The sequence below is a fragment of the Massilia sp. IC2-477 genome (assembly GCF_020707265.1).
Taxonomy (GTDB): domain Bacteria; phylum Pseudomonadota; class Gammaproteobacteria; order Burkholderiales; family Burkholderiaceae_D; genus Telluria.
This window is the reverse complement of sequence record NZ_JAJFEQ010000015.1, coordinates 57,672-98,590: the sequence shown is the minus strand read 5'-3', so window position 1 is coordinate 98,590 and position 40,919 is coordinate 57,672. Positions and strand designations below refer to the sequence as shown.

34 protein-coding genes (1 of these 34 only partly in view) are annotated in these 40,919 nt (G+C 65.4%); 14 read left to right on the top strand and 20 right to left on the bottom strand.

Annotated elements, in window-relative coordinates:
• From LK542_RS22995 to rpsL, 4 genes are all read right to left on the bottom strand, one after another.
• Positions 1 to 124 (bottom strand): GTP-binding protein (locus LK542_RS22995; RefSeq protein ID WP_227803300.1); only part of this gene is annotated, 124 nt, incomplete at its 3' end.
• Positions 125 to 214: 90 nt separating this feature from the next.
• Positions 215 to 2,320, bottom strand: a complete 2,106-nt coding sequence (fusA, locus tag LK542_RS22990) for an elongation factor G (protein WP_227813734.1) — start codon at positions 2,318 to 2,320, stop codon at positions 215 to 217.
• Between the two features lie 117 nt (positions 2,321 to 2,437).
• Entirely contained in the window at positions 2,438 to 2,908 is a 471-nt protein-coding gene (rpsG, locus tag LK542_RS22985) for a 30S ribosomal protein S7 (protein ID WP_159698381.1), read from the bottom strand.
• Between the two features lie 132 nt (positions 2,909 to 3,040).
• Positions 3,041 to 3,427, bottom strand: coding sequence for a 30S ribosomal protein S12 (rpsL, locus tag LK542_RS22980; RefSeq protein ID WP_027867278.1), 387 nt, complete (start codon positions 3,425 to 3,427; stop codon positions 3,041 to 3,043).
• A 364-nt stretch (positions 3,428 to 3,791) separates the two neighbouring features.
• On the opposite strand from rpsL, the gene LK542_RS22975 reads away from it, so the two are divergent.
• Complete coding sequence (locus LK542_RS22975) at positions 3,792 to 5,504, top strand: phosphoethanolamine transferase (RefSeq protein WP_227813733.1); 1,713 nt, start codon at positions 3,792 to 3,794, stop codon at positions 5,502 to 5,504.
• Here LK542_RS22975 and LK542_RS22970 read toward each other — a convergent pair.
• Positions 5,491 to 7,068, bottom strand: a complete 1,578-nt coding sequence (locus LK542_RS22970) for a hypothetical protein (protein WP_227813732.1) — start codon at positions 7,066 to 7,068, stop codon at positions 5,491 to 5,493. The two genes, LK542_RS22975 and LK542_RS22970, sit on opposite strands and share 14 nt — an antisense overlap.
• A gap of 157 nt (positions 7,069 to 7,225) precedes the next feature.
• Here LK542_RS22970 and LK542_RS22965 point away from each other — a divergent pair, with 157 nt between their 5' ends.
• The 9 genes from LK542_RS22965 (at position 7,226) to LK542_RS22925 (ending at position 17,932) form a co-directional block, all read left to right on the top strand.
• Complete coding sequence (locus tag LK542_RS22965) at positions 7,226 to 9,001, top strand: YbhB/YbcL family Raf kinase inhibitor-like protein (protein ID WP_227813731.1); 1,776 nt, start codon at positions 7,226 to 7,228, stop codon at positions 8,999 to 9,001.
• Positions 9,002 to 9,155: 154 nt separating this feature from the next.
• Positions 9,156 to 10,424, top strand: a complete 1,269-nt coding sequence (locus LK542_RS22960) for an efflux RND transporter periplasmic adaptor subunit (protein ID WP_227813730.1) — start codon at positions 9,156 to 9,158, stop codon at positions 10,422 to 10,424.
• Between the two features lie 29 nt (positions 10,425 to 10,453).
• Positions 10,454 to 11,164, top strand: coding sequence for an ABC transporter ATP-binding protein (locus LK542_RS22955; protein WP_227803372.1), 711 nt, complete (start codon positions 10,454 to 10,456; stop codon positions 11,162 to 11,164).
• A 12-nt stretch (positions 11,165 to 11,176) separates the two neighbouring features.
• A complete protein-coding gene (locus tag LK542_RS22950) occupies positions 11,177 to 12,487 on the top strand; it encodes an ABC transporter permease (protein WP_227803371.1) in 1,311 nt (436 codons plus the stop codon).
• Positions 12,488 to 12,513: 26 nt separating this feature from the next.
• Positions 12,514 to 13,746: an ABC transporter permease gene (locus LK542_RS22945; RefSeq protein ID WP_227813729.1), complete on the top strand. Its 1,233-nt coding sequence runs from the start codon at positions 12,514 to 12,516 to the stop codon at positions 13,744 to 13,746.
• 26 nt (positions 13,747 to 13,772) lie between these two features.
• A complete protein-coding gene (locus tag LK542_RS22940; protein ID WP_227813728.1) occupies positions 13,773 to 15,110 on the top strand; it encodes a sigma-54 dependent transcriptional regulator in 1,338 nt (445 codons plus the stop codon).
• Complete coding sequence (locus tag LK542_RS22935; RefSeq protein WP_227813727.1) at positions 15,107 to 16,477, top strand: PAS domain-containing sensor histidine kinase; 1,371 nt, start codon at positions 15,107 to 15,109, stop codon at positions 16,475 to 16,477. The genes LK542_RS22940 and LK542_RS22935 overlap by 4 nt, the downstream gene beginning before the upstream one ends.
• Positions 16,478 to 16,493: 16 nt before the next feature.
• A complete protein-coding gene (locus LK542_RS22930; protein WP_227813726.1) occupies positions 16,494 to 17,102 on the top strand; it encodes a glutathione S-transferase family protein in 609 nt (202 codons plus the stop codon).
• Between the two features lie 53 nt (positions 17,103 to 17,155).
• Positions 17,156 to 17,932 carry a spermidine synthase gene (locus LK542_RS22925; RefSeq protein ID WP_227813725.1) on the top strand — a complete coding sequence of 259 codons (777 nt, stop codon included), beginning with the start codon at positions 17,156 to 17,158 and terminating at the stop codon, positions 17,930 to 17,932.
• A 6-nt stretch (positions 17,933 to 17,938) separates the two neighbouring features.
• Here LK542_RS22925 and LK542_RS22920 read toward each other — a convergent pair whose 3' ends face one another.
• Positions 17,939 to 19,168 carry an alpha/beta fold hydrolase gene (locus LK542_RS22920; RefSeq protein WP_227813724.1) on the bottom strand — a complete coding sequence of 410 codons (1,230 nt, stop codon included), beginning with the start codon at positions 19,166 to 19,168 and terminating at the stop codon, positions 17,939 to 17,941.
• A gap of 262 nt (positions 19,169 to 19,430) precedes the next feature.
• On the opposite strand from LK542_RS22920, the gene LK542_RS22915 reads away from it, so the two are divergent.
• Positions 19,431 to 21,860: a TonB-dependent siderophore receptor gene (locus LK542_RS22915; protein WP_227813723.1), complete on the top strand. Its 2,430-nt coding sequence runs from the start codon at positions 19,431 to 19,433 to the stop codon at positions 21,858 to 21,860.
• 45 nt (positions 21,861 to 21,905) lie between these two features.
• On the opposite strand, the gene LK542_RS22910 is transcribed toward LK542_RS22915, so the two are convergent.
• Complete coding sequence (locus LK542_RS22910) at positions 21,906 to 22,307, bottom strand: DUF2750 domain-containing protein (protein WP_227813722.1); 402 nt, start codon at positions 22,305 to 22,307, stop codon at positions 21,906 to 21,908.
• A gap of 102 nt (positions 22,308 to 22,409) precedes the next feature.
• On the opposite strand from LK542_RS22910, the gene LK542_RS22905 reads away from it, so the two are divergent.
• Positions 22,410 to 22,835: a hypothetical protein gene (locus LK542_RS22905; protein WP_227813721.1), complete on the top strand. Its 426-nt coding sequence runs from the start codon at positions 22,410 to 22,412 to the stop codon at positions 22,833 to 22,835.
• A 31-nt stretch (positions 22,836 to 22,866) separates the two neighbouring features.
• Here the strand turns inward: LK542_RS22905 and LK542_RS22900 are convergent, their stop codons facing one another.
• The 13 genes from LK542_RS22900 to LK542_RS22840 all read right to left on the bottom strand — a co-directional run bounded on the left by LK542_RS22900 (position 22,867) and on the right by LK542_RS22840 (position 38,754).
• Entirely contained in the window at positions 22,867 to 24,246 is a 1,380-nt protein-coding gene (locus LK542_RS22900; RefSeq protein WP_227813720.1) for a hypothetical protein, read from the bottom strand.
• Positions 24,243 to 24,662: a biopolymer transporter ExbD gene (locus tag LK542_RS22895; RefSeq protein ID WP_227803360.1), complete on the bottom strand. Its 420-nt coding sequence runs from the start codon at positions 24,660 to 24,662 to the stop codon at positions 24,243 to 24,245. The genes LK542_RS22900 and LK542_RS22895 overlap by 4 nt, the downstream gene beginning before the upstream one ends.
• Positions 24,652 to 25,377 carry a MotA/TolQ/ExbB proton channel family protein gene (locus LK542_RS22890; RefSeq protein WP_227803359.1) on the bottom strand — a complete coding sequence of 242 codons (726 nt, stop codon included), beginning with the start codon at positions 25,375 to 25,377 and terminating at the stop codon, positions 24,652 to 24,654. The genes LK542_RS22895 and LK542_RS22890 overlap by 11 nt, the downstream gene beginning before the upstream one ends.
• A 207-nt stretch (positions 25,378 to 25,584) precedes the next feature.
• Positions 25,585 to 27,111, bottom strand: coding sequence for a hypothetical protein (locus LK542_RS22885; RefSeq protein WP_227813719.1), 1,527 nt, complete (start codon positions 27,109 to 27,111; stop codon positions 25,585 to 25,587).
• Between the two features lie 8 nt (positions 27,112 to 27,119).
• Positions 27,120 to 29,111 (bottom strand): DUF4175 family protein, encoded by a 1,992-nt coding sequence (locus LK542_RS22880; RefSeq protein WP_227813718.1) that lies wholly within the window; start codon positions 29,109 to 29,111, stop codon positions 27,120 to 27,122.
• Positions 29,095 to 30,066 carry a BatA domain-containing protein gene (locus LK542_RS22875; protein ID WP_227813717.1) on the bottom strand — a complete coding sequence of 324 codons (972 nt, stop codon included), beginning with the start codon at positions 30,064 to 30,066 and terminating at the stop codon, positions 29,095 to 29,097. Before LK542_RS22875 ends, LK542_RS22880 begins: the two co-directional genes overlap by 17 nt.
• Positions 30,063 to 30,953 carry a DUF58 domain-containing protein gene (locus LK542_RS22870; protein ID WP_227813716.1) on the bottom strand — a complete coding sequence of 297 codons (891 nt, stop codon included), beginning with the start codon at positions 30,951 to 30,953 and terminating at the stop codon, positions 30,063 to 30,065. The genes LK542_RS22875 and LK542_RS22870 overlap by 4 nt, the downstream gene beginning before the upstream one ends.
• Before the next feature lie 2 nt (positions 30,954 to 30,955).
• A complete protein-coding gene (locus LK542_RS22865) occupies positions 30,956 to 31,960 on the bottom strand; it encodes an AAA family ATPase (RefSeq protein ID WP_227813715.1) in 1,005 nt (334 codons plus the stop codon).
• Positions 31,961 to 31,963: 3 nt separating this feature from the next.
• Positions 31,964 to 32,584, bottom strand: a complete 621-nt coding sequence (locus tag LK542_RS22860; protein ID WP_227803353.1) for a DUF4159 domain-containing protein — start codon at positions 32,582 to 32,584, stop codon at positions 31,964 to 31,966.
• Between the two features lie 14 nt (positions 32,585 to 32,598).
• On the bottom strand, positions 32,599 to 33,936 hold the full coding sequence (locus LK542_RS22855; RefSeq protein ID WP_227803352.1) for a TldD/PmbA family protein: 1,338 nt from the start codon (positions 33,934 to 33,936) through the stop codon (positions 32,599 to 32,601).
• A 13-nt stretch (positions 33,937 to 33,949) separates the two neighbouring features.
• Entirely contained in the window at positions 33,950 to 35,587 is a 1,638-nt protein-coding gene (locus LK542_RS22850) for a TldD/PmbA family protein (protein ID WP_227813714.1), read from the bottom strand.
• Between the two features lie 184 nt (positions 35,588 to 35,771).
• Positions 35,772 to 37,106, bottom strand: a complete 1,335-nt coding sequence (locus LK542_RS22845; protein ID WP_227803350.1) for a TldD/PmbA family protein — start codon at positions 37,104 to 37,106, stop codon at positions 35,772 to 35,774.
• A gap of 13 nt (positions 37,107 to 37,119) precedes the next feature.
• Positions 37,120 to 38,754 carry a TldD/PmbA family protein gene (locus LK542_RS22840; RefSeq protein WP_227813713.1) on the bottom strand — a complete coding sequence of 545 codons (1,635 nt, stop codon included), beginning with the start codon at positions 38,752 to 38,754 and terminating at the stop codon, positions 37,120 to 37,122.
• 392 nt (positions 38,755 to 39,146) lie between these two features.
• Between LK542_RS22840 and LK542_RS22835 the strand changes: the two genes are divergently transcribed.
• Complete coding sequence (locus LK542_RS22835) at positions 39,147 to 39,941, top strand: class I SAM-dependent methyltransferase (protein ID WP_227803348.1); 795 nt, start codon at positions 39,147 to 39,149, stop codon at positions 39,939 to 39,941.
• A 108-nt stretch (positions 39,942 to 40,049) separates the two neighbouring features.
• Positions 40,050 to 40,919, top strand: the 5' portion of a protein-coding gene (locus tag LK542_RS22830) for a S1C family serine protease (protein ID WP_227803347.1). It continues 702 nt past the right edge of the window; 870 of the gene's 1,572 nt are visible here — the first part of the coding sequence; the start codon lies at positions 40,050 to 40,052; its stop codon lies beyond the right edge, outside the window.

The window sequence follows — 40,919 nt, the reverse complement described above, 5'->3', positions numbered from 1 at the left end:
CGCCGAACTTCTTCGACAGAACGGTTGCGATTGCAGCCGTCAGGGTGGTTTTGCCGTGGTCAACGTGACCGATGGTGCCGACGTTGACGTGCGGCTTGGTCCGTTCGAATTTTTCCTTTGCCATTTCCTATCTTCCTTTAAAAGAAACGATTTATTTGTGTTTTAAGCTTGCCTGGAAACGGACGCCAGATGGCGCCCGTTTCCGATTGTTTTATTACTTGGCTTTCGCGGTCACGATAGCGTCGATCACGTGCTTCGGAGCTTCCGAATAGTGCTTGAACTCCATCGTGTAGGTCGCACGGCCCTGGGTTGCCGAACGCAGCGAGGTCGAGTAACCGAACATTTCCGACAGCGGGACTTCGGCCTTGATGATCTTGCCGCCGCCGCCCGGGATTTCGTCCATGCCCTGCACCATACCGCGGCGGGACGACAGGTCGCCCATCACGGAACCGGCGTAGTCTTCCGGCGTTTCCACTTCCACGGCCATCATCGGCTCGAGGATGACCGGATTCGCTTTACGGCAGCCGTCCTTGAACGCCATCGAGCCCGCCATGCGGAACGCGTTTTCGTTCGAGTCGACGTCGTGGTACGAACCGAAGGTCAGGGTGACTTTCACGTCAACCACCGGGTAACCAGCCAGCACGCCAGCGGTCAGGGTTTCGCGCACACCCTTCTCGACTGCCGGGATGTATTCGCGAGGAACCACACCGCCCTTGATGGCGTCGACGAATTCGAAGCCCTTGCCCGGCTCTTGCGGCTCGATCGACAGGACAGCGTGACCGTACTGGCCGCGACCGCCCGACTGCTTGACGAACTTGCCTTCGACGTCGGTGACTGCCTTGCGGATGGTTTCGCGGTATGCAACCTGCGGCTTGCCGACGGTTGCTTCCACGTTGAACTCACGCTTCATGCGGTCAACGATAATTTCCAGGTGCAGCTCGCCCATACCACCGATGATGGTCTGGCCCGATTCTTCGTCGGTACGCACGCGGAACGACGGGTCTTCCTGAGCCAGACGGTTCAGTGCCAGGCCCATCTTTTCCTGGTCAGCCTTGGTCTTCGGCTCGACTGCCTGCTGGATGACCGGCTCCGGGAACACCATCTTTTCGAGGATGATCGGTGCCGACGGATCGCACAGGGTCTCGCCGGTGGTTGCTTCTTTCAGGCCGACTGCTGCGGCGATGTCGCCTGCGCGGACTTCCTTGATCTCTTCACGCTGGTTGGCGTGCATCTGCAGAATACGGCCGACGCGTTCCTTCTTGCCCTTGATCGGGTTGTAGACGGTGTCGCCCGAATTGATGACGCCCGAGTACACGCGGAAGAAGATCAGCTGGCCGACGAACGGGTCGGTCATGATCTTGAATGCCAGCGCAGCGAACTTCTCGCTGTCGTCAGCCTTGCGGGTGACCGGCTGGTCGTCTTCATCGGTACCACCGACCGGCGGGATGTCCACTGGCGACGGCAGGTATTCGATGACCGCGTCCAGCATTGCCTGCACGCCCTTGTTCTTGAATGCGGTGCCGCACATCATCGGGACGATTTCGCCGTTGATGGTGCGCTCGCGCAGCGCCTTCTTGATCTCGGCTTCCGACAGTTCGCCTTCTTCGAGATACTTGTTCATCAGGTCTTCCGACGCTTCAGCGGCGGTTTCGACCAGCTTCTCGCGCCACTCGTTGGCCTGGTCGACCAGCTCGGCCGGCACGTCGACGTAGTCGAACTTCATGCCCTGCGAAGCGTCGTCCCAGAGGATCGCCTTCATCTTGACCAGGTCGACCACGCCCTTGAAGTTGTCTTCGGCGCCGATCGGGATCTGCAGCGGGATCGGGTTGGCCTTCAGGCGGGCGCGCATCTGCTCGTACACCTTGAAGAAGTTCGCACCGGTACGGTCCATCTTGTTGACGAACGCCAGACGCGGAACCTTGTACTTGTTAGCCTGACGCCACACGGTTTCCGACTGCGGCTGCACGCCGCCGACTGCGCAGTAGACCATGCATGCGCCGTCCAGGACGCGCATCGAACGTTCCACTTCGATGGTGAAGTCGACGTGGCCCGGGGTATCGATGATGTTGAAGCGGTGCGGCTCGAAGTTGTTGGCCATACCCTTCCAGAAGCAGGTCGTCGCTGCCGAGGTAATGGTAATACCGCGCTCTTGCTCCTGCTCCATCCAGTCCATGGTGGCGGCGCCGTCGTGCACTTCACCGATCTTGTGGTTCACACCCGTGTAGAACAGGATGCGCTCGGTGGTCGTCGTTTTACCGGCGTCGATGTGAGCGGAAATACCGATGTTGCGGTAGCGCTCAATGGGGGTAGTGCGTGCCATAATTTTTCCTAAATCTTTGAATGGACAAAACCGGGCAACATTTTGAGGATCAAAACGCGCCCGGCCTGAACAACGGATACTGCAGGCCGCACCACCCGAAGGGGTTTGGCCATGTGCTTAGAAGCGGAAGTGCGAGAACGCCTTGTTCGCTTCTGCCATGCGGTGCACTTCGTCACGGCGCTTCATTGCGCCACCGCGCATTTCAGCCGCTTCCATCAGTTCACCACCCAGGCGTTGCGGCATGGATTTTTCGCTGCGCTTGTTTGCGGCTTCGCGCAACCAACGCATGGACAGCGCCATACGACGAACCGGACGAACTTCCACTGGCACCTGGTAGTTGGCGCCACCGACGCGGCGGGACTTGACTTCCACCATCGGCTTGGCGTTGTTGATCGCGGTCGTGAACACTTCCAGCGGGTCTTTGCCCGATTTGGACTGGATGTATTCGAACGCACCGTAGATGATGTTTTCAGCGACCGATTTTTTACCGGACAGCATCAGAACGTTGACGAACTTGGCGACATCGGTGTTGCCGAATTTCGGATCCGGCAGGATTTCGCGCTTGGGTACTTCACGACGACGTGGCATTTCAATTCCTTCCTATCTTCAGTTGAGTGCGGGGTCCGCACTCGCGAAAGACCCTCATGATCTTTCACTTACTCGGCCTTCCGGCCGGCTCAACTTAACTTTTTAATGTGACCTGTCTGTGACAGGGCAGGATTACTTCTTGGCGCCGGCTTTGGCGCGCTTTGCACCGTACTTCGAGCGAGCCTGCTTACGGTCTTTCACGCCCTGGGTATCCAGTGCGCCGCGGACCATGTGGTAACGCACACCCGGCAAGTCTTTCACACGGCCGCCGCGGATCAGGACGACGCTGTGCTCTTGCAGGTTGTGGCCTTCACCGCCGATGTACGAAATGACTTCGAAACCGTTGGTCAGGCGAACTTTAGCGACCTTACGCAGTGCCGAGTTCGGCTTCTTCGGGGTCGTGGTGTAGACACGGGTGCAAACGCCGCGCTTTTGCGGGCAGTTTTCCAGTGCCGGCGACTTGCTCTTCACAACCGCGGCTTCACGCGGCTTGCGAATCAGTTGATTGATGGTTGGCATCGTTCAAAAATCCAACAAAGTTACTACGTTGATGACCCAGGCCGGTGTTGCGCTGGCCCGGGGACTGAAACCTAGTCCCGGCATCTGGCCCACAGCAGAGGCGACGAAAGCCACTCACCGAAGGAGCGGCCGCGAATGCGTATACCATGTGCAGAATAAATCGAGAACTCGCGAGTATAGACCCGATGCGCAAGTGGGTCAACCGCTTTGCCCGCCGGTCAAGCCTGCGGCCGGGGTTAACGGCGGTTTACCGTGGCAGATGTGGCAAGCTTGCGACAAACCAGCCTGGTTCGATGCTGGCAAGACAGTGTATTTCCGGCGATAAAGACGGGATAATAGCCGATTTCCCCGCCAACCGAGCCGAATGTCCCGTCTCCTGCGTCCCGCCAACCTCTACCTGCTGCTGAGCTATGCGCTGCTCTCGAGCATGCCCTTCGCCGCCCGCCTGCTGGGTGCGAGCGGCGCGCAGGACGGCAGTGCCTGGCAGCTGTTCGGCGCCGGCGTTTTCTCCTGGATCGCGGCCTGGGCCCTGTGCAAGCGGCCGGCCTGGTTCCACTGGGCCCTGCTGCCGGCCTTCCTGGCGCTGCCGGTCGAGCTCTACCTGCTTGTCTATTATGGACAGGGCATCTCGACCCACCACCTCGGCGTCATCGCCGAGACCAGCCCCAGCGAGGCGCTGGAATTCCTGGGCGGGAAAGCCTGGCTGCTGGGTGCGGTGCTGCTGGGGGTGCTGCTGTGGTTCGGCTCGACCTGGGCGGTGGCCTGGCGCAGCCGCGACTTCGACTGGGCCGACCGCTCGCGCTGGCTGGTAGTAGCGGCGCTCGGCGCCTGCGCGGCGGCGCTGGCTTTACCGTCCCTGCCCGGCTGGGCCAGGCCGCCGGTCGACCTGGCGCTGGTCTCCCGCTCCTGGCCTTTCGGCCTGAGCGCGCGCGGCGTCGACTTCTATAAAGAACGCGTCTACCTGGCCGAGCTGAACCGGCGCAGCGCCGCCTTCCGTTTCCATGCGAAGCAGTCGGGCGACGAGCACGGCCCCCAGGTCGTGGTGCTGGTGCTGGGCGAATCCTCGCGCTTCGACCGCTGGAGCTTGAACGGCTACACGCGCGAGACCAATCCGCTGCTCGGCAAGGAAGACAATCTGGTCATGCTGAAGGACGTGATCACGCCGGTGTCGGCCACGCGCCTGTCGGTCCCGGTGATCATCTCGCGCAAGCCCGCGATGCAGAGCCTGAAGGACGGCTTCTCGGAAAAATCCTTCCTCTCGGCCTTCAAGGAAGCCGGTTTCAAGACCTTCTGGATCTCGAACCAGGTCTCGTTCGGCAAGTTCGACACCCCGGTGTCGGTGTTCGCGCAGGAGGCGGACGAGGTCCTGTTCCTGAACCTGGGCGGCGTCTCGGGCGCCTCCAACCTGGACGCGGTGCTGCTGGAGCCGCTGCGGCGCGCGGTCGCCGACCCGGCCCAGAAGGTGCTGGTGGTGCTGCACACCCTGGGCAGCCACTGGAATTACGGCCACCGCTACCCAAAGGAATTCGACCGCTGGCTCCCGTCGCTCCAGCAGATGGAGAAGCCGAATTACACCGACCCGCGCATCGAACCGCAGATCAACAACAGCTACGACAGCGCCATCCTGTACACCGACTGGTTCCTGGCCAACGTGATCGGGGTGCTGAAGGACAGCGGCCTGCCGGCCTCGATGCTGTACGTGGCCGACCATGGCCAGACGCTGTACGACAAGTCGTGCACGCTGGGCTTCCACGGCCACAACACGCAATACGAATTCCACGTGCCGGCCTTTGTCTGGTATTCAGGCAGCTATGGCGAACGCTTCCCGGACAAGGTCGCGCAACTGCGGCGCCACCGCGAGGCCCGGCTCTCGACCGAGAACATGTTCCACACCCTGCTCGACATGGCCGACATCCGCTACCCCGGCGAGCAGCTCGACCGCAGCTTCCTCAACCCGGCCCTGAAGCGCCACAAGCGCTACGTCGACAGCTACGGTTGGACCGACTACGACGACGCCACCATGCGCGGCGATTGCCGCGAAGTGATCGCGAATGGCAAGCCGCTCAAGCGGCGTTGACGGCGGCCGGTTCCGGTTCCGCCAGGTGCGCGCTCAGCCAGCGCGCCACCTCGGCCGCCCTGCCCTCGATGCGGGCGCCGAAGCCCTGGGTCGAGAGCAGCGCGATGCCGTTCGGTTCGCGCAGCACGCCCGGTTTTAGCGCCGGCGCGCCGCTCGTCGTGTCGATGCGGAAGGCTTCCAGCTTGCCGGCCAGAATGCGCGCGAGTACCAGGTTGTGCGAGGACACCAGCACCAGGTCGCGCTCGCACAGCGTTTCCAGCACTGCAGCGGCGGCGGATACCGATTCCAGGTGGTTGGTGCCGCGGAAGACCTCGTCGATCAGGCAGATGCCGGACGTCCGGCGGCTTCCCTCCAGCAGTTCGCGCGCCCGGCGCAGCTCCGACATATATAAACTTTCGCCGCCCAGCAGCGAATCCTCGTTCTGCATGCTGGCGCGCACCGGCAGCGCCGGCAGGCGCGCTTCCCTCGCGTAGCAGAAGCCGAAGGCGCGCGCCGCGACCAGGTTCAGGCCCACCATGCGTAAAAATGTACTCTTGCCCGAGGCGTTCTGGCCGGAGACGAAGGCGCCCTGCCCGTCCAGGCCGACCGTCAGGGGACTGGCCCCGTCCATCAGCGGGTGGATGCCGTCCGCCAGCACCAGGGTGCGCGGCGCCGAGCGCTCGGCCCAGCACCAGTGCGCCCGGGTGCGCAGGTGGCGCGCCAGCGTGACGTCGGCTTCCAGTTCGGCCCCCTGCAGGTAGCAGGCACGCAGGAAGTCGCGCGACGCTTCCACGATGCGGATGGTCTTCCAGTAGCGGCTGACGTTATGGGCGGCGAACCAGTTCAGGTAGGCGTCGCCGCCGGGGATCATGCGCAGCAGCAGCGGGCGCGCCAGGCGCTTGTGCAGGCGCGTCGCTTCCATACGCGCTTCAACGAAAGCTTCCAGCAGCGGGCCGCCCAGCTGCGCCAGCGCGTGGCTGCCGGCCAGGAGCGCATTCAGGCTCTCCAGCGTGTTCTTCCAGGCTTCGATGCGGTGGTGGTAGCGAATCTGCAGCGCCATCAGGGGCGCGACCGCGGCCAGCGTGGCGATCCAGCCGAGCGGCTGGGTAATGAGCAGGCCGAGCGAGAGCAGCAGGAACAGCGGCAGCGCCCATAGCCATCGGACCCAGGCCGGCGCCTGCGGCAACGCCTCGTCGCCGAACAGCAGGCCGGCAAGCTCGGTTTCGGCATGGCGCAGCGGGCGCAGCGCCATAGTCAGGGCGTCGAGCCGCGCCGGATCGTCCAGCAGTCCGCGCAGGCGTCCCGTCAGAGCGGTGCAGTCGGCGTCACCCAGCCCGGCGCGCAGGCGCCGATGCAGCATCTGGCGGCCAAAGATGCTGCTGCCCTGCGCCAGCCGCTCTTCCCAGTCTTCCAGCAGCAGGTCGTGCCAGGTCTGGTCGTCGAGCGCGGTATCGGGGTCTGCGCCTGCGCGGTGCAGGCGGCCGATTTCCTCGGGCGTGAAGAAGTGCGAGGGCGGCTCGCGATCGGCGGCGGGATTGAGACGGTCGGGGAGAAGACGCAGGAGCGAAGCAGGGATGGCGGGCATGCGGTGATCGTAACAGCCGCTCGGCCCGTGAATGTTCAAGCTTTGTCACGCAGCGGCGTCGAACTGCGTTCGTTCCCCCACATACAGACGAGTCCGGAAATGTCAGGATGAGTGAGCGCAAGTATCCCTATAACGAATGACAAGAAAGGACCGCTTCATGAAACGCGTTCTCACCACGACGGTGCTGGCCATGGCAGTTGGCAGCGCCTGCGCCCAGCAGGGCGACGGCACCCGCGCCAGCGCCACCGCCAACGTCTTCAAGCCCGCCAAGGTGGAAGCGACGCCGGAGCGCATGAAGGGCATCCGCGCGCCCCAGGGCTTCACGGTCACGCCCTTCGCCACGGGCCTGAAGAATGTCCGCATCATCGCGGTGGCGCCGAACGGCGACATCTATGTGAGCCGGCGCGACCAGGGCGACGTGCTGCTGCTGAAGGATGCCAACGGCGACGGCAAGGCTGATGGCGCGCCGGTGGAGGTGGCCAACCGCGCCGGCGCGCACGGCATGGCGATCAAGGACAACAAGTTCTATCTCGTCACCGTCAAGGAATTGTTCGTGGCCGACATCCGGCCCGACGGCCGCCTCGGTGAACTCAAGCTCCTGCTGGGCGACCTGCCAGATTCGGGCCAGCACCCGAACCGCACCATCGCGGTCGGCCCGGACGGCATGCTGTATATCACCGTGGGCAGCACCTGCAATGCCTGCAACGAGAGCAATCCCGAGAACGCCACCATCCTGCGCGTCTCGCCGGACGGCCAGCAGCGCAGCATCTGGGCCTCCGGCCTGCGCAACACCATCGGCTTCGACTGGCATCCGCAGACCGGCGAGCTGTGGGCTTTTGATCACGGCATCGACTTCCTCGGCGACGAGCAGCAGCAGGAAGAGATCAACAAGATCGAGATGGGCAAGATGTACGGCTGGCCGCACGTCTACGGCGCCGGCGAGATCTACCCGCAGAGCACGCCGGTGGGCGAGATCAAGAAGGAAGAATGGAAGGCGCGGAGCACGCCGATGGTGCTGGGCTACACCGCCCACGCGGCGCCGATGCAGATGGTGTTCGGCCATCGCGGCGGCTTCCCGGCGGAATACAGCGGCGACGCTTTCGTCACCATGCGCGGCTCCTGGAACCGCGCCCAGGCGTCGGGCTACGAGATCGTCCGGGTGCGCTTCGCAGGCGGCCAGCCGAAGTCGGTCGAGCCCTTCGTCACCGGCTTCCTGACCGATGGCGGAAAAACCCACATCGCCCGCCCGGTCGGCCTGGCCTGGGCCAAGGACGGCTCGCTGCTGATGGCGGACGACGGCAACGGCGTCATCTACCGCATCGCTCACAGTGCCGGCAAGCCCGGCAACCTGACGGCGATGGCGCCGGCGGCCGCGATGCAGCAGCAGGCCAACAAGGGCAATGGCGTGCCGCTGGCGAACAAGCGTCCCGAGACCCAGTCGCAGGGCACGCTCACGGTCAGCTCGGCCAGCTTCAAGGCAAATAGCCCGATGGACCAGAAATACAGCGAGTATGCCGATGGCGTCTCCCCTGCCCTGGCCTGGCGCGCCGTACCGAACGCGAAGTCCTACGCCATCGTCATGGAAGACCCGGACGCGAAGCCGGTCACGCCTTTTGTGCACTGGCTGGCCTGGAACATCCCGGCGAACGTCACCAGCCTGCCGGAAGGCCTGCAGGAGCAGCCACGCCTGACCGATCCTGAAGGCGTGCTCCAGGGCCGCAACACGCGCGGCTCGATGGGTTACTTCGGGCCGAAGCCGCCGGTGGGCGACAAGCCGCACCACTACCACTTCCAGGTATATGCGCTCGACACCATGCTGGATGTGCCGTTCGGGGCCGACCGCGACCAGCTGCTGCAGGCGATGCAGGGCCATGTGATCGGCAAGGGCGAGATCGTCGGTACCTACGCGCAGAAGCAGAAGCCGCCAAAGTGATGGCCGGGTGTCCGGCCGGACTGTCCGTCATATGTATTGACGGACAGTCCGGACACCGGACGCAGCAATAACATTCTCAGCAAAATCAAGCACTTGGTGCTTGGCACGGATTGTGCATTGACAACATCGTCCAATGTTGTCACTAGAAGATGCCATGATCCGCGATACCTCACACCAAGACGCCGTCCTCACTCCGGCACCGGTCCACAAGCTCAAGCGCCGTGCGCTATGGGTAGGCGGCGCGGTTGCCATTCTCAGCGTCAGCGCCGCCGTGTTCGGCGCCTGGACCAGCAGCGATCACTCCGTCAGCGAAGCCAGGTTGCGCATCGCCGAAGTCACCCGCGGCACCCTGGTGCGCGACGCCTCGGTCAACGGCCGCATCGTGGCCGCCGTCAGCCCGACCCTGTATTCGACCGCACCAAGCACCGTCAACCTGAAGGTCGCCGCCGGCGACACCGTCAAGAAGGGCGACGTGCTGGCCGTGCTGGAGTCGCCCGACTTGACCGATGAACTCAAGCGCGAGACCTCGAGCTACGAGCAGCTCAAGGCCGAGGTGGCGCGCCAGCAGATCCTGGCGCGCAAGCAGAAGCTGCTGGCCAAGCGCGATGCCGACACCGCCGAGATCGACCGCCTGTCGGCCCAGCGCACCCTGGAGCGCTACGAGAGCGTGGCCCAGGTGGGCATCATCGCCAAGATCGACTACCAGCGCGCCAAGGACGCCCTGAGCTCGGCCGAGATCCGCGCCCGCCACGCTTCGCAGGCCGCCGGCCTGGAAAGCGACGACGTCCAGCTGGCCCTGAAGACCAAGATCAACGAGCTGGAACGCCAGCGCCTGTCGCTGGCCAACGCCCAGCGCCGCGTCGACGAGCTGACCGTGCGCGCGCCGGTCGACGGTTTCATCGGCACCCTGAACGTCCAGAACCGCATGGTGGTGGCCGCCAACGCGCCCCTGATGACCCTGGTCGACCTGTCCAAACTCGAAGTCGAGGTCGAGGTGCCGGAAACCTATGTGGCCGACATCGGCCTTGGCATGAATGCCGAGATCACCCTGCCGAGCGGGAAGGCGACCGGCAAGCTGTCCGCGCTGTCGCCGGAAGTGGTGCGCAACCAGGTGCTGGCGCGCGTGCGCTTCGACGGCGAGCAGCCCAAGGGCTTGCGCCAGAGCCAGCGCGTGACCGCACGCCTCCTGATCGAAGAGAAGCCGAACGTCGTGATGCTGCCGCGCGGGCCTTTCGTCGAGAGCGAAGGCGGCCGCCATGCCTACGTGGTGCGCGACGGCATCGCCGTGCGCACCCCGGTACAACTGGGCGCCACCAGCATTTCCGCCGTCGAGATCATGTCGGGCGTGAAGCCCGGCGACAAGGTCGTCATCGCCGGCACCGACAGCTTCAACAACGCCGAGCGCGTCTCCATCAACCGCTGAACAAGACCAACAGAAACTAGGAGAATCCCATGCTGCGCATGACCAACCTGAGCAAGGTGTACCGCACCCATATGATCGAGACCCACGCGCTGCGCGGCTTCGAGATCGAAGTCAAGCCGGGCGAGTTCGTCACCGTGACCGGTCCTTCCGGTTCCGGCAAGACCAGCTTCCTGAACATCGCCGGCCTGCTGGAGGAATTCACCTCGGGCGAGTACATCCTGGACGGCGTCAACGTCAAGGGCCTGGACGACAGCGCCCGCTCGCGCCTGCGCAACGAGAAGCTGGGCTTCATCTTCCAGGGCTTCAACCTGATCCCCGACCTGAACCTGTTCGACAATGTCGACGTCCCCCTGCGCTACCGCGGTTTCAATGCCAAGGAGCGCAAGGAGCGCATCGAGGACGCGCTGTCGAAAGTCGGCCTGGCCTCGCGCATGAAGCACTACCCGGCCGAGCTGTCCGGCGGCCAGCAGCAGCGCGTCGCGATCGCACGCGCGCTGGCCGGTAGTCCGAAGCTGCTGCTGGCCGACGAACCGACCGGTAACCTCGATACGCAAATGGCGCGTGGCGTGATGGAGCTGCTGGAAGAGATCAACGCAGCCGGCACCACCATCCTGATGGTGACCCACGACCCGGAACTGGCCGTGCGCACCCACCGCAACGTGCACATCATCGACGGCCAGGTCTCGGACCTGGTGCGCAAGGGCCCGACCCTGGTCGACAAGGCCACCGCCAACGCATAAGGACGCCCAGCCATGTTCTCCTACTACTTCAAGCTGGGCGTGCGCAGCCTGCGCCGCAACCCGGCCCTGACCGCCCTGATGGTGCTGACCCTGGCCATTGGCGTGGCCGCCAGCGTTTCCACGCTCACCATCCTGCACATGATGTCGGGCGACCCGATCCCCGAAAAGAGCGACCGCCTGTTCGTGCCGCACGTGGACAACGGCCCGGTCGAAGGCTGGGTGCCGAGCGACGGCCCCAACGACGACCAGCTGGGCTATATCGACAGCATGAACTTCCTCAAGAGCGGCCAGGGCGAGCGCCGCACCGCCATGTACGGCATGCAGCGCCCGATCGAACCGCCGCGCACCGACATCCCGGCCTTCAATGCCAGCGGCATCGCACCGACCCGCGACTTCTTCGCGATGTTCAAGGTGCCCTTCCTGCATGGCCAGCCGTGGACGGAAGGGGACGACCAGCGCGGCGCCGACGTCGTGGTGCTGGGCCGCGAAACCTCCGAAAAGCTGTTCGGGGAAGCCAGCCCGGTCGGCAAGCAGCTGCGCATCGGCGGCTTCCCCTACACCGTGGTCGGCGTGATCGATAAATGGAATCCGCTGCCGCGCTACTACAAGCTGATCGGCGGCAGCCGCTTCGGCCAGGGAGAGGAATTCATCATTCCTTTCGCGAACGCGATTCGCCACGAGATGTCCCACTCCGGCAACATGAACTGCAGCGCCAACCGCGACCCGGGCTTTGCCAACCTCCTGACTTCGGAATGCACCTGGATCCAGTTCTGGTTCGAGACCCGTAGCGCTTCCGACCGCGCCGAGCTGCAGTCCTGGCTCGACAACTATGCGAACGACCAGCGCAAGCTGGGCCGCCTGAAGCGCAACGCGCCGAACAAGCTGTACAACGTGATGGAATGGATGGAAGAGTTGAAGGTCGTCGGCAACGACAGCAAGCTGCAGGCCTGGCTGGCGTTCGGCTTCCTGATCCTGTGCCTGGTGAACACCATCGGCCTGCTGCTGGCGAAGTTCTCGGTGCGCGCCGCCGAGATCGGCGTGCGCCGGGCCCTCGGCGCCTCGCGCAGCGACGTATTCAAGCAGTTCCTGATCGAGACCGGCGTGGTCGGCCTGGTCGGCGGGGTGCTCGGCCTGGTGCTGGCCTTCGGCGCGCTGGCGCTGATCGGCATGCAGAGCAAGGGCATGGCGACCATCGCCCGCATGGACTGGGAGATGCTGATCCTGACCTTCATCATGTCGATCGCCGCCGCCCTGCTGGCCGGCCTGCTGCCGACCTGGCGCGCCTGCCAGGTGACGCCGGCGATCCAACTCAAATCGCAGTAATGTCCTGACAACTACGAGACACCAACATGGAAATCCGTCCCATCTTTTCCGCCCTGCTGCGGAGTAAAACCGGTCCGATCCTGGTCGCGCTGCAGGTCGGCCTGAGCCTGGGCATCCTGGCCAATGCCCTGCACATCGTCGAGGAGCGGCGCGCCGTGGCGGCGCGTCCGTCCGGACTGCTGGATGAAGCCTCCACCTTCTACTTCACGGTGCGCAACCTGAACACCGACGGCCCGGAGCAGATGCTGGCCACGATCAAGCGCGAGACCGACATCCTGCGCGCGGTGCCGGGCGTGGTCTCGGTGGCGCAGGTGTCGCAGATGCCGCTGTCGCGCAGCGGCAGCAACAACAGTGTCGCCGTCGACCAGCGCCAGGAGCGCGAGACCGCGGTCGCCTCGCAATACGTGTCGGGCGATTCGCTGGTCAAGACCTTCGGCCTGAAGCTGGTCGAGGGACGCGACTTTGCACCGGGCGAGATCGTCGACGTCAACGAGAACGAGCAGCGCGAGCTGCCCAAGCAGGTGCTCGTCACCAAGGCGCTGGCCGACAAGATGTGGCCGGGCGCCTCGGCGATCGGCAAGCCGGTCTGGTTCGGCACCGGCCCGAGCGCACTGTCCTCGCAGGTGTTGGGAGTGGTCGAGCGCCTGCAATCGGCCCATGGCGAAGTGGGCGAGCGCGGCGAATTCGCCACCATCGTCCCGGCCCGCCTGTACGGCACGCCCGGCAACCTGTATGCGCTGCGCACCGAGGCCGGCCAGCGCGACCGCGTGATGAAGGAAGCGGAAGAAGCGCTGCGCAAGTCCTCGGCGACCCCGCTCATCCTGCAGGCCAAGACCGTCGAGGAAGACCGCAAGAACCGCTACCGCCAGGACGTCGCGCTGTCGTGGATGCTGATCGCGGTGAGCGTGCTGCTGCTCCTGGTCACCTGCAGCGGCATCGTCGGCATGGCCAGCCTGTGGGTCACCCAGCGCCGCAAGCAGATCGGCGTGCGCCGCGCCCTCGGCGCCCGCAAGCTCGACATCCTGCGCTACTTCATCATGGAGAACTTCATGATCACGAGCGCCGGCGTGTTCGGCGGCGTGCTGGTCGGCCTGAGCCTGAATCACCTCCTGGTGACGAAGCTCGAGATGACGCGCCTGCCGGCGCACTACCTGATCGGCGGCGCGGTGGTGTTCTGGGCGCTCGGCATCCTGGCGGCCTACGGACCGGCATGGCGCGCGGCCAGCATCTCGCCGGCGACGGCAACGCGTAGTGCCTGACAGAAACCAGTGCTAAACTTGCCGTCATGCCCACTGTATTGATCATCGACGACAACGCCGCGGTCACGATCGCGCTCGAGGTCCTGTTCTCCCTCCACGACATCGCCTCGCTGCGCGCGGCCTCGCCCGAGGAAGGACTGGAGGTGCTCGGGCGCGAACACGTGGACCTGGTCATCCAGGACATGAACTTCACGCTCGAGACCACCTCGGGCGAAGAAGGCGTGGCGCTGTTCCGCGAGATCCGCAAGCGCCATCCGGACCTGCCGGTGATCCTGCTGACCGCCTGGACCCACCTCGACGCCGCGGTGGAACTGATCAAGGCCGGCGCCGCTGACTACCTGTCCAAGCCCTGGCAAGACGAACGCCTGCTCACCACGGTCACCAACCTGATCGAGCTGGGCCAGGCCAACCGCGCCCTGAACCAGCGCCTGCAGCGCGAACGCAAGGCCAAGCGTGAGCTGGAGCAGAACTTCGACCTGCGCGGCCTGGTGTGGCAGGACCCGGCCACCGAACGCGTGCTCACCCTGGCCTGCCAGGTGGCGCGCGCCGACGTGCCGGTCCTGATCACGGGCCCGAACGGCACCGGCAAGGAGCGCATCGCCGAGATCATCCAGGCCAACTCGCAGGTGGCCGATGGCCCCTTCGTGGTGCTCAACTGCGGCGCCCTGCCCTCGGAGCTGATCGAGGCGGAACTGTTCGGGGCCGACGCCGGCGCCTACACCGGCGCCTCGAAAGCGCGGGAAGGCAAGTTCGAGGCGGCCGACGGCGGCACCCTGTTCCTCGACGAGATCGGCAACCTGCCGCTGGCCGGCCAGATGAAACTGTTGCGCGTGCTGGAAACCGGACGCTTCGAGCGCCTCGGCTCCAACCGCGAGCGCCAGGTCAAGGTGCGCGTGATCAGCGCCACCAACGCGGACCTCGGCGCCATGATCCGTGCCGGGACCTTCCGCGAAGACCTGTTCTACCGCCTGAACGTGATCGAGCTGCGCCTGCCGCCGCTCGCGGCCCGCCCGGGCGACATCCTGCCGCTGGCGCTCTCCTTTTTGCGCGGGAAGACCCTGCATCCCGCCGCGCAAGCCGCGCTGCTGGCCCATACCTGGCCCGGCAACGTGCGCGAACTGAAGAACGTGATGGCGCGCGCCAGCCTGCTGGCGCAAGGCGACATCATCAAGGCGCCGGATCTCGGCCTGCCCCTCGCTGCGGCGGCAGTGCAGTCGGGCGACGCGGAACCCGACCGCGACGCCATCGTGCAGGCACTGGCGCGCGCCGGCGGCGTGGTGTCCCAGGCATCCACGGAGCTGGGCCTGTCGCGCCAGGCCCTGTACCGGCGCATGGAACGGCTCGGCATCGCCAGGCCGACATGAGCGCGGAGGAGCGCCGCGGGTTTCGCCTCTCGCTGGTCACGCGCTGGTCGGCCCTGGTCGGCACCCTGCTCTCCCTCGGCATCCTGATCGCGCTCGGCCTGGACCACTTCTTCCCCGCACAACCGGTCCTGGTCTTCCTGGCCTGCCTGGCGGCGATCGTCCCGATCGCCATCATCACCATCCGCTCCCAGATCCAGCCGATCCTGTCGCTGTTCCGCGCCTTAGAGGGCACGGTGACGAGCTACCGCGACGGCGACTTTTCCTTCAGCCTGCACTGGCCGCAGAACGACGAGCTGGCCGACCTGATCGCCGCCCACAATGCGCTCGGCCAGGTGCTGCGCGAGCAGCGCCTCGGCCTGGTCCAGCGCGAGCTGCTGCTCGACACCATGGTGCAGAACACGCCGGTGGCCATGCTCCTGATTACCGATTTCGCCAGCAACACCGGCACCATCGTCTACGCCAACCTGGCGGCGCGCCAGCTGCTGTCGGAAGGCCGCAAGCTCGAAGGCCACGCGCTGGGCGCCGTGCTGGAAACCGCCTCGCCGGCCCTGAAGGAAGCGCTGGCGCGCGGCGGCGACGGCCTGTTCACCGCCGGCGAGTCGGAAGAAGAAGAGGTCTATCACCTGGCGCGAAGCGCCTTCACCCTGAACGGCCGGCGCCACGAACTGCTGCTGCTGCGCCACCTCACCACCGAACTGCGGCGCCAGGAGGTGCAGACCTGGAAAAAGGTGATCCGCGTGATCAGCCATGAGCTGAACAATTCGCTCGCGCCCTTGGCATCGCTCGCGCACTCGGGCACGGAACTGGTGCGGCGCGGCCAGACCGAGCGCCTGCCGCAGATCCTGCAGACCATCGGCGAGCGCACCCGCCATCTGGAGACTTTCATCCTCGGCTACGCGCGCTTCGCCAAGTTGCCCACGCCGCGCCTGGAAGCGGTGCCCTGGGGCGCCTTTGTCGGCCGGCTGGCCGACCAGGTGGCCTTCCGCCAGCTTGGCGAGCTGCCCCAGGAAGCCGCCTGGATCGATGCCGCCCAGATGGAACAGGCCCTGCTCAACCTGCTCAAGAACGCCCATGAATCCGGGTCAAGTCCCGACGCCGTCGAGCTGCAGGTGCGGCGCGTGCAGGACGCCATCCGCATCGACGTGCTGGACCGCGGCACCGGCATGAGCGAGGCCGTGCTCACCAATGCGCTGGTGCCCTTCTATTCCACCAAGCGCAGCGGCACCGGGCTCGGACTGGCGCTGGCGCGCGAGATCGCCGAAGCCCACGGCGGCCGCATCCTGCTGTCGAACCGCGACGGCGGCGGCCTGGCCGTCACCCTCATCCTTCCAGCGCTGCCGGCGGCGCCCGGCATGCCGCCACCATGACCAAGAAAGGACGCATATGCTGAAGATCATCGGCAAGGACACGTCGATCAACGTACGCAAGGTGCTGTGGACCTGCATGGAACTCGGCCTGCCTTTCGAACGCGAGGACTGGAACGCGCAGCACGCCGGCCTGAACCCGAATGCGCTGGTGCCGGTGCTGGTGGACGAAGGCTTCGTGCTGTGGGAATCGAACACGATCTGCCGCTACCTCTGCAATCGCTACGGCGAGCAGGGCGAAGGCGCCCTGCTGCCGGCCGGGCCACGCGACCGCGCCCGCGTCGAGCAATGGATGGACTGGCAGGCCACCGACCTGAACACGGCCTGGCGCTACGCCTTCATGGCGCTGGTCCGGGGCAGCGCCGCGCACCGCGACGCGGCCCAGATCGAAGCCAGCATCGCCGCGTGGAACCGCCACATCGGCATCCTCGACGCCCAGCTGCGCGCCACCGGCGCCTATGCCGCGGGCAGCAGCTTTACCCTGGCGGACGTGGTGCTCGGCCTGTCGGTGAACCGCTGGATGATGACGCCGATGGACCGGCCGGACCTGCGCCACGTGGCGGCCTACTACGACCGGCTCACCGAAAGGCAGGGCTTCCGCGAGTTCGGGCGCAACGGCGTCGCCTGACGCGTGCGCGGGACGGCGGTGGTAGGATAGGCTTTCATTGCCGTTGTTGCAGCATGCCGCCTTCCTACGCCCGCATCGATCCCCGTTTCGCCCAGCCCGGCCACCCGCCCGCCACCATCGACGAATTCGACGGCGTGCGCTTCCTGCACCTGGGCACCTCCTGGGTGCAGGGCGCCATGCGCCTGTCGAAACCGGATGCGATCGAACTCGAATACGTCCAGATGATGATGATGTGGACGCTGTTCATCCAGGACCCGCGCCGCATCGTCCAGCTGGGACTGGGCAGCGCGGCATTGACCAAGTTCTGCTACCGGCGCTTTCCGCAGGCGCGGGTGACGGCTGCCGAACTCAATCCGAACGTGATCGCGATCTGCCGCGCGCTGTTCGGCCTGCCCGAGAACGACGGCCGGCTGGACGTGCGCGAAATGAATGCGCTCGACTTCGTGCTCGATGCCGGCAACCACGGCCAGGTCGACGTGCTGCAGGTCGACCTCTACGACCACGACGCGCGCGGCCCGGTGCTCGATTCGCACGAGTTCTACCAGGGCTGCCACGACTGCCTGAAGGAGGACGGGATCATGACCGCCAACGTGTTCGGCGACGTCAGCAGCTACGACAAGAACCTGCTCACCATGCAGCAGGTGTTCGACGCCGTGGTCTGGCTGCCCGAGGTGCACGACGCGAACATCGTGGTCCTGGCCTTCAAGAACGCGCCGCAGCTCGATTTTTCGCTGCTGTACGAACGCGCCGGCGAGATCCGGCGCCACCTCAACCTGCCGGCCAAGAAGTGGGTCGATGGGCTCAGGGAGTGGATGCGCGACCACGCATAGCACGCTTCAGCGCGCCATCGCGCCCTCGGCCTTGGCCAGGTTGGCGCGGTAGCCCGCCAGGACCTTGTCGCCCTTGCCCTGCGCCTCGGCCAGCGTGATCGCCTTCATGAACTGCAGCCTGGCCTCTAGCGGCTTGCCCGTCGCCAGCAGTACTTCGCCGTAGCTGTCCTGCATGTTGTCCGAGGTGTTGAAGCGGCTGGCGCCTGCGCGCATCAGGCGCTCCGCCAGCACCGGCTGCTTGCGCGCTCCGAGCAGCTCGTAGCCCAGGCGGTTGGCATCCCATTCCGAAAGGCCGCTCGCTTCCAGCGCCGCCACCATCGCCGCATCGGAACCGCCCAGCTCCAGACGGTGCAGCAACCCGGCGCGCGCCTGTTCGCGCTCGCGCTTGACGCGCACGCCTTCAGCCGCGGCGATCACGCCCTCGACCGCCGCCACGACCAGTTGCGGCTGCTCCTGGTGGATGTTGTGGCCGCTCTCGGCGGTCACGATGTGGCTGCCGTTGCTGAAGTTGCGGAAGAAGCGTTCGTGCAGCCCGCGCCACACCTGCACCGCCGCCGGGGTTTCGAGAAAGAGCTGCGGCTGCTCGCGCTTCTGCACCGAGGTCAGGACCGCCACCGGCACGTCGGGCAGCGCGCCGGCGAAGGGCAGCTTGCCACTATCGAGCACCGCCTGCACGCTGCGCAGCTCGGGGTGGAACCTGGGCGGCATGAACTGCTCGGTGAGCTTGGTGTCCTTGTCGACGGCAGCGCTATCGAGCTTGCGCAGCTCGACATTGAATTGCTCGTCGCTCGGATCGACGAAGACCATGCCCGCCACCTGCTCCGGGTGGCGCGCGGCGTAGCTGCGGATCAGGAAGCCGCCATAGGAATGCCCGACCAGCACAAAGGGCGGCTTGAGATCCAGCTTGGCGATCAGCTGTTCCAGTTCATTGGTGCGCGCCGCGATGGTCGGCGCCTCCGGGCGCGGATCCGAGTTGCCGTGCCCCGCACGCGAGTAGCTCATCAACTTCGCCGACTTGGCCAGGGGGAGCGTCACCCTGCTCCAGACGTCCTTGTTGCGCCCAAAGCCCGCTTCCAGGATCACCGTGTAGCGGCCCGAACCCGCTGTCGCCGCTTCCACCCGGTAGTCGCCGACCTTGATGGTGTCCGATGGGACCGACGCATGGGTCGGACCGGACAGTGCGAACGCGAGCAGGGCGGCGGCCATACGGCCGTGAAGGGCAAATGCATGCGTCAATCGATGCTCCAGAAGTGGCGGCCATCGGCCGGAAACCCATTGTAGGCAAGGCTTGCGAGGCTGGAAAAGCCAATTTGGTATGCACCTCGACGATTACCCGCCATGGGTGCAAACCATCGTTTGTGAATAGAGCGAATCATCTAAAAGTGTTGCATTTTGCACAGTTGACACTTGTACTTACGGAAAGGTTTAATCAAAATCAATTCGCTGTAGTTATAGGAGAAATAGTTTTCGTGATGGACTAATCAACCAAGGGGACAAGATGGTGAATCAACCGAAGAAACGGGTATTGCTGGCGACTGCGCTGGTATCGGCCATGGCATCGGCGTTCGCGCAGGAAGCGCAGAACAGCCAGGGAGAGCCGGCCACCGTGGTCGTGCTGGGCTCGCGTACCCAGGCCAAGACGGCGCTCGACACCGCGGTGCCGGTGGGCCTGATCAGCGCGAAGGACCTGCAGTCGGCCGGTTCGCTCGAACTCGGCAAGGTGCTGCAAGACCTCGACCCGTCGTTCAACTTCACGACCACGTTTATCAGCGACGGCACCGACATCATCCGCCCCGCCACCCTGCGCGGCCTCGGCCCCGACCAGCTGCTGGTGCTGGTGAACGGCAAGCGCCGCCACCAGCAGGCCCTGGTCAACGTGCAGCAGACCATTGGCCGCGGCTCGGCCGGCACCGACATCAATGCGATTCCCCTGTCCGCCATCCAGTCGATCGAAGTGCTGCGCGACGGCGCCGCCGCCCAGTACGGCTCGGACGCGATCGCCGGCGTGATCAACATCGTGCTGAAAAAAGGCGTCACCGACACCCAGCTGAGCGCCAGCGCCGGCACCACCAGCGAAGGCGACGGCGACACCTATACCGCCAGCGCGCACAAGGGCATGCCGCTCGGAGCTGACGGCGGCTACCTGAACCTGTCGGTCGAAGGGCGGCGCCGCAACGAGACCAACCGCGCAGGAGTGGACACCGCCCGCGTCAACCCGCCGCGCGTGACCCAGCGCATCGGCGACAGCCTGGCCAAGGACGGCTACCTGTGGCTGAACGCGGGCCTCCCGGTTGGCGGCGGCGAGCTCTATGCCTTCGGCGGCGCATCCAAACGCACGGGCGACGCGGCCGGCTTCTTCCGCTCGGCCGGCGACGCGCGCAACGTACCGGCCGTGTATCCGAATGGCTTCCTGCCGAACATCAACACCACCGTCAAGGATGCCTCGCTGGCGGTCGGCTACAAGCACGACCTGGCGAACGACTGGAGCGTGGACCTGAGCCTGAACCACGGCCGCAGCGAACTCGGTTTCCACGAGAGTAACTCGATCAACGTCAGCTACTACTACGAGAACGGCAGCTCGCCGCTGGAGGCCGACACCGGCAAGCTGAAGTTCGACCAGACCACCCTCAACCTCGACTTCAAGGGCTCGGTGGACTTCGCCGGCGCGCCGCTCTACATCGGCACCGGTTTCGAATGGCGCCGGGATAACTACCAGATCGTGGCGGGCGACCCGGTCTCCTACCAGTACGGCCGTACCAACGATCCGCGCAAGATCATCCGCGACCAGTCGGGCGGCATCGCTGCCTCCGGCATCCAGGGCTTCCCCGGCTACACCCCGGGCACCGAAGTGGACGACGGCCGCCACAACACCGCCTATTACGTCGACCTCGAACGCAAGGTGGGCGACGCCCTGTCGCTCGGCGCGGCGGTGCGCCACGAACGCTATTCGGACTTCGGCAATACCACGATCGGCAAGCTGAGTGTCCGTTACGATCCCTCGCGCCTGGTCGGCCTGCGCGCATCCGGTTCGACCGGCTTCCGTGCCCCGGGCGTGCAGCAGAAGTTCTACAGTTCGGTGTCGACCAACCTGAACGCCGCCGGCGTGCTGACCGAGACCCTCACCGCGCGCGAGAACAGCGCCGTCACCCGCGCCTTCGGCATCGCGCCGCTGCAGGAAGAAACCTCGAAGAGCGCCAGCGTCGGCATGATCCTGCGCCCGACCAGCAACTTCTCGGTGACCGCGGACCTGTACCGCACCAACATCGACGACCGCATCGTGTTCTCGTCGAACATCGCACCGGAATCCGGCGCCTGCCCGACCGCCGCGGCCTGCCCGATCAAGGCCATCCTCGATCCGCTGCGCGTGGGCCAGGCCCAGTTCTTCACCAACGCGATCGACACCACCACCACCGGCTTCGACCTGGTGGCCCAGCACACCACGCGCGGACAAGGCTCGACCCTGGTACTGTCCGGCCAGCTGGGCTTCAACCGCACCAAGGTGAAGGACCGCCACTCGCAGTCCTCGGTCCTGAGCGGCGTCCAGCTGTTCGACGACACCCAGGTGACGCTGATCGAGAAGGGCCAGCCGCGCCAGCACCACGTGGTGGCTGCCGACTACACGGTGGGACAGTGGAACGCGACGGCGCGCGCCAACTACTTCGGCGAAGTCGAAGGCCAGGGCTTCACGCCGGGCTTCATCCAGACCTGGGATGCGAAGTGGATCGTCGACCTGACCGCGCGCTACAACTTCACCAGGAAGCTGAGCCTGACGGCGGGCGTCAACAATGTGTTCGACACCTACCCGACCAAGTGGGATCCGGTGAAAGCGGCGCCATTCCCGCAACTGGGCTTTACCTACTGCTGGGAGACCTGCCCGTTCGGCATTAACGGACGGTCGATGTACGCGAAGGTGGATTACGCGTTCTGATCCTCCAGGCCCGCAACCCGCGCCTGGCGCGGGTTGCGGGAGCGCTTATTCGTACTTTTCCAACTCGTCGAGCAGGTACTGTCGTAATTCTTCCGACTTGATCCATACGCCGCTCGCTGTCGGCGTAGGGAACACCGCTACCGAAACCTCCCGTGCCGCCATATCGGGCAGCCACTTTTCAGTGAACGCGTAAACGTCGATCTCGGCAGGAAAGCATCCGCCCCACGTCCCGGTGGCGCAGGCAGTCGCGTAGTCTGGATGTGGCCAGACAGGGAATCCTGGTGCGCCGGTGTCGTCCACCAGGAATACCCAAGCGTCTGCATCGCGCAGGCCCCACAGACGTTCGCAGTCTGCAGCACGCCCAATGAAATGCTTGAATCGCGCAGGTCCGGGTGAGGACAGTAATGCATTGCGTTGTGATTCGTTTAATTCAGATGCTGGAGCCACTATTATTCCTCCTTGGAAACTGTGCAATCCCTGCCAACCGTGCGCCCGTCACGTGCAGTCGCTTCATACTGCCTTGTTCCGATTACTTGCACAGGATCAGCCATGTCAACAGTCGATCTGGATGAACTAGAACAGGCAGCCATGATGGTGGAAGACGGCGACGGGTCGGTGACCGCCCTGGTGTCGCGCGAAACCGGCATGATCCACCTCCTGAATGACGAGTACATGGACGAGGAAGCGCCCATGCCATCGGCGTCAGGTGCCGACGAGGGCTACGTTTCGGTGCCGTCCGCGGGCACGCTGGGCATCGGAGACGGGCTCATCCTTCGCTTCGCCGCCATCCATTTGGCTGACGATCAGGATACTGTCCGCGACCAGTTCCGCGACCGCAACACCGAAGGCTTTGCTCGCCTGCTGCAAGAGCGCGGTGCGGGCGAAGCGTGGGAGCGCTTTCACGACGAAACCACCCGGACTGCGCTGCGGCGATGGTGCGAAGAGAACGGTTTGCAAGCTGCTGATCGAGGATAGCAGCCCAGGTCGAAGGAATGTCGGCAACGCTTCATTTCACGGGCGTCAGCACCATCGAAAAGAACATCCGCGTCGGTCCGTTCGACAGCTTGAGGAAGACCGTGTTGCGTCCCTTGCGAAAACGGACCAGGCGTTGACCTTCGGAGCGGTTGTAATCGCGTTCGTAGGTATTCCTGCTGCTGTAGACGCTCTGGTAGAACCAGCGCTTGGCCGCAATCCCTCCCTTCCAGACCAGCCGGTCGTTTACCTTGACCGATGCATTGTCGTCGGCGCCAATCCAGACCAGCATGTCGCGCTCCTGATCCATGAACACTTCCGTGTAGCCGTAATAGACCGAATTCTCTTCCGCTGCGGGCGGAACCAGCGGATAGCGCGCCTCGTTCACATATTCCCATTTCACGACACGCCTGTTTTTGCCGTAATACACCGCATCGAGGAGCACTGCGTCTTCCGGCGGATACTTCGGGTTGTTGAACAAGCCCGAACTATGGCGCCCCTGGAAAGGGCCGATGATGTACCAGCTGTTGAGATAAATACGGTTGGCGTATTGTCCGTCCGCGCCGAGTATGCGGCCGCGCCCCTTGACCATCCGCGCCGCATCGATGGCAGGGACTTGCCCCTTGCCACCCGCAAAAATGTCGCGGCCGGCATTCCTGTACAGGGGGCTCGTCCAATCTGCTTCCGGCGCCCGGCCCTCGCGCATGAAGCGCGCGATTTCCTCGAGCGTCCGCTTGTTCAAGCTTGATGACAGTGCCAGCGTGCTGCCTTGTCCGGATGCGCTGCCCTTGCCACTGCCGCTGCCAATGCCGTCGCTTGCCTTGGCCCTGTCGTCGCCGCGCTCTACCTGGACGCCCTGGTACTCACGCGCCAGCTGCTCGGCGCGGCTAGCCAGCACGGCGCGGGCTTTCTCTTCCAGGGCAGCCAGTTCCGCCGCCGGGTCGCCTTTCCCCGAACTGTCGGCAGGAGGATCGGGCGGCGCTGCCGCGTCCAGTTCCGCGCGCGCCTCTTCCTTCGTCTTGTCTGTCAGGCGCGCGAGCTCTTCCGCCTTCAGCTCGCGGTCAACCTCGTCGATGGCGCGCGACATCTCGCGTGCCTGCTTCAGCATCCGATCCGCCTGCGTCGCTGTCTCGGCCGGTGCCGCCGCTGCCGCCGCGGGCTCCTGCGCCGGCGCCGGCTCGGGCACGCGATTGGCGGACTGCTCGAGCAGCTCCTTGATCTTCCGGAGGTCGTCCACCCGTCGGGCCATGCGGGCCTGCGCGGTGGCGCGCACACTCTCCGCCACCTGGGTGTCCTGGCGCCGCACGATTTCCACGTTGCCGACATGGTAGAGCCAGGCCGCCAGGGCTGCATGCACGCCGACCGACACCAGCAGGCACCAGCGGGATGAACCCATCCTGAAGCCGGTCGTCATTGGCGGGTGTGCATGGCGATCTTGGTAAAGCCTTCGAACTGGCACAGGTCGAGGACGTGGATGATGTCCTGGTAGCGCGCCATTTCGTCGCCGTCGATGCGGATGGGGCGCGCCGGATTGGCGGCCGCTTCCGATTTCAGCCGATCATGCAGCTCCTGCACCGTGACCTTCTTCCCGTCGAGGTAGAGCTTGCCCTTGCTGTCGACGCCGATCGCCAGCGGGGCCGGCGCCGCGCTCGCGCGATCAAGACTCATCTGGGCAGCCGGCAGCACCACCGGCAATTCCATCTGCTTCTCGGCTTCCGGCTGCTTGAACGAGGTCGCAATCATGAAGAACATCAGCAGGAAGAAGATGCAGTCAATCAGGGCGATCAGCCCGATCTCCGGCGGATCATCCGCGCCCAGGTCAATGCGCATGCTGCACCACTTGCAGGCTGGGAGCTCCCGCCACGGCGGCCGGGGCAAACCATTCGTGCAGCAAGCCATTCACCTGCTTCTCCAGCTCCAGGCTGAGGACCGCCAGGCGGTGCTTGAAGAAGTGGTGCATGCCGAGTGCCGGCAGTGCCACGGCCAACCCGGCGGCCGTGTTGATCAAGGCTTTCGAGATGCCGCCGGCCAGAAGTGCGGGATTGCCCATCCCTTCCGCATAGGCGATCACATTGAAGGAATCGATCATGCCCAGCACGGTCCCGAGCAGGCCCACGATGGGCGCCACGGTGGCAACGATCGACAGGGCATAGAACTTCTGCTGGTGATGACGCAGTTCCAGGGAGGCGATGTCGCCCGCTCCGCTACTGACCCAGGCATGGGACTGGCCGCGATGCGCGAGCATGTACGCGATGATCCGGCCCAGCGTGCTGTTGCTCTCTTGCGCGGTGGCTTGCAGCGTTGCCGTATCCAGCGATGCCGACAATGCGCGGGCATTCTCGGCAAGGCCCCTTGGCACGACAGCGCTGGTGCGCAGGTGCAGCAAGCGCTCGATGCTGACCGCGACAAACAGCACCGACAGGCCCAGTGTCACGACAATCGCCGCGCCGCCCTCCTGCAATTGTTCGATCAAGTTGATCTCCGCCGCGTGGGCCGTGGAGGCCGTGCCCAGCAAGGCCGACAACGCAAGAATGGTCCTGAGCATCGCTGCATAATCCTATATCAAGCAATTATCATTTCCACATCCTAGCATCATATTATTCCTTGATGTAGCAAAACCTCTACCCGCCAAGGATGAATTTGCATCTTCGCCAGGCAGATCAGAAAGCAAGGCGCGCAACAGGTCTACCTGTCGTTGCTAATACAGGATTTTTGGGAATTAGGAGAGGTAGGCGCCTTGGCCGATAGCCGATCAGCGGCGTTCGCGCCACCAGAGCAGCAGCATCGCCAGAACAAAGGCGAGCGCGAAGGGCCAGGCCGGGAAGGCGCGTGGAGCGCCTTCCAATGCCTTGTCCGGCGTCCGGGCCGCATAGCGTGCCGTGGCGTCGCGGCGCTGGGCGGCCTGCCACTGCGGCCAGTCGCCCGGCGCGTAGACGTAGACGGCGTGTGTGCCCGCCTTTGCATCCTTCACCTGCAGCCAGCCCGCCTTCTCCGGCCATACGGCGACGCAGGCACTATCGGTACGCGCAGCCCAGGTGCGGGTGAGCTTCAGCTCAGGGAAGCTGACATCGCCTTTCACGCCGCGGGCGCACAGCTCCATGCGTTGTCCCGGCAGCGGCAGTTCTTCCGGCTCCAACCATTCGATTTCTTTCGAAACGTCGATGCCGACGCGGTCCAGCACGCCCTGCCACCACAGCGCCAGCGCCTGCGGCTCGCTGATCGCATGGCGGTGCCATTCGCTGGCGCCCAGCCAGGCGATGCGGCCCTTCTGCCAGTTGCGGGTCCAGACCAGGTTGTCGGTGCCGCTCCACTCGCCCGCTTCGCGTGCGGCCGGATTCAGCGGCGCTACCGGCAACTCGAAGGGCGTGTCGATCTTCCTGTCCGACGGCTGCGCCTGCAGCTGCAGGCCCAGCGTGCGCGACCAGACGCCAGGATCGTTGGCGTTCGCGCCGAGCACCAGCAAGGGCAGGCCGCCGGCCACACGGCCCAGCAGCGCGGAACGCTCGGCGCTGCTCGCGCGTTCGAACCAGGCGGCGTCGATGACCAGCAGGTTCGGCGCCTTCATCTCTTCCAAGGGCAGTTCGGTGCGCGTGATGGCGCGGCCCAGCACCACCTGCCAGTCGAGCAGCGCGCCGCTGCCGGCCAGCAGCTCGTTCAGGGTGCGAAGGTCGAACGAAGGCGCGCCGAAGCGGCCCTGTACCTGCAGGATGCTTGGTTCATGGATGGTCAAAGGCACCGGGCCTTCGGCGATGGTCTTGCCGGCGGCATCCTGCAGGCGTGCCTTGAGCACGAGGCGTTCGGCCAGCGGCGGCGTCCAGCCGACGCTCAGGTCACCGGTGCCGCGCGCATCCGCGATGACCTGGCCGTTCTCGCCCAGCAGCTGCAGGCGCGCTTCCGTTTTGTCGTCACGCTGCACCCGCAGCGTGAACGTGCGGCCGAGCGCGAGCTGGCGCGGGTAGTGCAGGCGCAGGGTGCCGCCCTCGGGACGCTGCCATTGCAGGGGCAGGGCCGGCAGGTCATTCCACTGCGCCGCGCGCAGGCCATCGCCCTTCACCGCAAACGCGCGCACCCCTTCCAGCATGGGCGCAGCTGAGTTCGGCTCGAGCGTCAGGGTGCGGCCGGCATCGCCCGGCAAGCGGATGCCGGCTGCAAACAGGCCAAGCGCCACCGCGGCGACCAGCACCAGGAGCGCATCGATCCACTGGCGGCGGCGCGCATACAGCGTGGCACTGGCCACGCCAGCGATGCCGATCAGCGCCAGCAACACATCGGTACTCATCCATGCATTCACGGCTTGACTCCTTCACGCCATGCGCGCACAAACGGCGTCTCCACGGTCGGCCTGGCCTGCAGCAGTACCTGGCCCTGCCCTGCTCCCTGGCGCAGCCAGGCGCGCAGCACCGGGCGGCAGGGGACGCAGCCGTCAGCCACGTCCTGGATTGCGGTCTGGGCCGCCAGGCGCTGGTCGTCGTCCTGCAGGCGGCTGCGTACCCAGTCGTGCGCAGTGCGGGTCCAAAGGGCCGGCAACGGGCCGTCGCTAGTCAGTGCCTGGACCAGCAGGCTGACGTCTTCCGGCACGCGTTTATCCGGGCCGCCCTGCTCGCGGCGATAGCTGGCGGTGCCATCCATGTCGCCGCTCATGCGCTTTTCTTCCTTGATCGGCGGCGGCACGAAGGCGGTCTTGTGCAAGTAGACGCGCTCGGCCTGCTGCAGTTCCTTGATCGCCTCCAGGGCCTTGTGCTCGGGCGGCAGCGCCACCTTCGGTGTGATCGCACGCAGGGCCTTTTCGGCGTCCCACATTGCAGACAGTGCGCGGCGCAGCACCTTCTTGGTCTCTTCGTCGAACAGCGTGGCGTTTTCCGCCTCGTCGTGGGCGTGGCCGTACTGGTGCAGGATGTCCTGGTTGCTACCACCGCCTTCCTGGCCGCCGTGGTCGTCGTGATCGTCCTCGCCGTCCGAAAACAGCGAGGATTCCTCGCCCAGGAACTGGCCGTAGCGGCGGCGCAGCGCACCCTGGTCGTTGGCGATCTTCTGGCTGCGGTCGCGGACCGCTTCCTCGCTCATCTTCGTGCTGCGCATATCGGCGACCAGCTGCTCGGTATCGATGATGATCTGGCGCTGGCTGCGCAGGCTCTGCGGCTTGACCAGCACCGGCATCGCGGCGCTCTCTTCTTCCGCCTGCTCGGGCGGCGCCGGCAGGCGCAGCGTGTAGGTCGGCGACTGCACCGTGTGCGCACGCGCCGCGTTGTCCGTCGCGCGCACGAAGAAATACAGCTCGTCGCCGGGCTCCATGCCCAGCTCCGCGATCGACCAGTTCTTGGCCCAGTTGCGCTGCTTCGGACCGGGCGATGCCGGCAAAGGCATCTCGCGGTCGGTAAAGCGGATGTTCTCGCCGCTGCCGCGCGCCAGCGTCATGTGCAGCGTGGCGCGGGTGATCAGGTAGTCATCCGTCACCTTCACGCCCATCTGGGCATTGGTGGCGGTTTCAAGCAGTTCCTGCACCATCTGGGTCGGCGCCGTGATGGTGATCTCCGGCGGCTGGTCGGGGATGACCTTGATCGTGTAGCGCTTGCCTTGCCAGCGCCAGAACACCGATTCCGTGGCGGTCCAGCGGGCGCATTCCTTGCCCGGCTTGAGCACCTGGCCGTTGCTGACCTCGATCGGTTGCTCGGCGCTGGAAGGGTCTTTCAGGCACCAGGTGACGACAGTCTGCTCCGGCACTTGCAGGTCCTTCGGTGCGGTTTCCAGCGCAGCGACGCCGGTGTAGCCCGGTGGTGCGGTGCGCACGACGAGCTGTGCGGCGGCAGGCGCCGCAGCCGCGGCCTGCGCCTTGCCGGTAGCGGCGGCGACACCGCCCTGCGAGGCCGCGCCCGTTGCGTACCAGACCACAGCGGCGGCCACCAGGCTGCCCAGCAGCCACGGTGCGCCGAGCTTCACGCGCTCGCCTGCGATGGTGCGCAACTGCGGGGCGCTCACGCTGGCATCGAGACGATCGAGGAGGCGCCGGCGCTGCAGCTGGGCCACGGGCGTGGCCGCGTGCTCGATCAGGGCGCTGCTGTCTTCCATCTCGGGCACGGCGCCGTCCAGCCAGGCCGTCCATTCGAAGCTGACGCGGCGGCGCAGGACAGCCCAGTCCCAGGCGCACCACATGATCCAGGCGATCAGACCCGGGGCGGATCGGATGACGAGCCACGGCAGGGCCCCGGCGATCCACAACGGCAGCCGGCGCAGCTGGGCGGCGCGCCAGACGCGCCGGACGATCTCAGCGCCTTCTTGCATGCGTCAGGATCCTTTCGAGTACGAACAATGCGACCAGCAGCGCCATCAGGATGCCGCGCAGCGCACCGCTCGGTTCTGGCGCATGGACGGAACGCGACGCTTCGAACAAGCGTGACGGCGCCGTGTAGGCCGGCGGCCCAGCGTGCAGGCGCTGCCAGTTGTCCAGCAAGGCACGGGCGGCATCGGGGTTCTTCGGCGGCCAAGCGTCCGACTGCCAGAGGCGTCCGCGCGGGCTGTCGGCGTAGCGCAGGCCATCCACTTGCGGCGCCTTGACCAGTTCGGGGAAGGCGGCGGTATCGGTCACGAGCCACAGCGGCGCGCGCAGCGACGGCGGCGGCGCATCCTTGCGGTCCCAGACGATCAGCGAAGTCTTCGCGCCCGGCGCCTCGTCGATCGCAATACCTTCGGCAGCAAACACGCGCCGCCACTGGTCCGGACGCTCGCTGGCGATGTGGACGCGGCGCTCGGCTTTCTCAGGCGGGCGTGCCAGCGTGCGCAGTTCGATCCGGCGCCCGAACTCCGGCACGAAGGTCGGCATCGGCACGTCGCCCAGCACCAGCAGACGGGCCTCCGGACGCCATTCGCGTTCGTGGGCGCGCAGCCAGCCGATCGTCTGCGCGGCCGGCATGCTCATGCGGTCGGCCTTGGCCAACCCAGCCTGGGCGACCTGGTGCTCCGCCCAATTGGCATCAGTACCGGCAGCGACGATCACAGTATCGCCGCGCCAGGGCATGACCGGGTCGGCCAGCCACGCGATGGCGGCAACCAGCATCAGGCAGCGGACCAGCAGCAGGATGACATCCTTCCAACGCCAGGCGCGCGTCTGGCGCGGCTCGGTGCGCGGCAGGAAGCGGCTGGTCGCGAGTACCTCGGCCTTGTGCTGCTCGCGCTTGCGGCGGTGCCACCAGATCGGCAGCAGCAGGATCGGCAGGGCAAACCACCACATGGCATTCATGGACGGCTCCCCGGACGGCGCAACCACAGGCGCAGGACTTCACCCGGCGCCTGCTCGATGCGCGCCGCGACGAAGGGAATATCGCGCTTGCGACAACTGGCCTTCACTTCTGCGAAATGCTGCTCGCGCCTCAAGCGGTAGCCCTCTTTCAGATCTGCGCCGAAGCGATAGACGCCCGCATCCTGCTCCGGGTCGCGATAGGCCAGGTTGGAAGCGAAACTGGCGTCGACCTCCGCCTGGGTCTGCAGGCACAGCACGCGCACGTCGTGGCGCATGCCGCGCAGGCGGACCAGGGCCTGCGACAGTGGCGACGGCCAGTCCAGCAGGTCGCTGGCAGCGAAGATGACGCTCGGGGACTGGGCAAAGTGCAGGCTGGCGCGCAAGGTGTCGGCATCCGGCAGTTCACCCGCCGCCTGCACGCGGCTCAGCTGCAGCAGCACGCGCTGCAGCTGGCGCGGGCCGCGCAGGGCGGGCGTGAACTGCACCTTGCCTTCGTTCAGGATCACCACGCCGAAGGCGTCGCCCTGGCGCTGGGCGATGGCGGCGACGCAGCCGAGCAGCGTGCGCGCATAGGACAGCTTGTCGACGCCCTCGACCTCGCGGCTGGGTTCCAGCATCGAGGCGCTGGCGTCCAGCACTAGCCAGACCGCCACATGGCTGTCACGCTCCGCCTCGCGCACGAAATAGCGGTCGGCGCGCGCCAGCAGCTTCCAGTCGACGCGGCGCCACTCGTCCCCGGGCGCATAGGCCCGGTATTCGGAGAATTCGACGCCCGCCCCGCGCTCGCGCCCGGCGTGGATACCGTGGCCGAGCCCCGCCAGCACATGGCGGATCACGAGGTCGAGCTTCTGCGTGTGCGCGATCAGCGCGGTCTTCGCCAGCGACAAGATTAATCGACCCGGATCTCGTTACGCAGGGATTGCAGGATGTCGGCGATGGCGATGCCGTCCGCTTCGGCTTCGAAGTTGCGTAGCACGCGGTGCGCCAGCACCGGCAGCAGCATGGCCTGGATATCGTCGCGGGTGACCGCAAGGCGGCCCTGCATCAGGGCGCGGGCTTTCGATGCCAGCACCAGCGCCTGGCCGGCGCGCGGGCCGGCGCCCCAGCCGATGTGCTGTTTCACCGCCGCCACCGTGGTGAGGGCCGGACGGGTATTGCGCACCAGCCGCGTCGCGTAGCGCAGCAGGTGCTCGCCGATCTCGATGTCGCGCACCAGCTGCTGCAGGCGCAGCAGGGTGGCCACGTCCATTGCCGGCTGGGCGTCGTCCAGGCCGGCGTGGGTGGTGCGCGAGACCATCAGCACTTCTTCGTCCTCGGTCGGGTAGACCACGTCGATGCGCAGCAGGAAGCGGTCGAGCTGCGCTTCCGGCAGCGGATAGGTGCCGGCCTGCTCGATCGGGTTTTGCGTGGCCAGCACGAAGAAGGGACGCGGCAGTTTATGGGTGGTGCCGGCGAAGGTGACGGCGCGCTCCTGCATCGCTTCGAGCAGGGCCGATTGCGTCTTGGGCGGTGCACGGTTGATCTCGTCCGCCAGCAGCACCTGGGTGAACACGGGGCCCTGCTGGAAGCGAAACACGCGCTGGCGCGTGCTGGTGTCTTCTTCCAGGATCTCGGTGCCGACGATATCGGAGGGCATCAGGTCCGGCGTGAACTGCACCCGGCGGAATTCCATGTCGGTGGCCTGCGCCAGCGACTTCACCAGCAGCGTCTTGCCTAGCCCCGGCACGCCCTCGACCAGCGCGTGGCCGCCCGCCAGCAGGCAGGTCACCAGCAGGTCGACCACGTCTTCCTGGCCGATGATCACGCGCGCCATGCTTGCCTTCAGCGCGCCCACTTTCGCCGTCAGGTCGGCGATTTCCTTCTCACTCCACGCTACCGCATCACGTTCCGACACTGCTCAGGCTCCCAACGCATATTGAATGATGTTGACTGCGAAGCGGGTGTTGTCGACCGCGAGGAACCGCTTGTTGCGGAAGTCGTAGTCCCACTCGCATCCATAGTCCTTGTTCGAGTACAGCAGGCGGATGCGCCCGCCGAACTCGATCGCCTTCAGGTACTCGTGCACCAGGTCGTCGCCCCAGCCATTGAGTTCCCCACCGGTGGTAGGCGGTCCGTCGAACTTGAAGAAGCACGAATACAGCGGGTGCGTATTCGGGATCTTCTTCAGCGCGGACACACCGAAAATCTTCGCCATCTCGGCCTCGAACGATTTCGCGAACAGGCCATCGATGTCGTGGTTGCAGTCGTCCACAAAGACGAAACCGCCGCCGCGCACGTATTTTTCGAGGTTGCGCCGCTCCGCCGGGGTGAACTGCACCAGCTTGTGTCCCGCGAAGTAGCAGAACGGCGCCTGAAGCATCTTCGGATCCGACAGGGCGACCACGCGCTCGGCCGGATCCACCCGCAACGTGGTGTACTCGACGAGCGAGTTCAGCACGTTGCTGGGCATACGGATATCCACGTCCCAGTCGCCCGACTCGTAGCTCAGGCGGGTGAAGTAGAAATCGTAGTTCGCCATCAAATGCGCGCCATTTAGACCGCGTCGGACAGCGAGGTGAAGTTGAAGTCGCGCACCTTCATCGGCGGCAGCACCATCTGGAACGGCACCTCGTCGCCACCGATGATCTGCGGCTTGCCCAGCTCGTCGATGTTGTTGAGGATGGTGACCGGGCTCTCGTTGAAGCGGAAGTTCTTCACCGGGTGCTTGATCTTGCCGTTCTCGACGTAGAAGGTGCCGTCGCGGGTCAGGCCCGTGATCAGGAGCGACTGCGGGTCGACCATGCGGATGTACCAGGTACGGGTGACCACGATGCCCTTCTTGGTCCCTTCGATCAGCTCTTCCAGCGATTTGGTGCCACCCGCCATGATCATGTTGCCGTGATTCGCGGTAGCGACGTTGCCGGTCTTCTTGGCCCAGTAGGGCGAGTAGCCGAGCGAAGCGACGCGGCCGTCCTTGATCAGGTCGGTGCGCTTGCGGGCGATCATGGTCTGGCCGTCCCACGGCGCCACCGGCACGTCCGGATTCCACGGGTCGGCCCAGATATTCACCTGCTGGTCGAACAGCTTCTCGCCCAGGCGGTTGCCGCCGCCCTTCTTGGCCAGGAAGCTGCGGCCTTCGTCCGCGGCGCGCGCACCAAAAGAGCTGAACATGTTACCCAGGATTTCCGAGGTTGCCGCCGGCTCCAGGATGACGGTGTAACGGCCCGGCTCCAGCGCTTTCGCATCGACCGAACGCAGGGCCTTGTCGATCGCGATTTCGGCCGCCTCCGCGGCGTTGAAGCGGCGCGCGTCGACGGCCGAGCGGGTCACCCAGCCGGAACCGCGGCCGTCTTCGGTACGCGCGGTGCAGGTGAAGGACAGGTCGGTGAATTCCTGGAAGCCGAACACGCCGTTCGAGTTGGCCACGCAGGAGAAGCTGGTGCTGTCGGTGAAGAAGCCGGCGGTGACCAGCTTCTTGGCGCGCGCCTGGCCGATCGAGGCGGCGGCCACTTCGGCGCGGTAGTCCGGATCGATGGCGGCGGTCGAGCTCACGAAGGTCTTGGTGGTGAGGTACTCCTGCTTGCCGACGGCCGGCATGAATTCCGGATTCTCCGGCGCCAGGCGCGCCAGTTCCTCGGCGCGGCGCACGGCCTTTTCCAGCGACTTGTCGTCGAACTCGTTGATGACGGCGGTGCCGGTGCGCTTGCCGAAGGCGACGCGCACGGCCAGCTGGGTGTCTTCGGTCAGGCCCGCGGTCGACACGCTGTTGCGTGCGAAGCGGATGTTACCGGTGCGGTTGCCGTCGATCGAGACGCTGCACTCGTCGGCTTTCGAGAAACCGATCACGCGGTCGGCGATGCGTTTTGCTTGTTCCTGGTTCAGCTGTTTCATGATGTTCTCCCCCTCAACCGATCTTGCGTGCGGTGTTGATGACGTTGATGCCATTGAAGCGCGCGGTGCTCGAACCATGCGAGACTGCGCTGACCTGGCTCGGCTGGCCTTTGCCGTCGAAGAACGAGCCGCCCATGCGCCAGTCGCGCTGGTCGCAGATGGCCGAGCAGGCGTTCCAGAATTCCTGGGTATTGGCCTGGTAGGCCACGTCTTCCAGCGGGCCGGTGATCTTGCCGTTCTTGATCTCGTAGAACAGCGTCCCGCCGAACTGGAAGTTGTAGCGCTGCTGGTCGATCGAGTACGAACCGCGGCCCAGGATGTAGATGCCCTTTTTCACATCCTTGACCATCTCGTCCGGCGTCAGGCGCGCCTTGCCTGCTTCGAGCGACACGTTCGGCATGCGCTGGAACTGGATGGTGCTCCAGCTGTCCGCATACGAGCAGCCGTGCGATTCCTTCTCGCCGATGATGTGGGCCTGGTCGCGCGTGGCCTGGTAATTGACCAGGATGCCGTTGCGGATGATGTCCCACTTCTTGGCGCGCACGCCTTCGTCGTCGTAGCCGACCAGGCCGAGCGAACCCGGGGTGGTGCGGTCCGCAACGAAGTTCACGCGCTCGGAGCCGTACTTGAATTTCTTCGTTTCCCACTTGTCCAGGCCGGCGAAGCTGGTGCCGGCGTAGTTGGCTTCGTAGCCGAGCACGCGGTCCAGTTCCGTCGGGTGTCCGACGTTTTCGTGGATGGTGAGGAACAGGTGTTCGGGGCTCAGCACCAAGTCGTACTTGCCCGGCTCGACCGACTTGGCAGTCAGCTTTTCGCGCGCCTGCTTGCCCGACAAACGGGCGTCTTCGACGATGTCATAAGAGTTGGTGTACAGCGTGGTCACGCCGCCCGCGGCCTGCACCTTGTCGCTGGCCTTGGCATCGAAGTACTCGTAGCCCATGCTCACCGGCGAGGAGAGGCCTGCGCGCGAGCGGAACTTGCCGCTCGCCTTGTCGACGGCGGTCGCATTGATCGGGGCCCACAGGCGGTGGATGTCCTGGTCGATGTAGGAGCCGTCGGTGGAAGCGAAGTACTTCTGCTGGTTGATCTGGAACAGCGATGCGGTCATGAAGGTCGCGCCGGCATCCATGCCCGCCTTGTTGGCGGCGATCAGCATGTCGGCCTTGTCCTTGACCGGGATGCTGCGCCAGTCCTTCTTCATCGGGGTGGTCCAGGCCACCTCGCCCACGCCCTTGACCGGCGCCAGGCGCACCGGCTCGCTCTGCAGCTTGGCATTGGCCTTGGCAATCGCCACCGCCTGGCGCGCCGCGTTGGCGATGCCGTCCGGGCTCATGTCGTTGGTCGACGCGAAGCCGTACGCGCCGCCCGCGATCACGCGCACGCCGACGCCGCTCGACTCGGTGTTGCTGATGTTCTCGACGTTCAGGTCGCGGGTGGTGATGAACTGGTTCAGGTAGCGGCCAATGCGCACATCGCAATAGGACGCGCCGGCCTGGGTGGCGGCGTTCAGCGCAATGTCGGCCAGCGCCTTCTTGGCGCTGCGCGGCATGGCGGCCATCAGCTCGTCGGCGGCGATGGCATTGCCGAAGACCGGGACGAGCATGGCGCCGGCAGTGCCGGCGCCGATCTGGAGGAATTTACGACGTTCCATTTAAGTTTTCCGTATGGGGTCCGTAGGGTGGGCGGCTCGTGATCTGGTCCACTGGACCAGGTCACCCCACGCGGCGATAGTCGGCAGCGAGATCACCACGCTCGGGAGCGGGGCCGCTACGTATCACCGCGTGGGCGGGAATTTAGTCCACTGGACTAAATTCCCCCGCCCACCCTACGATTATTTAGACGGCATCCGAGAGAGAGGTGAAGTTGAAATCGCGCACCTTCATCGACGGGATCAGCATCGAGTAGTTCGCCTCGTCGCCACCGATCACCACCGGCTTGCCGATCTCCTCGATGTTGTTCAGCATGGTCACCGGGCTCTCGTTGAAGCGGAAGTTCTTGATCGGGTGCTTGACCTTGCCGTTCTCGATGTAGAAGGTGCCGTCGCGCGTCAGGCCGGTCAGCAGCACCGACTGCGGGTCAACCATGCGGATGTACCAGGTGCGGGTTACCAGCACGCCCTTCTTGGTGCTGGCGATCAGCTCTTCGGTCGTGCGGTCAGTGCCGGCCATGATGACGTTGCCGGCACGGCCGATGGCGCGCTGGCCTTTCTGCTTGGCCCAGTACTGCGAGTAGTTCAGCGCATTGATGCGGCCGTCCTTCACCAGTTGCAGGCGCTCGCGCGGCAGCATGTCGCTGTCCCACGGCAGCACCGGCACGTCCTTGTCCCACGGGTCGGACCAGATGTTGACCTGCTGGTCGAACAGCTTGTCGCCCAGGCGGTTCTTGCCGCCCTGCTTCGACAGGAAGCTGCGCCCCTCGTCGGCCATGCGGGCGTTGAAGCCGCCCAGCATGAAGGTCAGGAGGTCGCTGGTGGCGGCCGGTTCCATCACGACGGTGTAGCGGCCCGGCTCGATCGCCTTGGCGTCCACCGAACGCAGCGCCTTTTCGATGGCGACGTCGGCGGCCTCACGGGCGTCAAACCTGGCCACATCGCGCGCCGAGCGCTTGACCCAGCCCGAGCCGCGGCCGTCTTCGGTCCGCACGGTGCAGGTGAAGTCGAGCGAGGTCGCGACCTGGTGGCCGAACAGGCCGTTCGAGTTGGCCACGCTCTGGAACGAGGCGCGGTCGGTAAAGAAGCCGGCGGCGACCAGGCCCTTCTTGCGGCAGGCTTCCATCGCATAGGCGGCGGCCTGGGCGCGGAATTCCGGGTCGATGTCGGCGGTGCGCTGGAAGAAAGTCTCGGACGGCTTGAACGCGGACTTGCCGATCGCCGGCATGAACTCCGGGTTCTCCGGCGCCAGGCGCGCCAGGTCTTCGGCGCGGCGCACGGCGCGCTCGAGCGACTTGTCGTCGAACTCGTTGATGGTGGCGGTGCCCTGGCGCTTGCCAAAGGCGACCTGCACCTGGATGCGGGTGTCGTCGGCGAATCCGGCGGTCGACACGGCATTGCGCGCGAAGCGGATGTTGCCGATGCGGCTGCCGCTGATGTCGACGATGCACTCGTCGGCCTTCGACAGCGACAGCACGCGCTCGGTGATGCGCTTGGTCTGGTCTTGGGTCAGGATGCTCATGAAGGTCCCTTCCTCAGCCGATCTTGCGGGCGGTGTTGATCACGTTGACGCCGTTGAAGCGCGTGGTCGAGGAACCGTGCGAGACGATACTGATCTGCGGCGGCTGGCCTTTGCCGTCGAAGAAGGAACCGCCCATGCGCCAGTCGCGCTCGTCGCAGATGGCCGAGCAGTTGCCCCAGAATTCCTGGGTATTGGTCTGGTAGGCCACGTCTTCCAGCATCTGGCCGATCTTGCCGTCCTTGATCTCGTAGAACAGCTGGCCGCCGAACTGGGCGTTGTAGCGCTGCTGGTCGATCGAGAACGAGCCGTCGCCGACGATGTAGATGCCCTTCTTGATGTCCTTGACCATCTCGTCCGGGGTCAGCCTCTTCTTGCCGGGCGCCAGCGAGACGTTCGGCATGCGCTGGAACTGCACCGAGTTCCACGAGTCGGCGTACGAGCAGCCGTGCGATTCCTTCTCGCCGATGATGTGGGCCTGGTCGCGCGTGGCCTGGTAGTTGACCAGGATGCCGTCCTTGACGATGTCCCACTTCTTGGTCTTGACGCCTTCGTCGTCGTAGCCGACGCAGCCGAGCGAGCCCGGGGTGATTTTGTCGGCGTACAGGTTGACCATCGGGTTACCGTACTTGAACTTCTTCGATTCCCACTTATCCAGGGTGGCGAAGCTGGTGCCGGCGTAGTTGGCTTCGTAGCCGAGCACGCGGTCCAGTTCCGTCGGGTGTCCGACGTTTTCGTGGATGGTCAGCCACAGGTGTTCCGGCGACAGCATCAGGTCGTACTTGCCCGGGAGGACAGACTTGGCGGTCAGCTTGGCCTTGGCATCGCGGCCCGCGGCGCGCGCGTCCTCGATGATGTCGTAGGAACCGGTGTACAGGGTGGCAACGCCGCCGGCGGCCTTGAGCTTGTGCTCCTTGCGCGCGTCGAGGTATTCGTAGCCCATGCCGACCGGGGCGCCCAGGCCGGAACGCGAACGGAACTTGCCGGTGGCCTTGTCGACCGCGGTGGCCTGGAACGGGGCCCACAGGCGGTGCAGGTCCTGTTCGATGTAGGAACCGTCGGTGGAAGCGAAGTACTTCTGCTGGTTCACCTGGAACAGCATCGAGTTCATGAAGGCCGCGCCGCCTTCGATGCCGGCCTTGTTCGCCGCGATCAGCAGGTCGGCCTTTTCCTTGATCGGCACCGTGCGCCAGTCCTTCTTGATCGGCGTGTTCCACGATACCTCACCGACGCCCTTGACTGGTGCAAGGCGCACCGGTTCGGACTGCAGCTTGGCGTTGGCCTTGGCGATGGCGACCGCCTGGCGCGCCGCATTGGCGATGCCGTCGTTCGACATGTCGGAGGTGGCGGCGAAGCCGTAGGCGCCGTTGGCGATCACGCGCACGCCGACACCGGCCGACTCGGTATTCGCCACATTCTCGACATTCAGGTCGCGGGTGGTGATGAACTGGTTCAGGTAGCGGCCGATGCGCACGTCGGCGTAGCTGGCGCCGGCCTTGGTGGCGGCGTTCAGCGCGACGTCGGCCAGCGCCTTCTTGGCAGCCGTCGGCATGGAGCTGAGCAGTTCTTCAGCGGCGATCGCGCGCGAGAACGGCACGAGCGTCGAGGCGAGGGCCATGCTGCTGAAATTGAGAAAGGTACGGCGTTCCATCGTGTCTCCTGAAATCAACCTGTTTCTGGGGCAGCGGTCCAGTCAACAACACGGCCCGCTCTTGTATTTACGGCGCAATGAAGGGTCTTTGCCGGGCTGGATGCGGCCTCGGCAAACTTGCCAACCTTAGCAGTAACTTGACGTTTTGAATAGGCAATTGTTGTGCCATGTCAAAGCATTTTCCAAGTGTTTGTTTTCGTGGACGTCCGCTGTCCGCGCAAAGTGTCCGGACACCTGTCCGGGCATCCAAGGCGGACACTTGTCTGGACAGCTCGACGACTGATATATGCATATGCGACGAACGCTTGACTGTCCGCAAAGCCTGACCGATCATCAGCGCGGCGGCGGCGTTCCGCCCGTCCGCGCACAATCACCATGGAGACCTCGAACCGATGAAACGACTGATCCTGGCCGCTGGCATCGCCGCGACCCTGTTCGGCGGCGCAGCACAGGCCGACGATGCCCTGAAAGCCGCCATCGCGGGCGAACACCGCAGCGCCGCCAACAAGGCCCGCGACGCCGCGCGCCACCCCTACGAAACCCTGACTTTCTTCGGTATCAAACCGAACATGACGGTGGTGGAGCTGGCGCCGGGCGGCGGCTGGTATACCGAGATCCTGGCGCCCTACCTGCGCCAGAACGGCAAGCTGATCGCAGCGGGCCAGGCCTTCGTGCCGGAAAAGCGCGGCGGTATGGCGCTCAAGGCGAAGTTCGATGCGGCCCCGGCCCTCTACGACAAGGTGGTCCCAGCCGTGTTTGAACCGCCGGCCACCTACCAGATCGCGGCTCCGAACAGCGTCGACATGGTGCTCACCTTCCGCAACCTGCACAACTGGGTCGGCAACGGCGAAGACGCCCTGAAGAACACCTTCAAGGAAATCCACAAGGTCCTGAAACCGGGCGGCGTGCTGGGCATCGTCGACCACCGCCTGCCGGCAGCGATGACGCAGGACGCCAAGGCCTCGAGCGGCTATGTGCATGAAGCCTGGGTGATCAAGCTGGTGGAAGGCCAGGGCTTCAAGCTGGCGGGCAAGTCGGAAGTGAACGCCAACCCGAAGGACAAGGCCGATCACGAGAAGGGTGTATGGACCCTGCCGCCAGTACTGGCCAACAAGGACAAGGACCGCGAGAAGTACATGGCGATCGGCGAGAGCGACCGCATGACGCTCAAGTTCGTCAAGCAGTAAGCACAGCGGGGGAGCCGCCCTCCCCCATCGTGAAATTTTGTGTATTTCCTTCGGCGGCGAGCGTGTATATTCTTGCCACTCGCTTATTTGTACCGACCGAAGGAACCCATGAAAACCGCACGCCTCGCCGCCGCCGTGGCATTCGCCCTGGCCGGCCTCGTCCACGCACAAGACACCACCCCGCCGCCAAGCCCGACGCCGGGAACCCCGCCGTCACCCGCCGTCGCAACGCCTTCCGCCACCACCGCGCCCGCCCTGCCGGCGATCGAGAATTCGGTGGTCAAGATCTTCGCCACCGTGCGCCGTCCGGACCCGTACAAGCCCTGGTCCAAGCAGTCGCCGGCCGACGTGACCGGCTCCGGTGTGATCATCGAGGGCAAGCGCATCCTGACCAATGCCCACGTGGTCGGCTATGCCAGCCAGGTCGAGGTGCAGGCCAGCCAGTCGGGCGACAAGGTGTCGGCCAAGGTGATCGCGCTGGCGCGCGGCCTCGACCTGGCCGTGCTGGAACTGGACGATCCATCCTTCTTCGACAAGCGTCCGCCGGTACAGCGCGCCGCCGTGCTGCCGGACGTACGCGAAGCGGTATTCGCCTACGGTTACCCGGTGGGCGGCAACTCGCTGTCGACCACCCGCGGCATCGTCTCGCGCGTGGAGTTCGTCGGCTACGGCTCGTTCAGCTCGGGCCTGCGCATCCAGATCGACGCGCCGATCAACCCGGGCAACAGCGGCGGCCCGGTGATCGCGGGCGACAAGATGATCGGCCTGGCCTTCTCGATGGCGGCCAATGCCCAGAACATCGGCTACGTGATCCCGAACGAAGAGATCGAGCTGTTCCTGAAAGACGTGGCCGATGGCCGCTACGACGGCAAGCCGCTGCTGCACGACAGCGTGCAGACGCTGGAAAACCCGGCCCTGCGCCAGTACCTGAAGATCGACAAGTCGGTGGAAGGCGCGCTGGTGCACCGTCCGTACAAG

Bases quoted from the DNA above. Each gene is read 5' to 3' on its own strand.
- LK542_RS22935 (WP_227813727.1), top strand. From the start codon at position 15,107: ATGAGCGCGGAGGAGCGCCGCGGGTTTCGCCTCTCGCTGGTCACGCGC.
- LK542_RS22945 (WP_227813729.1), top strand. From the start codon at position 12,514: ATGGAAATCCGTCCCATCTTTTCCGCCCTGCTGCGGAGTAAAACCGGT.
- LK542_RS22835 (WP_227803348.1), top strand. From the start codon at position 39,147: ATGAAACGACTGATCCTGGCCGCTGGCATCGCCGCGACCCTGTTCGGC.
- LK542_RS22950 (WP_227803371.1), top strand. From the start codon at position 11,177: ATGTTCTCCTACTACTTCAAGCTGGGCGTGCGCAGCCTGCGCCGCAAC.
- LK542_RS22890 (WP_227803359.1), bottom strand. From the start codon at position 25,377: ATGCTCAGGACCATTCTTGCGTTGTCGGCCTTGCTGGGCACGGCCTCC.
- rpsL (WP_027867278.1), bottom strand. From the start codon at position 3,427: ATGCCAACCATCAATCAACTGATTCGCAAGCCGCGTGAAGCCGCGGTT.
- LK542_RS22930 (WP_227813726.1), top strand. From the start codon at position 16,494: ATGCTGAAGATCATCGGCAAGGACACGTCGATCAACGTACGCAAGGTG.
- rpsG (WP_159698381.1), bottom strand. From the start codon at position 2,908: ATGCCACGTCGTCGTGAAGTACCCAAGCGCGAAATCCTGCCGGATCCG.
- LK542_RS22970 (WP_227813732.1), bottom strand. From the start codon at position 7,068: ATGCCCGCCATCCCTGCTTCGCTCCTGCGTCTTCTCCCCGACCGTCTC.
- LK542_RS22885 (WP_227813719.1), bottom strand. From the start codon at position 27,111: ATGAGTACCGATGTGTTGCTGGCGCTGATCGGCATCGCTGGCGTGGCC.
- fusA (WP_227813734.1), bottom strand. From the start codon at position 2,320: ATGGCACGCACTACCCCCATTGAGCGCTACCGCAACATCGGTATTTCC.
- LK542_RS22850 (WP_227813714.1), bottom strand. From the start codon at position 35,587: ATGGAACGTCGTAAATTCCTCCAGATCGGCGCCGGCACTGCCGGCGCC.
- LK542_RS22900 (WP_227813720.1), bottom strand. From the start codon at position 24,246: ATGACGACCGGCTTCAGGATGGGTTCATCCCGCTGGTGCCTGCTGGTG.
- LK542_RS22875 (WP_227813717.1), bottom strand. From the start codon at position 30,066: ATGAATGCCATGTGGTGGTTTGCCCTGCCGATCCTGCTGCTGCCGATC.
- LK542_RS22840 (WP_227813713.1), bottom strand. From the start codon at position 38,754: ATGGAACGCCGTACCTTTCTCAATTTCAGCAGCATGGCCCTCGCCTCG.
- LK542_RS22905 (WP_227813721.1), top strand. From the start codon at position 22,410: ATGTCAACAGTCGATCTGGATGAACTAGAACAGGCAGCCATGATGGTG.
- LK542_RS22860 (WP_227803353.1), bottom strand. From the start codon at position 32,584: ATGGCGAACTACGATTTCTACTTCACCCGCCTGAGCTACGAGTCGGGC.
- LK542_RS22880 (WP_227813718.1), bottom strand. From the start codon at position 29,111: ATGCAAGAAGGCGCTGAGATCGTCCGGCGCGTCTGGCGCGCCGCCCAG.
- LK542_RS22940 (WP_227813728.1), top strand. From the start codon at position 13,773: ATGCCCACTGTATTGATCATCGACGACAACGCCGCGGTCACGATCGCG.
- LK542_RS22960 (WP_227813730.1), top strand. From the start codon at position 9,156: ATGATCCGCGATACCTCACACCAAGACGCCGTCCTCACTCCGGCACCG.
- LK542_RS22895 (WP_227803360.1), bottom strand. From the start codon at position 24,662: ATGCGCATTGACCTGGGCGCGGATGATCCGCCGGAGATCGGGCTGATC.
- LK542_RS22975 (WP_227813733.1), top strand. From the start codon at position 3,792: ATGTCCCGTCTCCTGCGTCCCGCCAACCTCTACCTGCTGCTGAGCTAT.
- LK542_RS22965 (WP_227813731.1), top strand. From the start codon at position 7,226: ATGAAACGCGTTCTCACCACGACGGTGCTGGCCATGGCAGTTGGCAGC.
- LK542_RS22955 (WP_227803372.1), top strand. From the start codon at position 10,454: ATGCTGCGCATGACCAACCTGAGCAAGGTGTACCGCACCCATATGATC.
- LK542_RS22925 (WP_227813725.1), top strand. From the start codon at position 17,156: ATGCCGCCTTCCTACGCCCGCATCGATCCCCGTTTCGCCCAGCCCGGC.
- LK542_RS22845 (WP_227803350.1), bottom strand. From the start codon at position 37,106: ATGAGCATCCTGACCCAAGACCAGACCAAGCGCATCACCGAGCGCGTG.
- LK542_RS22915 (WP_227813723.1), top strand. From the start codon at position 19,431: ATGGTGAATCAACCGAAGAAACGGGTATTGCTGGCGACTGCGCTGGTA.
- LK542_RS22855 (WP_227803352.1), bottom strand. From the start codon at position 33,936: ATGAAACAGCTGAACCAGGAACAAGCAAAACGCATCGCCGACCGCGTG.